Consider the following 57671-nt stretch of genomic DNA (forward strand, 5'->3'; position numbering starts at 1 on the left):
GCACGCGCGCCGGAGAGCCTGCGGGCGCCCTCCGCGCCGTGGATCTCGGCGGCGACCTTTCCGCGCAGCAGGATCACCGTGCCGTCGTCGGTCGGTGCGACCACCCCGAACGGCGGCGGTTCGGATCCGCTGCCGAACACCACGGCGGCCAGTCGTTGTGCGATCGCGGCACCGGGGTGGTCGCCCTCGGCGACCGCCTCGATCGCACCGAGAATCCGGTCGGTGGAAGCGGTTTCACCCGCGAGATACACCACCACCGCGCCGAAGCGTGCAATCAGACCATCGCCCGGCGCGATCCCTACGGTCGACGGGTTCTTGCGCACCCGCGCCTCCTTCCCGCGCACTACCGGCGTCCAGCATAGAGGCTCGCACGCTACGCGACCGGGCGGATCGGGTCGCGAGCAACCGGCCGACCGGTCGCTCCGAGCGGGGAATCCGCAGGGAAACGCGGAGAGTCGGGCGAAGATTCCGGCCCGGCGGATCGGTCGGTCGTGATCGAGTCGACTTCGCGGCCGACGGGTATCCCCCGCGCTCCGTTGTCGTCTCGATCACGTGCGGTCTCGTTCCGCCGCTGCGGGGTTGCCGGTGCACGACCGAGAGTCGACGTAGACGGATCCGGGGATGTGCCCCGGGGCGGGGCACATCCCCGGGCGGGAAATGCGCGCGACTTCGTCCGGCTGTCCGGCAATACTCCTGGCATGCCAACCATCAGACCGGCGACCGAGGCCGACCTGCCCGTTCTCCAGGACATCGAACGCGCGGCCGGTAAGCCTTTCGCCGATATCGGCATGACGGCCGTCGCGGACGACGAGCCGCCGCCGCTCGCCACCCTCCGCGAGTTCCAGCGCGCCGGGCGGGCCTGGGTCGCGACCGACGACAGCGATCGGCCGATCGCCTACCTCGTCCTCGGCATCGTCGACGGCAACGCGCACGTCGACCAGGTATCGGTCGACCCGGAATACGCCGGTCGTCGCATCGGCAAGCACCTCATCGACCACGCCGTCGACTGGGCGCGCGCACACGACCTGCCCGCCATCACCCTGACCACCTTCACCGAGGTGAGCTGGAACGGGCCGTACTACGAGCGCCTCGGTTTCCGATACCTCGCATCCGGCGAGGAGACGCCTGGCCTGCGCGCCCTGCGCCGAGCCGAAGCCGACCACGGCTTGGACCGCTGGCCCCGCGCCTGCATGCGCGCGGAACTGGCGACGTGGGTCCGCGACTGATCACACCCCGCGGTCGGTCAGGTCGTGGCGAGGGCCGCGGTGGCCGCGGGGAGGGCGGCGGTGCGGTCTTCCGGAACGAGGCCGATGCGGGTGCGGCGGTCGAGCAGGTCGTCGACGTGCAGTGCGCCCTCGTGGGAGAGGGCGAAGGCGAATTCGGCGCCGATGACGTCCATTCCGGGCGCGACGGGTTCGCGCAGGGCCGGGTCGAGGGCCGCCAGGGCGGTGACGGCGGGCGCCTCGCTGCCGTAGCGTTCCACCAGCAGCGGGGCGGCGGCGAGCCGATCCCGCGCCGCGCCGGAGACCGCGCCGACCAGCGGCAGCCGCTTGGTCGAGCAGGGCGCCGCGTCGAGGCGGGCGTGGCGCACCGCCGCGTCGACGACGTCCTCGGCCATCTGCCGGTACGTGGTGAGTTTGCCGCCCACGATCGTGATCACGCCGGTCGGTGAGTGCAGCACGGCGTGCTCGCGGGAGATGTCGGCGGTGCTGCCGTCTTCGGTCTTCAGCAGCGGGCGCAGACCCGCGTAGCGGCCGCGAATGTCGGCGCGGGTCAATGGTTCTCGTAGCGCGGTGTTGATGGTGTCGAGCAGGAAGTCGACCTCGGTCTCGGTGGGCTGCGGCTCGTCGGGCACCGGGCCTGGCGCGTCCTCGTCGGTCAGCCCGAGGTAGACCCGCCCGTGCGCGGCGGGGAAGGCGAAGACGAATCGACTGGTGCTGCCGGGCACCGGCACCGTGAGCGAGGCACTGAGCCCGCCGAAGGACTCGGCGGAGAAGACCAGGTGAGTGCCGCGACTCGGGCGCAGCTCGATGCTCGGGTCGACCTGGTCGGCCCACACGCCGGTGGCGTTGATCACCGCGCGGGCCCGCACGGAAAGGGTCTCACCGGAGAGGGTGTCGCGCAGGGCGGCCGAATCACCGGTCACGTCAAGGGCTTCCACTCTCGTGAGCACTGTCGCGCCCTCGGCCGCCGCGGTGCGGGCCAGCGCGACGACCAGCCGCGCGTCGTCGACCAGCTGCCCGTCCCACGCCTGGAGCCCGCCGCGCAGACCCGCCCGCCGCACGGTCGGCGCCAAACGCAGTGCCTCCGCGGCGGCGACATGCCGCGACCTCGGCAGGATCGAGGCGGGTGTGCCAGCGCCGCGCCGCAGCGCGTCACCCGCGACGAACCCCGCGCGGATCAACGCCCGTTGCGCCGCACCGATATTCGGCAGCAGCGGAACAAGCTGCGGCAGCGGACGCACCAAATGCGGTGCGGTGGTGCCGATCAGGATGCCGCGCTCGACCGCGCTCTCGTGCGCGATCCCGACCCGCCCGCTGGCGAGATAGCGCAAACCGCCGTGCACCAGCTTCGAACTCCACCGGCTCGTGCCGAACGCGAGGTCGTGCCGCTCCACCAGCACGGTGCGCAGCCCGCGCGCGGCGGCATCCAGCGCGGCGCCGGCCCCGGTGACGCCGCCGCCGATCACCAGCACGTCGATCGCGCCGCCGTCGCCGAGTGCGCGCAGTTCGCGCGCGCGGCGCTCGGCATTGAGCGCGGAGTCCCCGCGGGTCACCGGATTGTCGGTCATGCCAGAACCTTTCGTCGTTCGGGATCGCCGGGGCGGAGGTAGCCGTCGATGGCGCGGGCCAGTTCGGTGTCCAGTTCGGGGGCGGGCAGCAGTGGCGCGACCGTCCCCGCCGACTGCACCGCGGACTGGACGATGAGCAGCAGCATGGTGGCCAGCTGGAGCGGATCGCCGGACCGGATGGAGCCGTCGCGCTGGCCGTCCCGGATCCCCGCGGCGAACAGCTCGATGAGGGTGCGCTGGTTGCGCCCGAGCCTGCCGAAGACGTAGGTGAGCATCAGATCGGTGTCCGTGCGAAAGATCTTGCCGAACAACGGATTCGACCGCACCATCCCCGCGCCCTCGACCACGCCTTCCACCAGGCGGGCCCGCGCGGGGCCGGACTCGGGCATGGCCTCGGTGAGGATGCCGCGCAGTTCGCGGACCAGTAGCTCGGCGACCAGTGCGCCGGTGTCTGGCCAGCGGCGGTACACGGTGGGCCTGCTGACGCCGGCGCGCCGCGCCACCTCGGTGAGTGTGGTCCGGCGGACACCGAACTCCTGGACGCAGGCGCGCGCGGCATCGAAAATGGCCAGGTCGATGGCCGAAAGTTCGGCGTCCGGGTCGTCGGTCACGAGAATCACCACCGGGCTTCGAGCGGGGACGGACAGTTACTGCTTGACAGTCTATGTCAAACTGTAACGCATGGTCGAGACGCAGCAGTCAGGCGGGCATTCCGCTCCCGCGGCAAACCCGGGCGCGGACGCGCGGGTACCGAGTATGGTGTGGGACGCCTGGGGTATCCCGGCCGGACACAAGCCGCTTTCGGCGCAGATCCGCGGCCTGCTCGCGCAGGTTTTCGGGGTGTCCGGCGACCCGGTGGCGCGCCGCGATGAGGGTGACGTGCCGCTCCGCGCATCGGCGTTGACGCCGGCGCAGCGGGACGGGTTGGTCGAGATGGTCGGCGCGGACAACGTGTCGGCCGACCATCGCGATCGACTACGGCACGCGGGCGGCAAGAGCACCCTCGATTTGCTGCGGCGTCGCGCCGAGGGTCCGCAAGACGCACCGGACGCCATCGTCTTTCCCGCCGACCACGAGCAGGTGCTCGCGGTGCTGGCCTACTGCGCCGAGCACGGCATCGCGGTGGTGCCCTTCGGCGGCGGCACCAGCGTCGTCGGCGGTGTCGATCCGGTGCGCGGCGAGTTCGACAGCGTCATCGCACTGGACCTGCGCCGCATCGACGGACTCACCGAGGTCGACCCGGTGAGCGGCACCGCGACCCTCGGTGCGGGCCTCACCGGACCGCAGGCCGAGGAACTGCTTGCCGCGCACGGGCTTTCGCTGGGCCACTTCCCGCAGAGCTTCGAATTCGCCAGCATCGGCGGTTTCGCGGCGACCAGGTCCTCCGGTCAGGCCTCGGCCGGGTACGGCCGCTTCGACGACATGGTGCAGCGCCTGCGGATCGCCACCCCGACCGGCTCGCTGGAGCTGGGTCGCGCGCCCGCCTCCGCCGCAGGGCCGGATCTGCGCGAGTTGTTCGTCGGCTCGGAAGGCGCGCTCGGCGTGATCACCGAGGTCACGCTGCGTGTGCATCCGCTGCCGGAAACCACCGCGTACCAGGCGTGGTCGTTCCCCGACTTCACCACAGGCGCGGCCGCGCTGCGCACCGTGGTGCAGGCGGGCGCCGCGCCGACCGTTTTCCGGCTGTCCGACGAGGCCGAGACCGGCCTGAACCTGGCTCGCTCCGGCGACATCGGCGGCCAGGCGGTGACGGGCTGCCTCGCGATCACCACCTTCGAGGGCACCGCCGAGCACGTCGCGGCCCGCTCCGCCGAAGCCACCGCGCTGCTGACCGCCGCGGGCGGCACGGCACTCGGCGAAAAACCCGCCCGCGAATGGGAACACGGCCGATTCGCCGCGCCCTACATGCGCGACGCGCTGCTCGACGTCGGGGTGCTGTGCGAGACGCTGGAAACCGCCACTACCTGGTCCAACATCGCCGAACTGAAGGCGAAAGTGACTGCGGCGCTGACCGATTCGCTCGGTGCGCAGGGCACGCCGCCGCTGGTGATGTGCCACATCTCGCACACCTATCCGACGGGCGCCTCGCTGTACTTCACCATCGTCGCCAAACAACTCGACGATCCGCTCGCGCAGTGGCAGATCGCCAAGCGCGCGGTGGGTGACGCGATCATCGCCGCGGGCGGCACCATCACCCACCACCACGCCGTCGGCGCCGACCACCGCCCGTGGCTGCCCGCCGAGGTCGGTGAGCTGGGCATCCGGGTGTTGCGCGCGGTGAAACGGGAATTGGACCCCGCGGGCATCCTCAATCCTGGAAAACTGATCTGATGAACCCGCAGGTAAGCGCCATTCGCTCGGCGCTGGTCGTCACGAACCGGCTCTCCGGCGCTGGCAAGGGCCACGACACCGCGACGGCGGCCATCGCCAGGCTCACCGAGCGCGGTGTCGAGGTCACCGAGATTCGCGCGCCGTCCGCCGCCGAATCCGTCCGGCTGGTGCGCGATTCGCTGGCGAACCCGGATCCCGCCGCCCGTCCCGACGCGGTGGTGTGTGTCGGCGGTGACGGCCTGATCTGCGTGATCTTGGAGGCGGTCGCGCAGACCGGCGTCCCGCTCGGCCTGGTGCCGAGCGGAACGGGCAACGACCTGGCGCGGGCGCTCGGCATCCCCACCGACGATCCCGCCGCGGCGGTCGACGTGGTGCTCGCCGGGCGCCGCAAGGTGATGGATCTCGGCCGGATCGAGTCGCCCGCACCGGATTTCACTCCGATGTGGTTCGCCACCGTGACCGGCACCGGGTTCGACGCGCGAGTCACGTTGCGCGCGAACAGCATGAGCTGGCCCAAGGGCAGGCTCCGCTACACGTTCGCCGCGCTGGCCGAGATCACCGGCGGTTTCACCGTGCCCTACCGGATCGAGCTGTCCGGCGTTGCCGAAGGCGCGGTGGACAATCCGCCGGGCGACGGCGTCGTCGAGACCGACGCGGTGATGGTCGCGGTGGGCAACACCCGCACCTATGGCGGCGGCATGCTGATCTGCCCCGACGCCGAAATGGACGACGGATTGCTTGACCTCACGGTGGTCGGCGCGGTGTCCCGGGCGGAGATGCTGCGGTTGCTGCCCGCCCTCTCCGCGGGCAAACGCATCGACCATCCCGCCGTGGCCCAATACCGTGCCGCCGCGGTGACTCTCACCGCACCGGGCGCGCCCGCCACCGCCGATGGCGAACCGGCGGGGACGCTGCCGATCACCTTGCGCGCCGTGCCCGCGGCACTGACGGTGCTCGTGCGCTGAGCGATCAGCCGTCGAACGCGACGCGACTCATGCGGTTGACGGTGGAGCGGTCCACGATGACGACGGACGAGGACGGAACCGGCGCGTTCCTGTCCTCGAGGTCCAGGTCCCGGATCAGGCGGTCCCAGCGGCGGCAGTGCAACGTGAAGAACATTCCGTTGATGCGGCGGCCCCGGGCGTACTGGCCGGCCCTGGCCACCGTCGCGGGCACGTCGAGCATGACGACGTGCAAGTCCCTGCGATATTCCGCCGCCCAGCGCGCGATCATCCTGCGGCTCCAGCCGAAGGTGCCGCAATCGTGGATCACCACCGGTCCGTCGGCGTCGCGCAGCGCCGCCTTGATCCCCGCGTAGTGCGCGACGTGCACGACCGGACGCCACAGCGGGTAGGGGAGCCAGCCGAGCCGGTGCCGCCAGCGGTTTCGCGCGTGCTGGGAATCCAGGACGATCGAACCGGACGGTCCGGCGGGCGGCTGCTCGGCCTGCGCCGTCGCACCGAAGAACTTCCGCAGCGCTGTGCTCTTGCCCGCACCGGGCACTCCGGCGAAGATCAGGGCCGCCGTTGTGGGGTAACGCAATTCATCGATCGTCCGACCGCGCAGGTCGTGCACGCCGGCCGGCGTCAGCGCGCCGACGGCGGCCAGCGGCATGCGCGGCTCGGGGGAGTGCAGGGGTAGCGCATCGAGCGGGGGGTTCACCCCTTCCAGACTCCCTAGTCCGGTCCGATTCGGCAACCGGGAAAACCCTGAGATCGCGCGATCGAAGGAATGATTCGTCGCGACCGGCCGGTATCTCGCGGAGCTACCGATCGGTCACCGCCGCGCGACGCGGCCTGGCGCGCACGTGCATCCGCTCGCCCTGACTGCCGAACAGGCTCAGGATCTCCACCGGCCCGCGCCCGGTGCTGCCGAACCAATGCGGTTGCCGGGTATCGAATTCCGCGGTCTCGCCGGGACCCATGATCAGATCGTGTTCGCCGAGGATCAGCCGCAGCCTGCCGGACAGCACGTAGAGCCACTCGTAACCCTCGTGCACGCGGGGATCGGGGTCCTTGCGCTCGGGCGGCAGGATCATCTTGAACGCATGGAGCGGGCCGGGCCGCGCGGTGAGCGGAAGGACGGTGTACCCGTTGACCTGTCGCGGCGTGGTGTGCACACGGGGGTCCGCGATCTTGGGGGCCGCCACCAGTTCGTCGAGCGGCACCTGCAAGGCCAGCGCGATCGGCAGCAGCAATTCCAGGCTGGCCTTGCGCTGCCCGGATTCCAGCCGCGAGAGCGTGCTCTTGGAGATACCGGTCGTCGCCGAGAGCGCGGTCAGGGTGATGTCGCGGTGGGTGCGCAACGCCTTCAGCCGGGGGCCGATCTCGGCCAGCGCCTGGGTGATGCCCGGTTGGTCCATGTCCCCAGTGCACGCTCATTTCCCGGAAACGGCAAATAATGTTGCCGATACCGGGCCGTCCTCGGCAGCCTGAGGTTCGGAGGTGATCGCGAATGAGAGAGCAGAACAAGGCGATCCACGACGTGGTCGTCGTCGGCGGCGGCGCGGCGGGATTGTCGGCGGCGCTGGTGTTGAGCAGGGCGCGGCGGCGGGTCGCGGTGGTCAGGGGTGGTGCGCCGCGCAACGCCCCCGCCACGCACATGCACGGTTTCCTGTCGCGGGACGGGCTCCCGCCCGGCGAGCTGCTGACGATCGGCGCGGCGGAAGTCGCGGGATACGGCGGCGAGTTGCTCGATGACGCGGTGATCGGCGCCGAAAAGAACGAGAGCACGGGCGAATTCACGCTCCACCTGGCGGGCGGCGGGCGGTTGACGACGCGACGGGTGCTGGTCGCCACCGGCTTGCGTGATGTGCTGCCCGACCTGCCCGGCGTGCGCGAGCGCTGGGGCGCGGACGTGCTGCACTGCCCGTACTGCCACGGCTACGAGGTGCGCGATCAACCGCTCGGCGTGCTCGGCGGAACAGAGCCGGGTGCGGTGGCGAGGGCTGTGCACCTCGCGCTGCTGCTGCCGCAGTGGTCGGCCGACGTGACGTTCTTTCCGCACGCGATGGAGTTGTCCGAGCACGATCTGGCCCGGCTCGCCGCCCGCGGCGTGCGGGTCGTGCCCGGCGAGGTCGCGCGGCTGGTCATCGAGAACGGTCGACTGCGCGGCGTGGAGATGGTCGACGGGCGGGCCGTGCCGCGCGGTGCGATGTTCGTCGCGCCCACCTTCGTGCCGAACGACGACGTGCTGACCGCGCTCGGCTGCGCGACCGGTCCGGACGGCTTTGTGGTCACCGACGCGCGCGGACGGACCAGCGTGGCCGGGGTGTGGGCGGCGGGCAACGTCGCCGACCCGGGTGCCCAGGTGATTTCCGCAGCGGGCGCGGGCTCGGCGGCCGCCATCGCGATCAACGGTGACCTGATCGAGGAGGAGTCCGCGGTCCCCGCTCCGGTGCACTGAAACGGCCCCGTGGCCGAATCCTCCCTGCGGTGTCGGCGGAAGCTGAGAATTGCTCGAGGATTCGGGGCCGTTTCGCGGATCGCCGGTAAGCTGTGAAGCGTAGGCGGAGTGTTCGGTGTCCCTCATCCACCGAAGGCTCCGCCTCCTTTCTTTTCCGCACCCGAGTCCGCACCGGGAGCGCGGGCGCGGGGAGGCGGCGAGGCCATGTCGAGCCAACCCCTAGAATCACGGAGTGACCAGCGCAGCCCCTGACAACTCGCGTAATCGTGCCGATGCCCTCCCCAAGAGCTGGGACCCCAGCGTCGTGGAGGCCGAGACGTACGAGCGCTGGGTAGCCGCTGGGTATTTTCAGGCCGACACCGCGAGCGGCAAGCCCGCGTACTCGATCGTGCTGCCGCCGCCGAACGTGACCGGCACCCTGCACATGGGCCACGCCCTCGACCACACGCTGATGGACACCCTCGCCCGCCGCAAGCGCATGCAGGGTTACGAGGTGCTGTGGCTGCCCGGCATGGACCACGCGGGCATCGCCACCCAGACCGTGGTGGAGAAGCAGCTCGCCGTCGACGGCAAGACCAAGGAAGACTTCGGCCGCGAACTGTTCGTCGAGAAGGTCTGGGACTGGAAGCGCGAGTCCGGCGGCGCCATCCAGTGGCAGATGCGCGCCCTCGGCGACGGCGTCGACTGGAGCCGCGACCGCTTCACCATGGACGAGGGCCTGTCGCGGGCCGTGCAGACCATCTTCAAGCGCCTCTACGACGCCGGGCTCATCTACCGCGCCGAGCGACTGGTGAACTGGTCGCCCGAGCTGCGCACCGCCATCTCCGACATCGAGGTCAAGCACGAGGAAGTCGCGGGCGAGCTCGTCTCGCTGCGCTACGGCTCGCTGAACGACGACGAACCGCACGTCATCGTGGCGACCACCCGGGTGGAGACGATGCTCGGTGACACCGCGGTGGCCGTTCACCCGGACGACCCGCGCTACCAGGCGCTGATCGGCACCACCCTGGAGCACCCGATCACCGGCCGCCAGATCCCGATCGTGGCCGACGACTACGTCGACCCCGAGTTCGGCTCCGGCGCCGTGAAGATCACCCCCGCGCACGACCCGAACGACTTCGAGATCGGTCTGCGGCACAACCTGCCGATGCCGACGATCATGGACGAGCGCGGCCGCATCGCGAACACCGGAACCGAATTCGACGGCATGGACCGCTTCGAGGCCCGCGTCAAGGTCCGCGAGCGGCTCGCCGCGGAGGGCCGCGTCGTCGCGGAGAAGCGTCCGTACGTGCACAGCGTCGGCCACTCCGAGCGCACCGGCGAGCCCATCGAGCCGCGGCTGTCCATGCAGTGGTGGGTCAAGGTGGAGTCGCTGGCCAAGGCCGCCGGTGACGCGGTCCGCAACGGCGACACCGTCATCCACCCGGCCAGCCAGGAACCGCGCTGGTTCGAGTGGGTCGACAACATGCACGACTGGACCATCTCGCGCCAGCTGTGGTGGGGCCACCGCATTCCGATCTGGTACGGCCCCGAGGGCGAAGTGATCTGCGTCGGCCCGGACGAGACCGCCCCCGAGGGCTGGGTGCAGGACCCGGACGTGCTCGACACCTGGTTCTCGTCGGGTCTGTGGCCGTTCTCCACGATGGGCTGGCCGGAGGCCACGCCGGAGCTGGAGAAGTTCTATCCGACCAGCGTGCTGGTCACCGGCTACGACATCCTCTTCTTCTGGGTCGCCAGAATGATGATGTTCGGCATGTTCGTCTCCGAGGACCCGGCCATCCTCGCGGGCAAGTCCGGCGCGGTGCAGGTGCCGTTCAAGGACGTCTTCCTGCACGGCCTGATCCGCGACCAGTTCGGCAAGAAGATGTCGAAGTCGCGCGGCAACGGCATCGACCCGCTGGACTGGATCAAGGCCTACGGCGCGGACGCGCTGCGCTTCACCCTGGCCCGCGGCGCGCAGCCCGGCGGCGACCTGTCCGTCGGCGAGCCGCACGCGCTGGCCTCGCGCAGCTTCGTCACCAAGCTGTTCAACGCCACCAAGTTCGCGCTGATGAACGGCGCCGAGCCCGGCGAACTGCCCGACCGCGCGGCACTCACCGACGCCGACCGGTGGATCCTCGATCGCCTGGATCAGGTTCTGGCGGAAGTGGATTCGGCTTTCGACGCCTACGAGTTCGGCAAGGCGTGCGAGGCGCTCTACCACTTCGCATGGGACGAGCTGTGCGACTGGTATCTGGAACTGGCCAAGGTGCAGTTCTCCGACGACGAGGAGCGGGCGGCCGCGACGAGGACCGTGCTCGGCAACGTGCTGGATTCGGTGCTTCGCCTGCTGCATCCGGTGATCCCGTTCGTCACCGAGTCGCTGTGGCAGGCGCTCACCGGCGGTGAGTCCGTGGTGATCGCCGCGTGGCCGCAGGCCAGTGGCAACGCCACCGATACCGTTGCGGCGCAGCGTGTTTCGGACGCTCAGCGGTTGATCACCGAGATCCGCCGGTTCCGCAGCGACCAGGGCCTCGCCGACAAGCAGAAGGTCGCGGCCAAGCTGATCGGTCTGGAGCAGGCCGACCTGACGGCGCTGGAGCCGTCGGTCGCCAACCTCGCCAGGCTCACCGCGCCCGGCGCCGAGTTCGCCGCCACCGCCTCGGTCGAGGTGCGGCTGAGCGGCGCGACGGTGACCGTCGAGCTGGACACCTCCGGCGCGGTCGACCTGGACGCCGAACGCCGCCGCCTGGAGAAGGATCTGGCCGCCGCGGAGAAGGAACTGGCGGGCACCGAGGCCAAGCTCGGCAACGAGGCGTTCCTGGCCAAGGCGCCAGAACCGGTGGTCGCCAAGATCAAGAACCGTCGCGATGTCGCCGCCGCCGAGGTGGCGCGCATCGGGGCGCGCCTGGCGGAATTGGCGGTCAAGTGAACGAGGAGCCGGAGCGGCAGTACCGCGACGACGACGGAGGCGCCCGGCTCGCGTCCGGCCCGTCGCCGGTGGAGCTCGCCGAGATGGCGCTGGTCGAGGCCGAACTCGACCAGCGCTGGCCGGAGACCAAGATCGAGCCCTCGCTGACCCGCATCGCGACGCTGATGGATCTGCTCGGTTCCCCGCAGCAAAGCTATCCGGCGATCCACGTCGCGGGCACCAACGGCAAGACATCGGTCACCCGGATGATCGACGCGCTGCTCACCGCGCTGCACCGGCGCACGGGCCGCATCACCAGCCCGCACCTGCAGCTGGCCACCGAGCGGATCAGCATCGACAACGCGCCGATCAGTCCGGCCAAGTACGTCGAGACCTACCGGGAGATCCAGCCCTACATCGAGATGATCGACGCGCAGTCGGCCACGGCGGGCGGTCCGGCGATGAGCAAGTTCGAGGTGCTCACCGGCATGGCCTACGCGGCGTTCGCCGAGGCCCCTGTCGACGTGGCGGTCGTGGAGACCGGCATGGGCGGCACCTGGGACGCCACCAACGTGATCGACGGTCAGGTCGCGGTGATCACCCCGATCGGGCTGGACCACGTCGACTATCTCGGCCCCGACCTCGCCTCGATCGCAGGGGAGAAGGCCGGAATCATCAAACGCGCGCCGGAGAGCCTGGTGCCGCGCGACACCGTCGCGGTGATCGCGCAGCAGGAACCCGAGGCGATGGACGTCCTGCTGCGCAGGGCCGTCGAGGTGGACGCCGCGGTGGCCCGCGAAGGCTCCGAGTTCCAGGTACTCGCGCGCCGCGTCGCCGTCGGCGGCCAGCAGCTCGAGCTCCAGGGCCTCGGCGGGGTCTACGACGAGATCTTCCTGCCGCTGCACGGCGCGCACCAGGCCCGCAACGCGGTGCTGGCGCTGGCGGCGGTAGAGGCGTTCTTCGGCGCGGGCGCCGAGCGTCAGCTCGACATCGATGCGGTGCGCGCCGGTTTCGCGTCGGTCACCAGCCCCGGCCGCCTAGAACGGATGCGCAGCGCGCCGACCATCTTCATCGACGCCGCGCACAACCCGGCGGGCGCGCGGGCGCTGGCCGCGACCCTCGGCGAGGAATTCGACTTCCGCAAGCTGGTCGGCGTGGTCGCGGTGCTCGGCGACAAGGACGCCGCGGGGATTCTGGAGGCGCTGGAGCCGGTGTTCGACGAGATCGTTGTCACCACCAACGGCTCGCCGCGCGCCATGGACGTCGACAGCCTGGCGAATCTGGCCGTGCAGCGGTTCGGCGACGAACGCGTGGTCACCGCCGACACGCTGCCCGACGCGCTGGAGTCCGCCATCGCCATCGCCGAAGAGGTCGGCGACCCCGGCGAGGCCGTTTCGGGGGCGGGCGTCATCGTCACCGGCTCGGTGGTCACGGCGGGCGCGGCCCGCGCGCTGTTCGGAAAGGACCCGGCATGAGTGAGCCAAGCGAGCGGGACAAGGACGCGACCGCTCCCGCACAACCGTCCGCGCCCGATCCGTGGAAGGGTCTGCGCGGCGTCATGGCGGGCACGCTGGTCCTCGAGTCCATCGTGGTGCTGCTGGCGCTGCCGGTCGTCGCCGACGTCGGCGGCGGGATCAGCTGGTTCTCCGGCAGCTACCTGGTGATCCTGGCGCTGCTGATGATCTTGGGCGCGGGCTTGCAGCGTCGCCCGTGGGCGCTGGCGTTCAACCTCGGCCTCCAGGTGCTGGTGATCCTCGGCGGCTTCATCCACATCTCGATCGGCGTCATCGGTCTGCTGTTCGTGGCCGTCTGGGCGTTCATCCTGATCCTGCGCGCCGACGTCAAGCGCCGCATGGAGCACGGACTGCTGCCGAGTCAGCGGATGAACCGGTAAACGGCTGCGCTGCTATAGTTCTCGCCGTACCGTCCCCCTGGCGGATCCCCCTCGTCGAGTGCTCTCGACCGAACACCGGAGATTCGCCATGCCCGAATTCGTCATCCGTTCTTTCCGCCGCGACGATCGCGACCAGCTGACCCGGCTCGTCAACGCCCACATCGCGGCCGTGATCCCCGGCGTACCCGTTTCCGTCAACACCGTGTTGAGCCAGCTGGAACGGCGTCCGGCCGAAGTGATCATCGATCCGTGGGTGATCGAACGCGTCACGCTGGTCGCCGAACAAGCCGGGGCGGTGGTCGCCGCCGCGCACCTGCTGCGCTACGGAGCGGGTCGGGAGGTTTCCGACGACTACCGCGACGCCGGAGTCCTGGAATGGTTCGTGGCCGCGAACTTCGCGGCTCGGCGGCTGGGCCGACGTGTGCCGGACGGAAGGGGAGCCGGAGGTCGTCCGGTGGCTCTTCGGCCAGGCCGGTTCCTGGTCGCGACTCGGCGGGATCGACCGCGTCCTCGACTATCGCGACCCTGACGACGAGGCGCTGCACTGCTGCTGGACTGCGGTTTCGTCGAGCTGACGCGCACCGAACGCGGCTGGGAGCACCTCGGCTGAACGCTGGCTCGGTGAGTGGCGCGAAGGTCGATGACGCGTACCTCCGCCTTCGCTCCGGTCGTGCGCGGGCTCTGGGCGGACTCCGTTCGGCAGGGTCAATTAGGCTGTGCGCCGTGACTGAGCAGACGTTGGTACTCATCAAGCCGGACGGCGTGGCCCGTGGCCTGGTCGGCGAGGTGCTGGCCCGTATCGAGCGCAAGGGCCTGAAGATCGCGGCCCTCGAGCTGAAGCAGGTGTCCGAGGAACTGGGCAAGGAGCACTACGCCGAGCACGCCGAGAAGCCGTTCTTCGGCTCCTTGATCGAGTTCATCACCTCCGGCCCGGTCGTGGCCGCAGTCCTGGAAGGCCCGCGCGCCATCGCCGCGTTCCGGCAGATCGCGGGCGGTACCGACCCCGTCGAGAAGGCCGCGCCTGGCAGCATCCGCGGCGACTTCGGCCTGGAGACCCAGTACAACCTCGTGCACGGCTCGGACTCCCCGGAGTCGGCCAAGCGCGAGATCGGACTCTGGTTCCCCGAGTTCCCCGCCTGAGTTCCCCCCCGCGTACTCGCCGCGCCGTCGTCACGTCGGCGCGGCGAGCCCCGCTCGAGCACCGCATCGGCCCTTGTCGCGCCCGGTCGCGGCGAGGTGGCAAACCCGGAGCATCGGGCAGGTCACGCGCCGATGGCGAACCACCGGCGCGCGGTGTGGGATACTGGCAGTGGTCGTCAACGACACCGGCAGTTCGCGCAGGTACGCGAATCGTGGGTGACGGTGGCGACCGGATGACACCGCGGTTCGATGCCGATCATCGCTGCCACGGACAGCCGCGCCCGGTTGCTGAGGGTGTGGGAGTTCGCGTCGGCACGCTGGATGAGCGCTCGTTTCCGTGGAGTTCAGCCAACAGCCAGGCGCCGCGTGACCAGTTAGCCCGAAGACGAAGAACCAGGTGACAACCGGGCACGCGGGGCGAGACCACAGGACCTCGCGTCGACGGCGTGAGGTGTACGGACAGCGCCCCCGCGTTGGCCGCGTCACTCCGTACCGGGAGGGACGCGCCCGGGGGCCCGAGGAGACTTCGTGGCCGATCAAGAGCCGCTGGAAACAACATCACAGGATGCCGATCAATTGCCGGAGCGAATCCGAGTTCACGCGCTTGCCAAGCGGCTGGGAGTGACGAGCAAGCGCATCCTGGCCAAACTCACCGAGCTGGGCGCCGACGCGCGCAGCGCGCAATCCAATGTCGACCGGGCGGTCGCGGAATCGGTACGCGACGCACTCGTCGCCACCGAGCCCGCGACGACGACGCCCGCCGCGGAACCCGCACCCCCGGCTCCGGCGGCCGGGGAAGCCGACGCGGCCGAGCCGGAGCAGGCCGGGCAGCCGAGCGGGTTGCTCTTCTCCGCACCGGAACCGCTACACACCGGCTTACCGACCGGGGCAGACACGCCGGCGCAGCCCACCCAGCTGTTCACCCACGCCGTGCAGGGCGAGCCGCACGTCGCGCCGCCGCCGCCGGTCTTCGAGGCGCCGTCCGTCGCCGCGCCGCTTTTCCTGTCGCCCGACGCGGCGGCCGCCGAGGAGATGCGCAAGCGGCGTCGTGCCGAACGCGAGTCCAAGCGCACCGAGGAGTCCGCGGCCCCCGAGGTGGTCGAGGAAGAACCCGACACCACCGAGGACGAGCAGGACACCGCCGAGCACCAGGGCGAGGCCGACGGGCAGCCGCGTCGCAGGCGCAGGGGCAGGCGCGGTCGTGGCCGCGGCCGCGGCGAGCAGCACGCCGACTCCGACCTCGAGGGTGACGAGGGCGAGCAGGCCGAGTCCGACACCGAGGACGAGGGCGTCGAGACCGCCGAGGGCGCGGAATCCGCCGAGCCGACCGACGAGGGCGACACCGACACCGAGTCCGACGAGTCGGTGCCTGAGGGCGCGAGCCGCCGTCGCCGTCGCCGTCGCCGCAGGAAGGTCGGCGGTGAGGGCGGCGACGCCGAGCCCGCCGACGACGACCCGCCGAACACGGTCGTGCACGAGCGCGAGCCGCGCAACAAGAGCCGCAGCCGCGCCGTCTCGGACGAGGTGCAGGGCATCACCGGCTCGACTCGTCTCGAGGCGAAGCGTCAGCGTCGCCGCGACGGTCGCGAAGCCGGTCGCCGTCGCCCGCCGATCCTGACCGAGTCGGAGTTCCTGGCCCGCCGCGAGGCGGTCGACCGGGTGATGGTGGTGCGCGAGAAGTCGTTCTCCGAGCACCCCACCGCAACTCAAGTCGCGGTGCTCGAGGACAACATCCTCGTCGAGCACTTCGTCACCAACACCGGCCAGGCGTCCATGGTCGGCAACGTGTACCTCGGCAAGGTGCAGAACGTGCTGCCCAGCATGGAGGCGGCGTTCGTCGACATCGGCCGTGGTCGCAACGGCGTGCTGTACGCGGGCGAGGTGAACTGGGAGGCCGCCGGGCTCGGCGGCAAGGAGCGCAAGATCGAACAGGCGCTCAAGCCTGGCGATCAGGTGCTCGTCCAGGTCTCCAAGGACCCGGTCGGCCACAAGGGCGCCCGGTTGACGACTCAGATCAGCCTCGCCGGTCGCTTCCTTGTCTACGTGCCCGGCGGCACCTCCACCGGCATCAGCCGCAAGCTGCCCGACACCGAGCGCAAGCGGCTCAAGGAGATCCTGCGCGACATCGTGCCCGCCGACGCCGGCGTGATCATCCGCACCGCCTCCGAGGGTGTCAGCGAGGCCGAGCTGGCTCGCGACGTGGAGCGGTTGCAGACCACGTGGCGTTCCATCGAGGAGCAGGCCAAGAAGGACGGCGGCGCGCCGAAGACCCTGTACGAGGAGCCCGATCTCCTTGTCAAGGTCATCCGCGACCTGTTCAACGAGGACTTCTCGCGACTGGTCATCGAGGGCGACCGGGCGTGGAGCACGGTCGAGAACTACATCCGCACCGTCGCGCCTGACCTGCTCGCGCGGGTCTCCCGGCACGAGAACAACGGCGTGGACGTGTTCGAGACCTTCCGCATCGACGAGCAGCTGGCCAAGGCGCTGGATCGCAAGGTGTGGCTGCCCTCCGGCGGCACCCTGGTGATCGACCGCACCGAGGCCATGACCGTCATCGACGTGAACACCGGCAAGTTCACCGGTTCGGGCAACAGCAACCTGGAGGAGACCGTCACCAGGAACAACCTGGAGGCGGCCGAGGAGATCGTGCGCCAGATGCGGCTGCGCGACATCGGCGGCATGATCGTCGTCGACTTCATCGACATGGTGCTCGAGTCCAACCGCGATCTGGTGCTGCGCCGCCTGACCGAGGCGCTCGGCCGGGACCGCACCAGGCACCAGGTCTCCGAGGTGACCTCGCTCGGCCTGGTCCAGATGACCCGCAAGAAGCTGGGCACCGGTCTGGTCGAGGCGTTCTCGACCACCTGCGAGCACTGCCACGGACGCGGCATCCTGGTGCACAGCTACCCGGTCGAGCTGGCGGCCGCCGAGGAGACCTCGACCCGCCGCGAGGGCGGTTCGCGCCGCCGACGTGGCAGGGACAAGGGCGCGGCTGCCGCGGCCGCCACCAACGGGACGCCGCAGCCGAGCGAGTCGGTCGAAGAAGCCGCCGTCAAGCGGGCGCATCCGGTGGCGCTTGCCATGGCCGCGCACAGCGCGACGGACGCCGAGCCGGACGAGGCCGAGGTCGCCGAGGTGGAGGTCGTCGCGACCGATGCCGACGCGGTGGCGGCGAATGTGGCCGATGCCGTGGCCGCCGCGCAGGAGGCGCTGGTCGAGGAGGCCGCCGAGGCCGAAACGGTGACCGAGGAAGCCGCCGAGGCCGAGCCGGTCGTCGAGTTCGAGGCGGTGGAGGAGCCGGTCGTCGAGGTCGAGGAGCGGGAGGCCGAGCCCGTCGTCGCGGTGCCGGTCGAGACCGGTCCGGCTCCGGTGACCGAGGCCGAGGTGCCCGCCGCGGCCGAGCCGGTGCGGAAGCAGCCCGCGGTCGCGGAAGCCGCTGTCGCCGCCGCGGATCGTTCGGTTGCCAACGGTGAACCGGAGCCACGGCAGACCGGCCGTCGTCGCCGCGTGGCGCGTTCGGCGGCCGCGCCGGCGGCCGACAGTGCCGGAGCGGTATTCGTGCTGTCGAGCGGCGATCAGGACACCGCGCCCGCCGTCGACTACTCGGAACCGGCACCGGTCGAGCTGCCGCAGCGCGCACGTCCGAGGCGCAGGGCCGTCGGCCGTCCCGCGGGCCCGCCGGTCGACTCGCCGAACTGAGAAGATCGTGGCGATTCGGCCGGTCGGACCCGAGAGGGGCGACCGGCCGAATCCGTTCCGGTGCCGGTCCGCTCGGTGGAAACCGCGCGTGCCGGGGTTGCCGGGAGGCTGCCGACCACCGAATTGGGTCGGAGACCGGGGGTCTGGTAGCCTTGGACAGTCGCTGCCTGGCGATGCGCCCGAAGCTGCTGACGCAGCGAGGTATGCGCCCCGTGCAGCAACCAGCCAAGACAATTCACGTCGCGACTTGTGGCGTGAGTGAAGCACGAAAAGACATCGAGTGGAGGAAGCCGACCGATGGCAACGTACGCGATCGTCAAGACCGGCGGAAAGCAGTACAAGGTCGCGGTCGGTGACCTGGTGAAGGTCGAAAAGATCGAGGGTGCGCCGGGTTCCGCCGTCGAGCTCTCGCCCGTCCTCGTGGTGGACGGCGCCGAACTGACCACCGACGCGGCCAAGCTGGCCAAGCGCTCGGTGACCGCGGAGCTGGTCGAGCAGACCAAGGGCCCCAAGATCCGCATCCACAAGTTCAAGAACAAGACCGGCTACCACAAGCGCCAGGGTCACCGTCAGCCGCTGACGGTCCTGAAGGTCACCGGCATCAAGTAAGACATCCCGAGGAGACTCAGCTATGGCACACAAGAAGGGCGCGTCCAGCTCCCGGAACGGACGCGATTCCAACGCCCAGCGACTCGGCGTCAAGCGCTTCGGCGGCCAGACCGTCAAGGCAGGCGAGATCCTGGTGCGTCAGCGTGGCACCCACTTCCACCCCGGCGTGAACGTCGGTCGCGGTGGTGACGACACCCTGTTCGCCCTCGCGGCGGGCGCGGTCGAGTTCGGCAGCAAGCGTGGCCGCAAGACCGTCAACATCGTCGTCCCGGAGCCGGTTCAGGCCTGACCGCCGAGAGCCGATCCAGACAAAGCCGAGCGGGTCAGGGTATGTCACCCTGACCCGCTTTTCGCGTTCTCGTGGCGTCGACCGCCGAAGAATCAGCGCGAGCCCTCGAAGAACGACCAGCCCAGAAGGAGGATGATTCGACCATGTCGAAATTCATCGACCGTGTCGTGCTGCACGTGCGTGCCGGAAAGGGCGGTCATGGGTGCGCGTCGGTGCACCGCGAGAAGTTCAAGCCGCTCGGCGGACCGGACGGCGGCAACGGCGGCAACGGCGGCGACGTCATCCTCGAGGTCGACGCCAACGTGCACACGCTGCTCGACTTCCACTTCCACCCGCACGCCAAGGCGGGCAACGGCAAGCCGGGCGAGGGCGGCAACCGGGACGGCAAGACCGGCGGCGACCTGCTGCTGAAGGTGCCCGACGGCACCGTCGTGCTGGACAAGGACGGCGAGATCCTCGCCGACCTGGTCGGCGCGGGCAACCGCTATGTCGCCGCGCGCGGGGGACGCGGCGGACTCGGCAACGCGGCGCTGGCTTCGAAGGCGCGCAAGGCGCCCGGTTTCGCGCTGCTCGGCGAGGAGGGCGAGGAACGCGATCTCGTCCTCGAGCTCAAGTCCGTCGCCGACGTCGGCCTGGTCGGCTTCCCTTCGGCGGGCAAGTCGTCGCTGGTCTCGGTGCTCTCCGCGGCCAAGCCGAAGATCGCCGACTACCCGTTCACCACGCTCGTGCCCAACCTCGGCGTGGTGGCCAGCGGCGACACCACCTTCACCATCGCCGACGTGCCCGGCCTGATCCCCGGCGCCAGCCAGGGCCGCGGCCTCGGCCTTGACTTCCTGCGCCACCTGGAGCGCTGCGCGGTGCTCGCGCACGTCGTCGACTGCGCGACCCTGGAACCGGGCCGCGATCCCGTCTCCGACGTCGACGCCCTCGAAGCGGAACTCGCCGCCTACAAGCCCGCGCTCGCCGCCGACGCAGGCCTCGGTGACCTGGCCGACCGCCCGCGCGTGGTGATCCTGAACAAGACCGACGTCCCCGATGGCGCCGAGTTGGCGGAGATGGTGACGCCCGAGTTCACCGCGCGCGGCTGGCCGGTCTTCGAGATCTCCGCGGTGAGCCGAGCGGGCTTGCGCCCCTTGACATTCGCGCTCGCCGACCTGGTGCGCGAGTACCGCGAGGCGCACCCGAAGGCCGCGCCGAAGCGTCCGGTGATCCGGCCGATCGCGGTGGACGAGTCCGGATTCAGCGTGATCGCCGATCCGGACGAGCCGGGCGGCTTCATCGTGCGCGGCACGCGCCCCGAGCGGTGGGTGCGCCAGACCCAGTTCGACAACGACGAGGCCGTCGGCTACCTGGCCGACCGGCTGGCCCGCCTCGGTGTCGAGGACGAGCTCGTGCGGCTCGGCGCCGAACCGGGCGCCCCGGTCACCATCGGCGACGTCAGCTTCGACTGGGAGCCGCAGATCTCGGCGGGCATCGACCACGTGCCGACCGGGCGCGGCACCGACATCCGCTTGGAGCAGACCGACCGGGTCAGCGCCGCGGAGCGCAAGCACGCCTCGCGGGTGCGCCGCGGTCTGGTCACCGAGGACGAGGATTGATCGTGCAAACCGTTGCCGCCGAACGGTTTCGATCGTTCGGCGGCGGGTTCGGGCGGACCGCCCGTCGGACAGCACATTCGGTTGCGGTACAGGGAGTTCAGTTGTGACGCAGGTGAATTCGGGGCTAGCGGACGCGGTGTCGCCCGGCGGGCTCAGCGATGCGCGGCAGGCGATCGCCGCCGCGCGCAGCGTCGTGGTGAAGATCGGCTCGTCGGCGTTGACCAGTCTGAAGGGCGGTCTGGACACGACGCGGCTGGACCGGCTCGCCGACGCGGTCGAGGCCCGCATGCGCGCGGGTTCGGACGTGGTCGTCGTGTCGTCGGGCGCCATCGGTGCGGGCCTCGCACCGCTCGGATTGGCCAGTCGCCCAAGGGATCTGGCGACCAAGCAGGCGGCGGCGAGCGTCGGCCAGCTGGCACTGGCGCACGCGTGGGGCACCTCCTTCGCCCGCTACGGCCGCACCGTAGGCCAGGTGCTGCTCAGTGCCGACGACTTCTCCCGGCGTGAGCACCACCGCAATGCCCAGCGCACGCTGGACCGCCTGCGTTCGCTCGGCGCGATCGCGGTGGTGAACGAGAACGACACGGTCGCCACCGAGGAGATCCGGTTCGGCGACAACGACCGGCTCGCGGCCCTCGTCGCGCACCTGGTCGGCGCGGACGCGCTGATCCTGCTCTCCGATGTGGAGGGGCTCTACGACGGCGACCCGCGCAAGGGCGCCGCCAACTTCATCCCCGAGGTCCGCAGCAGCGCCGATCTGGATGGCGTCATCGCGGGCAGCGGCGGCGCGCTCGGCACCGGTGGCATGGCCTCCAAGCTCTCGGCCGCCCGGCTTGCCGCCGACGCGGGCGTTCCCGTGCTGCTCGCCGCCGCGGAGGAGGCCGCCACCGCGCTCGCCTCCGGCACCGTCGGCACCGCGTTCGCCGCGCGCCCGGTTCGCCTGTCGGCCCGCAAGTTCTGGGTCCGCCATGCCGCCGACAGCCGCGGCGCCCTCGTCCTCGACGACGGTGCCGTGCAAGCGGTCGCCCAGCGCCGCCGCTCCCTGCTCGCCGCGGGCATCACCGCCGTCCGCGGCCGCTTCTACGGCGGCGACGTGGTCGACCTGCTCGCCGCCGACCACCGCCTGATCGCCCGCGGCGTGGTCGAATACGACAGCACCGAACTGTCCACCATGCTCGGCCGCTCCACCACCGAACTACCGGACACCATGCAGCGCCCGGTGATTCACGCCGACGACTTGGTCAAGGCCTGACCTTCCAGCGCCCGCTTGGAATCGCTCGGCCGTCGGTCACGAGGCTTCCACACACCGTTCGTACGCCTCACACAGTTGCTGCCTATGTGAGGCGTGTGAACGGTGTGTGGGAACCCCCGCCTGGATGGTCCCGCTGGGGCCGGGCTTTGCGTGCTGCCTTGCGGAGCGTGCTGTTTCCGCACTGAGTGTGGACGGGTTGCGAGGGTGTTGGGTTGTGGCGGCGCGGGTTTCGTGCGCGCCGCCACCAGGTGGTCCGTTGTGAATCCGGCGGGCTAGCTGGTCGTGCCGGAGTGGGGGACAACGCCCGGCTGGTCGGTATGGGACGAGCCTTGGTTCGCACCCTCCGGGATGGGCCCCGTGACGCCGGGTTGGCCGCCCGGATCCGGCAGCGGCTCGCCAGGCGGCGGAACCGGTTCCGGTGACGGCGGGGGAGGAGGGGCCTCCTGGGTAGGCGGGGGCGCAGGCATCTCCTGTGTGGGCGGTGGAGCCGGGGTTTCTTGGGTAGGTGGCGGCACCGGCGACTCTTGGCTGGGCGGCGGAGCCGGGGTTTCTTGCGTGGGTGGCGGCACCGGCGCGTCCTGGGTGGGTGGCGGTGCGGGAGTTTCTTGCGTTGGCGGCGGCACCGGCGACTCTTGGGTAGGCGCCGGGGTGTCCTGAGTCGGCGGAGGGACGTCCTGCGTCGGCGGTGCCTGGGTGGGCGGCGGTGCGTCTTGGGTAGGCGGAGGTGTCGGGGCTTGCTGGGTGGGCGGCGGTGCGTCCGAGGTCGGCGGTGCCGGGGTCTCCTGCGTGGGCGGAGGAGTCTCCTGGCTCGGCGGCGCATCCGGCGGCACATCGGGTGTCGCGTCCGGGGTCGGGGCGGTGGGCGCGTGCGATTCGGGCGGCGACGGCTCCGGCGTGGCATCCGCGGGCGGCTCCGGCTGCGAATCCGCGCCTGGCGGAACGTCTTCCGGCGCTCGGCTCTCCGGCGGCGCGTACGCGGACCCGTTCGGCCCTCCCGGCGCACTCTCCGATCCGTATTCCTTCGACCCGTTCGGCGACTGCGGAATCGCCCCTTCGTCCGAAAGTATCGACAGCACAGGCGGTTCCGGCAGCGCGGGCACACCGGTCCCCGCCACCGAATAGGCGGGCTTGTAGACCATGTTCATCGCGAGCACGGCTTCCTGCCGCAGCGCCTCCTGCGCCATCTGCGCGTCGATGACGTTCGCCGCCTCGAGCAGTTGCGCGATGGCGCCGATCGGTCCCGAGCTGCCGGGCGGCACCACGGCCAGCTTGACCGCTTCGGCCGCCGCCGCGACACCGCCGAGGCGCGCGCCGACCTGGCCCATGACGGCGCTGAGTTCGTCGACGGAGGCGGCGAAGCTCCGCGTGCTCGCGTACGCGGCGTTCGCCGCCGCGCCTTCCCATTCCATGCCGTTCATGACCCGGTCCGCGCCGCCGCGGCTCAGCGGCATCGAGGCGGCCAGCGCGGCGGCGACCTCGAGCCAGGTGACCGAGGCGCGCAGGATCTCGCCTGCGTCGATCTGCTGGGTCTTGGCGTAGATCTCCTCGTGCGGCATCGACTCGAAGTGCTCCATCGAGCTGATGTAGGTCGGATCGGTGCCGGTCATCGGGGCAGCCTCGTTTCCACCGCGCGCAGCGCGGCCGCATTGGCGGCGTCGGCTTCTTCGTAGAGTCCGGCGCTGATCAGGAACGCTTCCTTCATGCGATAGGCGGCCTCGATGTAGTGATCGAGCAGCGCGGCGGCGTCGCGCGCCTTGTGCCCGAATCCGGCCTGCAGCTGCTGCGCGGAGACGAAACCGCCGAATCCGTGCAGTTCCGCGGCGGATTCGAGGCGCTGCTGAAGGTAGATCAGCCGGTCGGCCTGGTTCTCGTAGATCTCGGCGCACCGCCGCGCCGCGTCCGGATCGAACTTGACGGTGCCTGCCTGCGCTTCCTGCTTGAACCGCGCTATATCGGCTCGGCTGCTCTCGATCGTCATGCGCACCCCCCGGGGATCGGTCGGTTGGCTTCAGCTTAACGAGTTCATCTTGCCTGTGCTGGAATGCGTTTCTGCAGTTGGGCGGCGATCTGCTCGGGCGAGGCTGGCACGATGTGCACCGTCTCGTCCGCTTTGATCAGGTAGCGCCCGTCGCCCTGCACATCGATCCAGGTGTAGTGGATCGGCGGGACCGGTTCGTCCCGATCGAGCCGAGCTTCGATGCGTAGGTGTCCCTCGGCGGTGTGCGGTTTGAGCAGCAGCCTGCGAATGGGGTTGGCGGCGGGCTGGGTGGCGACGACGGTCTCGGTGTCGCGTACCGCGGCGGCGCTCGCGGCGCGAGCGGGTTCGCGCCCGGCGGGTGTCTTCGGCAGCAGCGTGGCGATACGGGCGCCCAGTTTGCTCGCGTGTCCGATCGAGATGCGCACCCGGCCGCCGAAATCGGGGCGGGCGCCGGGTTCCTGAATGGCGAGCACCGCGCGGTCGTACACCGCGCAGGCCAGCAGCCGCAGCTCGCTGTTCGGGGTGTGCGCGCCGCCGATGGCGACGATCCTGGTGTGCGGTTCGGCCAGGATGCGCAGGCAGGCGGACAGGTCGGGGTCAGCGCCGAGCGGTAGGCGCTGTTTCAGCTGGGCGCGCAGAACCTCGGCCTCGTGCTCGGTGCGTGGCGTCTCCAGGATGCGCAGCGGGTAGGGGTGGCGATCCACCTGCGTCTCCCGCCAGATGTGGGCGAACTCGTCCGGGGTGAACGTCCAACCCACGCCGAATCACTCCTCACCGAACCCACCGAACTGCCCGCAGCATATCGGTGTCCCCGGCCGCGAGACGAACTGTTCGAGAACTGGTACCACTGGATCAGGGGCTAACGCCGCGGCGACAACTCGGATATACCCAGACGAACCCTTGGTTCTCGCGCGGCCGTACGCGGGCCTGGAGCGCCCGGCTCCGACGCGTCGATCAGGGGCGATGGGAGAGATGCCGTGCAGGTACTCGGGACGTGGGACCGACCGGCGACGGTCGCCGCGCTGGCGGGCGGCAAGGCGCGCGGATTGCACGTCGTGCACAGCGGAGGTTTCCGAGTTCCCGAGTGGGTCGCGCTCGGCACCGACGCGTTCGAGCGCTTCCTCGCCGAACACGGGTTGGCCGAGCGAGTTTCCACGCTCCGGAAAGCGGACGATCCGGACCGGGCGCTGGCGCTGGCCGCCGACCTGCGCGCCGCGCTCCGCTCCGCTCCGCTGCCCCCGGATCTGCGCGATCTCGTTGCCGACGGATACGAACGGATCGGCGGCGGCCGGATCGCCGTGCGATCGTCGACGGTCGTCGAGGACGGCGCCGAGCACTCCTACGCGGGACAGTTCGACTCCTTCCTCAACGTCGACGGCGTCGCGGCGGTCGCCGACCGCGTGCGGGACTGCTGGGCCTCGGCATTCTCCGAGCGGTCGATACGGTACGCCTTCGCGCGGTCGCGCCCGGTCGGCGGCGCGCCGGGCGTTGTGCTGCAACGGCTGGTGGCCGCGCGGGCCAGCGGCGTGCTGTTCACCGCCGATCCCAGCACGGGCGCGTCCGACCGGATGGTGATCAGCGCGGTGTACGGCCTCGGCGAGGGGCTGGTGTCGGGCGCGGTGGACGCGGACACCGTCACCGTCGACAAAGCGACCGGCGTCGTGCTCGACACGATCGTCGGCGACAAGGACAGCAGCTACCGCCCCGCTGCGGAACAGGGCTGCGAGGTCGGCGAAGTGGCGGCGGAGCTGCGCGAGCAGGCGGTGCTCGCCGACGACGAGATCGCCGAACTGGTCGAGCTCGGCCGCAAGATCGAAATCGTCTGCGGCGCATCGCAAGACGTCGAGTGGGCGCTGGACGACGTGGGACTGTGGATACTTCAGTCCCGTCCGATCACCACCGCGCCCGCCGAGGCGACGGACGCGCTGTTGCGCGGTGCGGGCGAGACGCTAGCGCCCGGCGAACTGCGAATCTGGGACAACTCCAACATCATCGAGAGTTTCAGCGGCATCACCTCCCCGCTGACCTACACGACCGCGGCGGGCATCTACGGTCGCGTGTACCGCGGCTACGCCGCCTCGCTGCGCGTGCCGCCCGAGCAGCTGCGGCAGACCGACGCGTGGACTCCGGTGCTGCTCGGCTGTTTTCACGGCCGGGTGTACTACAACCTGCTGCACTGGTACCGGATGGTCGGCATCGCGCCGGGCTATCCGCTCAACCGAAGGGTGCTGGAGGCCGCGCTCGGTGTCGCCGAGCCACTCGCTGACGACCTCGCGAAGACATTGCGGCCCTTCACCTTCCGCAACCCGCTGACCCGGCTGCGGTCCCGCACCGTGACCACGGCCGTGTACCTGCGTCGGCTGTTCGGCATCGACGCGATGATCGAGGACTTCCTCGCCGACTTCTACCGCGTCTACGACGAATACGACGGTCTCGACTACGCGTCGCTGTCCGGCGAACAGGCCTACCAGGCCTACCGCACGGTCGATCGCGATCTCGTCGAACGCTGGGGCCCGCTGATGGTGCTCGACGCGATCCTGTTGACCTGCACCGGCCTGCTCTACGCGCTGACCAAGGCGTTGCTGCCGAACGCGCCGGAGTGGTTCCTGTACGCGGTCGTCGGCCCCGGAGCCGACGTCGAATCGGCCGAGCCCGCCCGCGCGATGACCGCGCTCGCCCAAACCGTGGCGGCGGATGCGGAGCTGACGGCGCTGGTGCGCTCGACCCCGCCGGACCGGCTGTACGACGCCGTCGCCGACCATCCGAAGTTCCGCGCCGAGGTCGACGCCTACCTGGACAGCTACGGCTACCGCAGCCTGGACGAACTGAAGCTCGAGACGCCGGACCTGCGGGAGGATCCGTCGGGTCTGTTCATCATGCTGCGCAGCGCGCTCGGCCGGGTGCGCGAGCATCAAACCCCGTCCGACCGTCGCGACGAAGCCGAGGCCTACCTCGACGGGCACCTGCGCGGCGCGCGCCGCCGAATCTACGAACGCCTGCGCGCCAAGGTTTCTCGGTGCGCCGCGCACCGCGAGCGCCTGCGGTTCTGCCGCACCAGGGCCTTCGGCATGGTGAAGCGGATGATCCGGGCGATGGGCCGGGACCTCGTCGAGCGCGGCGTGCTCGACGAATTCGCCGACGTGTTCTACCTGACCGTGGACGAACTGCGTGGCTGCTACGAGGGCGCCGACACCGAGCCGCTCCGCGCGCTGGTCACCGCGCGCAAGGCGCAGCGCGCCGCCGACGCCGATCTGGTCGCGCCCGCCCGATTCGTCACCCGTGGCGGTACGTTCGGGCGCGCGGAACTGGCCGCGCAGGGCTGGGTGCCGGTCGGCGAGACGCCCGCCGCGACCGTGGGCACCGTGCTCGGCGGTACCCCGTCGGCGGCGGGGATCGTGGAGGGCGAGGCGGTGGTCGTCGGCGAGCCGAGCGATGTCGCGGGCGGCATTCTGGTGGCCTACCGCACCGACCCGGGATGGGTCGCCGCGCTGCCCTCGGCGTCCGCGCTGGTGATCGAGCGCGGTAGCCCGCTCACGCACGTGGCGATCGTCGCACGCGAGCTCGGGGTGCCGACGGTCGTTCAGGTCAAGGACGTCACGAAGAAAGTACGGACCAGTATGCGAATTCGGGTGGACGGAACGGCCGGAACGGTTACTGTGCTGTCCGAAGGAGTTGACCGCGATGGCACCTGACAAAGACGTTGCGGCCGTGCGAGATTGGCTCCTGCGTCCGGCGCGGGAGGCCGGCATTCACCTGGCCGACGAGGCGGACGGCTGGGAATTCCGCAGTTATCGCGAACTGGCCGAGCAGTCCTGGTCCATCGCCGCGCTGATGCGCGAGCACGGACTCGCGGGCGGCGAGGGCGCCTGCGTCGTCATGCCCACCGGATTCGCCTGCACCGCAGCCTTCTACGCGGTGTGGGCCTGCGGCGGGGTGTTCACCCCCATCGCGCCGCCCATGTTCGGCGATCTCGACCAGATCGTCGCGCACATCGCCGCGATACTGACCGCCGCCGCGCCGCGGCTGGTGGTCACCGCACCGGAATTCGAGGACCTCGTGCGCCGGGCGGCGGTGGCGGCCGGTCGGCGCGACGAGCCGCTGGTGATCGGCCCCGAGTTGCCGCAGCCGCCCGCCGAGCGCGAACTCGGCATGCCCGCGGAATGCGCTCTGCTGCAATTCACCTCCGGCTCCACGGGGACGCCGCGTGGGGTGCGGGTCAGCTGGCGCAACCTGGCCAACAACATCGCCATGATCTCCGGGCTCATCGATTGGCGCCACGGCGAGGCCATGGTGTCGTGGTTGCCGCTCTATCACGACATGGGCCTGGTCGGCGCGTTCCTGACGACCGTCACGAATCAGGGCGATCTCTACCTGATGCGGCCGGACCAGTTCGTCCGCGACCCGGCGCGCTGGCTGCGCGCGATGGCCTCGGCCCAGCACTCGCCGTCACCCTCGTTCGCGCTGGGCTATGTGGCGCACCGGGTCCGGCCGGAGGAGATCGCCGATCTGGACCTGTCCGGCTGGCGCACCCTGGCCGTAGGCTCCGAGCCGGTGGAGGTGGCCGATCTCCAGGCGTTCGCCGAGCTCACCGGACCACGCGGCTTCTCGATGGACGCCTACACGCTGGCCTACGGTTTGGCCGAGGCCACGCTGATGGTGACGTCCTCGGCGCGGCGACGGCCGATCACCGCGCTGCGCCTGGACACCCCGAACCTGCGCTTCGGACACCCGGTCGGGGTGCTGGCCGAGGCGCGGCTGGACGACACCCACCGCGTCGACGGTGCGGGCTGGATCACCGGACTCGGCTACTCGACGCCGGAATCGACCGTCCGAGCCGTCGACGAGGAAGGGCTCGAACTACCCGACGGCGTGCTTGGCGAATTGGTGGTCGTCGGTGATTCGGTCGCGATGGGCTACACCGGCGACGACGACGGCGGCGCGACTCGGATCACGAACGGCGAGCTCTACACCGGAGACGCCGGATTCCTTTACCGCGGCGAGGTTTTCGTGCTCGGCAGAATGGGCTCCAGCCTCAAGGTGCGCGGCCGCTCGGTGTTCATGGAAGACATCGAATCCCGGGTGGCCGGTGAGACCGGCCTGACCAAAGGCAAACTGGCCGCCGTCGCGCTCACCGACGTAGGCGCGCCGGGCATCGCGCTGTTCGCCGAAGCGCCGCCCGGTGCGTGGACAGCGCAGGCGCGCAAGGTGATACGCGGCGAGCTGGGTCCGGCGGCCGCGATCACCATCGTCACCGGTCCGCGCGGCACCATCCGCCGCACGTCCAGCGGCAAGCCGCGCCGCCGCCACCTGTGGCAGCTGTTCCGGGACGGCGGACTCGCCGGGGTGCAGGTGCACGAGGCGGACGGAACCACCGCGCTGACCGCGGATTCGCAGACCCCCGAGCCCGCTCTGCCGACCGAGCGCGTGCGTCAACTCCTCGACGCCGCGCTGGAAAGCACTGCGCTACCGGACGATTCGGCGGTGCTGTTCGAGGGCTCATTGGCAGAAGGCTTCGGCAACGAGGGCTCCGATGTGGACTTCCTCGCGGTCGTCCCCGGCACCGAAGAACTCCCGACCCTGCCGACGGTCCTGTTCATCGACGGCCGCCGGGTGGAGGTCCGCACCCGCTCGGTTGTCCAAATGCACCGCCAGCTGGAGCGGGCGGCCACGGGCGTTCCCGCCGAGCTGGACGAGGACCTGCTCAACCGTTGCCAGCGCTTCCTGCGCGCCACGGTGGTCCGGCCGGGCGCTGTCGATATCGACGGCATGCGCGCCCTCCTGCCACACGACGACTTCCGAACCCTGATGTCGCAGTGGTGGACGGCTCGCGCGGTGCAGGCGCTGCGCTACGCGGTGGCGTTGCGCGCGCTGCGTGCGGCCGACGAGGCGAACGAGTGGGCCATGGACGGACTGCTGCAAGCCGTGAAGGCGTGGGCGGCCCGCCGTGGCGAGACCTACCTGGAGACCAAATGGCTACCGCACCAACTCGATCGGATCGGCCGCCACGACGTCATCGGCCGCTACCGAGAGCTGAGCGATCCCGCGGCATGGGCTGACACCCACGCCCGACGCCTGGCTGAAGACACCACCTGGCAACAACTTTGGCGACTGGTAGCCGATCTCGGCATCGCGGAAGCGATCGACGACCCGCACCGCGTCCTCTTCGCCCGCCGCCCGGCCGTCACGACCTGGACCATCGGCGGTCGCATCCATGTCGTGCGCGACGACCGCGACGTCTTCGCGCTCTCCGACACCGCCGCCCGTGCCTGGCGATCGGTGGTCTTCAAGCACTCCGTGCGCGACGTGCTCGCCCGAGCCCCGCGCGACATCGCCACGGAGCTGGCCGAATTCGTGCGCCTCGGACTCGTCGGCTTGCAGTGGCGCGCGGCGAGCCCGATCGAACCCGCGCTCGCCATGTGCAAGCCCGCCGCGCCCTACACGCCGGTGCCGAGCGCGCACAGTCCCGCGCTGGGTCTGACCGGCGCGGCGCGCGACGACGCGATCGCCACCCTCTCGCCGCTGCCCGCGCGCCGCTTCACCGAGTGCGCGCTACACCTGGTCTGGTCGAACATCGTGCTGGAGAACGCCAGGGAGGATCTGGCGGGCGCTGTCAAGAACGGTCAAGGCGGCGTCGCCGACATCGCCGCGCACCGATTGATCGCCATGGCGGTGCGAGTCCTGCTCTCCGCCTTCGGCATCCATCCGCTACCCGCCGACGTGGCGCCGTCCACCACGGTCGCGCGACTGCTGCCGACCGGCGCGCGGCGGCGCACGGAAGTGCTCGAGCAGCTGGACACCGCACGCGGAGTGCGCTTCTCGGAACTGCTTGCTCGCGGCGGCGATACCTCCGGCGGACTCACGATCCTCGACGATTTCGTCGCCTTGGTGCGCACCGTCGCGGGCGGCGCCGACGCGGCGCTCGGCTTCCCTGCCTCGTTCGACTCGCGCGAGCAGTGGCGGCGCACCCTCGCGATCGGCTACGACTGGCTGCGCCTCGCCGCCTACCTCGACACCGACCTGCCGCTGGACGAGGCCCGCGACCTGCTCACCACCGGTGGCCACCAGCCCCATCTCCGGGAAAGCGAACCGTCATGACCGCCGCCGCCGACACCGCCCTCGCCGCCAGGGTGCGGCGCCTCGTCCAGGCCATGGCGCCGGAACCGCTCGCCGACCTGGCCGACGAGCACCGCCTCGTGGAGGATCTGGGTTTCGACTCGCTGCGCCTGATGGAGCTGACTCTGGCGCTCGAGCGGGCATTCGAACTGCCGAGACAACGGCCGCAGGACCTGGTCGGTGTCCGCCGGGTCGGCGAGGTGATCGCGCTGGTCGAGAACGCGCGGGGGAGCGATCATGGGTGAGCGCGAGACCGTGCTGGTCACCGGCGCGACCGGGTTGGTCGGCGCGGAAGTGGTCGCTCGGTTGTCCGCGGCGAGCAGGCCCGTCGCCGCGGTGCTGCACAGCAACGCCGACATCGTCCGCAACGACGGCACCGTGCTGGAGGCGGGCACGCCCGTGGCGGGCGACATCCGCCGCCCCGGATTCGGCCTCTCGGCACGCGACTGCGAAGACCTCGCCGAGCGGGTCGGCATGATCGTGCACTGCGCCGCTACCACCGCCTTCGACGCTTCCGACGCCGACTACGCCGAACTCAATGTCTGCGGCACCGAGCACGCCATCGCGCTCGCGCTGGAATGGGATGTGCCGCTGGTGCACGTCAGCACCGCCTACGTGTGCGGAATGCGCGGCGGCACGATCGGCGAAGACGAACTCGACGTGGGCCAGTCGTTCGGAAACCGGTACGAGCGCAGCAAGTTTCGCGCCGAACAACTCGTGCACGCGGCGGCCGATGCTGGATTGCGGTGGGCCATCGTGCGGCCCGGCATCGTCACCGGTCACGCGGCCACCGGTGAGATCCGCGAATACAAGAACCTGTACACCGTCGTGAAGCTGATGGTCGAGGGCAAGCTGCGGACCCTGCCCGGTCGCTACGACGCCACCCTCGCGCTCGCCCCGGTCGACCACGTTGCCGATGTGATCGCCGCGGCCGTCCTGGATTTCGACTCGGCGGACTCCCGCACGCTGCACGCGCTCGGTCGCGACGCGCTCTCGCTGCGCGAGGTGTCCGACGTGCTCGCCGAGTACCCGTCGTTCGAGGTGGCGACCTTCGTGCCGAAATCGACTTTCGCCGAAGCGGATCTGGATCCGGTCGAGCGCGAGTACTACCGCCGGATCGGCGCGCTCTACACCAGCTATTTCGAGCGCCGCCTCGACTTCGACACCACGCGCGCCGAGATACTGCTCGGCCGTCCGTCGCCGCCCACCGGCAAGGCGTACCTGCGCTTGCTGCTGGACTACTGCCTGGAAACCGGCTACCTCGGCGTGCCGCTGCCCTCGATCGAGGAGGTCTTGGCCGCCAACGGTTTCGACGGGGCGATCCGATGACGGCGTTGCCGACGGAACCGGGCGGCGCGTCGCTGCACGCCCTGCTGGGCCACCTCACGCCCGCCGCGGCGAAGATCGACGCCTACGCGGACGACACCTACGTGCAGGAGGCGGTCGACCAGCTCGAGCGGCTCGGCATCGATCCCGCCGCTTTCGCCAGGCAGCATTCGCTGTTGCTGCTGAAGCCGGACGCGATCGTGGCGCGCGCAATCGAACCCACGTTGCAATGGTTGCCCGCCAACGGCTTTCGCGTTGTCGCCGCGCACCGGATGCGAGTGAACCGGCACCTGGTGCGCGCACTGTGGTACTTCGCGTGGAACATCGCCTCGCCGGAGCGCAGGCGGCTCGCCGACCTGCTCGTCGACATCTCCGATGTGCTCGTGCTTGTCGTGCACGGCGCCGACGACGCGCTGCCCGTGCCGATTCGCCTCACCGAGGCCAAGGGCGCCACCGATCCGCGCGAACGCAAGCCAGGCGAATTGCGGTACGTGCTGGGCAGACACAACTTCTTGCTCAACCTGGTGCACTCGCCCGACGACCCGGCCGACGTGCTGCGTGAACTGGCCATCTATTTCGACGAGCACACCCGCGGGGAACTGCTCGGGCAGGTGACGGCCGGGCTGGATCGCACGGCGGCGGTCAGTGCGTTGGCGGCCGACCTGTACGCGACGGTCCCGGCGCGCAGCTTCGATCGGGACGAGGCGCTGCACGACATCGTAAAGAACCTGCGCCGCAGTGGAATCGACGTGTCAGAGGACGCGGACGGCGCGCGCCTGCTGTATTCGGCGTGGGCCGCGGGCGCGGAACTGGATCCCTGGTCGGTCTTGGTGCTCGGGTCGTATGTGCTTCCGATGCGGGTCGGTACGGGGCCGCAGACGCTGCCGCCGGTGGCCGCGCGAGAATGGTTGGAGGGCCGATCGTGACAACACACGCGGCAGTCGAGAAGACCGCCACGCACAACCGCACCGTTCCCAGGCAGTTGGCGCACCGCTGCGCGGTCTCGGAGGTGTTCGTCACCTCGCTGGACACCATCGGGCCCGACACGTTCCTGGTCGGCGCCCAGCTACCGCGCATGCACGCCTATTACGGCGACCACGCCGGATCGCTCGGCCTGCGCCACGACCCGCTGCTGGTGATGGAGGCGGCGCGGCAGGCGGCGATCTCGCTCACCCACGAGTTCTACGGTGTGCCAGGGGATATGGCGTTCATCGTGCGAACGTTCAACGGCACCGGCTCGGACACCCCGGCGTGGGAGACCGGCATCGCCCCCGCGGATCTGGTGATGCACGTGCGGGTTCCGCGCAGGCACCGCCGCGGTGAGACGCTCCATGGCCTGGACATGGTGCTGGAGATCTTCTCCGGCGGCGAGGCGATGCTCACCGTCGACGGCTCCTTCTCCTGGACCACGCCGCGGCAGTGGACGGGGTTGCGCCACCAGTTCCGGGAAAGCTTGGGACTCGGTGCTTTCCACGGCGCTGCGGCACTCGGCGAGCGCGCAGGGGCGGCGACGGTCGGCCGGGAGAACTGGCGCAATGTCGTGATCGCGCCGCCGGACACGGACGGTCGCGTCGCCCGCGCCGCGCTGGTCCCCGACCTGTCCCACCCCTTCCTGTTCGATCACCAGCTCGACCATGTGCCGGGCAGCCTGCTGATCGAGGCGTGCAGGCAGACCGCGCTGAGCATGGTGCTGCGCGATCTGCCCCGATTGGTCTGCGTGGCAAGCACCTTCGACCGGTTCGTGGAACTGGATCTGCCCGCCGAGTGCGTCGCCGAGATCACCGAACCAGGCCTCGACACCACCGTCGTGCACTGCGAAATCCACCAAGCGGGCGCCGTCGCGGCCCGGGTGGATCTCGAATTCGACGTGGACGCTTTGGATTCCGAGACCATCGCCGAACCCCGATGAACGCCGTCCCGATGAACGCCGCCGAGCTGCTTCGGACGACCCGCGCCTTCCGCAGACGGCTCGATCTCACCCGCCCCGTCGACCGCGCCGAGCTGCTGGACTGCCTCGACACCGCCGTGCACGCGCCCAGCGGCACCAACCGGCAGCCGTGGCGCTTCCTTGTCGTGCAGGACCAGAGGACCCGGCAGCAGATCGCGGAGTACTACCGCAAGGGTTTCGCGGCGTACCTGTCCGCTCGCACACCGCGACCCGATCAGCTCGCCGATCTCGCGTCCGGCAGGTATCTGGCCGAGTGCATGCACGAGGTGCCCGCGCTGGTGCTGGTCTGCTCGCTCGGCCGCCCGCCCGCGACCGGTTCGGCCCTGCACCTGGCCAGTTTCTACGGCTCGATCTATCCGGCTGTCTGGAGTTTCCTGCTCGCCATGCACGAGCGCGGGCTCGGCGGCACCATGACGACCGCTCACCTTGCCTACGAGCGCGAGGTGGCCGAGCTGCTAGGGATTCCGTTCGACGAGGTCACCCAGGTCGCGCTGGTTCCGGTCGCGCACCTGCGGCCCGGCCCGTCGAAGTCGTCGCGCAGGCTGCCCGCCGCCGAGGTCACCGCGTGGGAACGGTGGGGTGGGGCGTGAGCGGTGACGTGCGGTCGGCGAGCCCGCTCGGTTCCGCGCGGCGCGTCGCGCGCTTCACCGCCGTCATGTACAAGCCGCACTACCTGCTGTACGGCATTCTCTTCGTGCTGGCCCTCGAAGGCACGGCCGCCCTTGTGTCCCAACCGGATACGCCGTGGCGTCCGGGCTGGGCCACCGTGCTTCGTATCGTCGTCGTCGCCTTCGTGCTGCTGTATCTGCGGATGGTCGACGAGCAGAAGGATCTGGACTACGACCGCGTCCACAACCCGGACCGGCCGCTTGTCACCGGGGCGGTGAGCGCGGCGGAGCTGCGCGCGGCCATGGGCGTGATCGCGGTGGGGGTTGTCGGTGCGAGCCTGGTTCTGTCGGTGTCCTCCGCCGCGGCGATCGCGGTGGTCCTGGCGTACGGGGTGTTCCTGTGGGCGTTGGAGCGGCGGTCGGCCGCGGTGCGCGACGATATTCTGCTCAATCTCGTTGTCACGTATCCGGTTCAGCTGCTGGTCGCCGCGTATGTCCTCGTCTCGGCGAGGGACACCGGGGAGGTTGCCGCCGGGTGGCGGACCGCCGCTGTCGTGGTGGTCTTCGCGGGCGCGTTCCTGCACTTCGAGTTCGCGCGCAAGACAGCGCGGGAACGGCGGCCGGGTGAGCACCTGTATTCGAATCGGCTGGGTGTAGCGGGCAGTGCGGGCGCGATTCTCGGTTTCGCGGTGCTCGCGGTGGTCGTCGAGCTCGCACTGGTCCAGCCGTGGGAATGGCACACGGTGGTGGCGTGGATTCCGCTGGCGCTGTTGCTGATTCCGATCTACGGGGAATGGCGGTTCCTGCGATCGAGCGAATCCGAGCATCCGGTCCTACCCGCCGTCGCCTTCGTTCTCGCGCTGTATGTCGCGCTCATCGCCCAAGCCTTGATCTGCACGACCTGACCGGTCATGCGCCGTAGCGCCGGATGAAGTCCTGATCGGGGTCGAAAGGCGGGAGGGCGTAGTCGGACGCGCTCGGGCCGAGGTAGATCTCCTCGATATGCCGTGTCGGTTCCGGCGGCAGCTGCCGCCAGTGCGCGCGCGGGTCCTCGGAGCGATCGGATTCGTCGTGTGCCATGCGTCCCCCTCGAAGCGTCACCCCGATGCTACCTATCGGCCGGGCACGCTTCGAGGATATTGTCGGGTGACACCGTCGGTACCACACGCAGCAGGGTGAAGCCGTTGCGCGCCAGCAGTTCTCGGTACTCCGGCTCCGTTCGCTCGCGTCCGCCCGCGTTGACCAGCATCTCGATGTCGATGTACTTGCCAGGGTGCGGCCTATCGTGTTCGGGCAGTACCAGTTCGACCAGCAGCAGGCGGGAGTCCGGGTGCATGGCGGCGCGCAGGGTGCGCAGGATCCGGTCCGCCTCGTCCTCCGGCCAGTCGTGGATGATGTGTTTGAGCAGGTACGCGTCCCCGCCTTCCGGCACGGCCTCGAAGAACGATCCGGCGGTCACGGAGCAGCGGTCGGTTACGCCGCGCTCGGCCAGATACGGCGCGGCGTCCGCGACCACCTCGGGCAGGTCGAACAGGACGCCGCGGGTGCGCGGTGCGCGGCGCAGGATCTCGGCGAGCAGACTGCCGTGGCCGCCGCCGATGTCGACGACGGTGTCGTAGCGGCCGAAATCGTAGGCGGCCAAGAGTGGTTCGAGCGCGAGCGTGCTGATGCTCGTCATCGCGTTGTCGAACAGCTCGCCGAGCTCGCGGTCGGTCTGCACGTAGTCGAAGAACGGCATCCCGTCCAGCGCCGGGCCGACGGGCAGGCCGCTGCGCACCGCGTCGGTGAGGTGCGACCAGTGCGCGCGATGCTGAGCGGACCCGAAGAACAGGAACGCGTCGCGCAGCGAGACCGGGGCGTCCCTGCGCAGCGCTTGCGCCTGCGGGGTCAGCCGGTAGGCGCCGTCGCGCCGCCTGGCGAAGATGCCGTGGCTGATCAGCAGCCGCAACAGCCGGTGCAGCGCGTCCTCGTCGGCGCCCACCGCGGCGGCCAGCTCCGCGCCCTGCCGCGGACCGCGGGCGAGCTCGTCGGCGATGCCGAGTTCGGCGGCCGTCGCGATGGCCTGCGCCAGCCAGCCGGAGGTCATCATCTCCATCAGCGCGATGTGGCCGGGAACCACTTTTCGGTGCAGCACGGCGAGCGCGCCGCGGAAGCGGTCGACCGCGCGCAGGAGCGGGAGCGGCGGCATCATCGGGCGTCCGGAGGCCATAGGTGGTCCATTTCCGTTGGTCGGTGGGCGGCACACACTTGTTCAGCAGGGTACGTCGCCCGCTAGGTCGTCCAAGGGAAGGCGCGGGTAGACGCCCGGAAACGGCGCCGTTCACCTGCGGTGCAGCACCACCGGCAGCTTGGACGGCGACGGCACGAAATCGAGGGTCGTCGGCCGGACGCGGTAGCCGGGATCCGGCTCCGGCCGCCAGCGAGCGAACAGCGCCGCCGTGGCGAGCGTGATGGTCATGACGGCGAAGTTGTTGCCGGGGCAGTGCCGCGCTCCCACGCCGAACGGCAGGATCGCCTTCTTGTCGATCTCCTCGACTCGCCCGGCGAACCACCGGTCCGGATCGAAGGTCTCCGGTGCGGGGTAGTAGCGCTCGGTGTGGTGCACCAGGTAGGGGCTGTAGACCACCGTCGCGCCGTCGGGCAGGGTGACGCCGCCGAGGGTGACCGGGCCGTCCGCGGTCTGGGTGCTGACCCACGGCCCCCAGAACCGCAGCGTCTCCAGCACCACCAGCCGCAAGTAGGGCAGTGCGACGAGGTGATCCGGCCGGACCGGCCCCGCACCGACGAAATCGTCCAGTTCCCTGCGCAATTCGTCGCCGATGTCGCGATTGCGCATGGTCTCGTGCCAGACCCACGCCATGATCGAGGCCGTCGAGCCGACGCCCGCCGCCAGCATCAGGATGAGCTCGTCGACGATCTCCTCGTCGGACAGACGCGCGCCGGTGTCCGGATCGGTGTGCCGGACGAGGGCGGAGAGCACGTCGTGGAAATCGCGGTCGGCCCTGCGGTATTCGGCGACGACGGCCGCGATCTGTGTGCGCAGCGCGGCGGACTTCGCGGCGAAGCGGCGATTGGCGACCACGCGCAGCCGTTGCACGGCCTGCGGCAGTGCGGCCCGTTGGATCACCTGGCCGAGCAGCCACGGAACATTGGCGCGCACTTCGCGTTTCGCATCGGCCCCGAAATCGGCGGTGAACAGGGTGGCCGAGATGGTGTCCAGGACCAGCCGGTGCGCCTCGTCCACCAGATTCAGCGGACGGTCCGCGGGCAGTGCGTCGGCCCACGCATTGGCCAGATCCGCGGCCACGGCGGTGTATTCGGCCAGCCTGCGCTGGCGCAGCGCCGGGGCGATCATGCGGCGGCGCACCTCGTGCGGTGTCCCGCTGAGCACATTCGACGCGCCGCGAATCACCTCGTGCATCGCGTCCCGCAGCTCGTCGCGATGGAACGACCCGGCATCGCCGAAGCCGACCTCGCGGATGAGCTCGGGTGTGGTCAGCACGTAGGCCGGGCGGGGGCCGAGATAGATGCGCACGATCGGGCCGATCTCGGCAAGGGACGCGACGAACGGCAGTGCGCCGCGCAATGCCGCGAGGCTGTGGCCTAGGAGCGGGAGTCTGCCCGGGGCGGTCGGAATGCCCGCGAGCGATGCGGCACGATCGGCGCCTCGCGCGGCCGTCAGCTCGGCGTACTCGGCGGTCACCTGCGCGATCAACCGGGACTGTAGCGCCGTATCGGCGTACTCGCTCAGGGCTTTTCGCATCGGGATCAGCTGCGCGGGATCGGCGACCAGATCGCGCAGCGCCGCGGCGATCGAAGCGACCGAAGGGTCACGGGTGCGAACACCGCCGCCCGGCGGCACCGTCTCCGCGAGATCGGGGTCGCAGTACACCACGGGCAGCCCCATGGCCACGGCTTCCAGCAGCGCCATGCCCTGCGTGTCGAATCCCGAAGAGGGGAAGAGCAATACGTCGTGCGCCGCCATCGCGGTGAGGCAGTCGAGCTGGGGCACGCCGCCGTGCAGCCGTACCCGATCCGCGAGGCCGCCCGCCACGATCGCCGCGCGGGCCGCCGCCTCCTGATCGCCGGTTCCGTACACGTCCAGCGTGCAGCCCGGTGTTCGGCGGACGGCCTCGATCGCGTCCAGAATCCGTTTCTCCGGTGACAGACGCCCGCACCACAGCACGCGTAGCGGCGCCGCTGTCGGCGTGGAGGCTGTTGCGGGACGGGCGGAACGGGCCATGTCGAGTAATTCGTCGTCGATGCCGTTGGAGATCACCCGAATCGGGCGGTCCAGCCCGTGCGCGCGGAAGCGGTCGGCGAAGTGCTCGGTGGGCACGATCACCCGGTCGGCGGCGCGCGCGTGGTTCACCATCGTGTGCCACGCTTGCCGCGCGGTCCGCGATTCAGCGCTGTGCGACAACGTTTTCCGGTGCGGAACGAAGCGTCCGTGCAGCAGGCGCACGGCGAGCGCGGACAGGTACGGCGTCGGCGAGGTGTGCTGGATGAACGAGTCGTCGCGACTGTGCACCGTCTGCACGACCGGAATGCCGTGCCTGCGCGCGGCGCGCAGTCCGGCGATCGCGACACCGTAGGTGGTCTGCAAGTGCACGATGTCGATCGGGCCGCGGTCGGCGAAGGCCGCGTCGATGCGGCGCGTGTTGTCCGGCGTCGGCAGCACCATCGCGAATCCGTTGACCCGCACGCCCGCGAGTGCCGAAAGGACCACGAGGTCCGGGTCGGGTTCGGTAGATTCCGGCGTGGGTGCGGCGAACACCGTGACCCGGTGACCAGCCCGTTCCAGGCCGCGCCGCAAGGCGTTCACCGAAGTCTGGATCCCGCCGAGAGTGGCGGGATGGAAGTCGGTGAACAACGCGACGTGCATGGCCACCACCGTACGGACGCAGGAGGTCCGATGAGGGTAAATCGCGCCGAGCGGGCGGGGGCGACGGCATGAGAGTGGCGATACCGCTGACCGGCACCCGCGGGGATGTGCAACCCGCGGTGGCGCTCGGACTGGAACTGCGCCGCCGCGGTCACGAGGTGACTGTCGGCGCTCCGCCCAATCTGGTCGACTTCACCGCCCGCGCCGGACTCGCCGCGACACCGTGCGGTCCGGACGTCCAGCAGCTGTATGCCTCCGACGAGGGCCAGCGGGCGCTTGCCGCGGGCAGCAGTTTCCGGCTGATGCAACTGGTCGGCAAGCAGATGGCCGACTACGCCGAGCGGATGAACCGCGAGGTGATCGAGGTCTGCCGGGACGCCGATGTCATCGTCTCCACGTTGCTCACCGAGGATCGGGCCGCGTCGGTCGCCGAGGCGATGGGGGTGCCGATGGTGACCATGCACGGTTTCCCAGGCCGCAAGAACGGGGCGTATCCGTTCCCCGGCGCGCTCCCGCCGCACTGGCGTCCGCCCGCCGCGGTCAATCGCGCCACGTGGACGCTTGCCGAGAACCTGCGTCGGGTGGTCTTCCTGCGCTACCTCAACCAGTTGCGCCGCGAACTCGGTCTGCCCAGGTCGGCGGCGAGCCCGGCCGCGATGCTCGACCGCCGCGGCGTGCCGGAGGTGCAGATCTACGACCGCGCGCTGGTGCCCGGCCTGGCCGAGGAGTGGGGTGAGCGCAGGCCGCTGGTCGGTTTCCTGCCGCTCGAACGCTCGGCGCGCGAGGCGATCGGTGAACTCGCCGCCGACCACAGTGCGGTGCTGGCCTGGATCGCCGAGGGCGAGCCGCCGGTGTACTTCGGATTCGGCAGTATGCCCATCCGGGACACGCACGCGGTGCTGGCCATCGTCGAACAGGTCTGCGGACGGCTCGGCAGGCGCGGGCTGGTCAGCGCGGGGTGGAGCGATCTGGACGCCGCGAACGCCGAGACCGGCCCGAACGTGCGAGTCGTCGGACCGCTCGCGCACGACATCGTCTTCCCGCTGTGCGCCGCGGCCGTGCACCACGGCGGGATCGGCACCACCTTCGAGAGCCTGCGCGCGGGCTTGCCGACGCTGGTCTGCTCGGTGTCGTTCGATCAGCCGATGTGGGGCGGGCAGGTCGAACGACTCGGGGTCGGCGCGCATGTGCCGTTCCAGCGGCTGGACGCGGAGCGGTTGACCGAGGGCGTGCGGACGCTGCTCGCGCCGGAGACCGGCCAGCGGGCGAAAAGCCTGGCGGTGCAGTTGCATTCGAGCTCGGACGCTACCCGCCGCACGGCCGACATCGTCGAGCGGACGGCAGAATGATCCCGCTCGTGTTCCATCCGCTGTCGAGCCGCGCCGCAGCACGAGGCGGATGAGGAGGATCGGCGCGGCCGTCGCGGATTCCGTAGTCATGTTCCGGCGCGCGGCGCGGCGCACCGTACGCAGCCGCGACACCCTGGTGATCTCGCTGGCGCTGCCGATTCTGATCATGCTGCTGTTCGTGTACGTGTTCGGCGGAGCGATCCAGGTCGGCTTGCCGTACCTGGATTACGTGCTGCCGGGAATCATCCTGCTGTGCACCGGTTTTGGCGCGTCCATCACGGCGACGGCCGTCTCGGCGGACATGGTCTCGGGAGCCGTGGAAAGGTTTCGGACGCTGCCCGCCTTCCGGCAGGCGCTTCTCGCGGGGCACGCGGGCGAAGGGGTCGTGCGGAATCTCGCCGCGGTCGGCATCGTGTTGGCCGTCGCTTTCGCGCTCGGGTTTCGTTCCAGCGCAGGGGTGTTCGACTGGATGGCGGCGTTGGCGGTGATCGCGCTGTTCGTGCACGCGGTCACCTGGATCGCGGTCGCGCTCGGCATGCTGGCGAAAAGCCCGGAGGCGGCGGGCGGTTTCACCTACGCGGTGATGTTCGTTCCCTACATCAGCAGCGCCTTCGTCCCGATCGACACCATGCCGAGCTGGTTGCGCGGGTTCGCCGAGAACCAGCCCGCCACGCCCGTGATCGGCACCGTGCGTACTTTCCTCACGGACGGCGGGGGAGGGGAGACCGCCGCCGCGGTGCTGTGGTGTCTCGGGCTGACGCTGCTCGGATATCTCTGTGCCACGGTGCTGTACGCGCGGCGGCGCTGAGTCAGGCGCCTTTGCCGGTGCGCTTGGCTTCCCGCTCGGCGGCGGTGGCGAGGTAGTCGCCGAGCTCGCGGCGCAGCGTCACGTCGAGCGAACGGGCGAGCGTGGCGTGCACCGAGGTGGTGGCCAGCTCCCGCATCTTGTTCAACATCGTTGTGGTCTCGGCGATTTCGGCGCTCGTCTGCGGCAGCCAGCCCGGACCGTGCTCATCGATGATGTGCTGCTTGGCGGCGGTGATCATGATGTGGGTGATGTCGTCGATCCGGTCGGCGACCTTGGCGTAGATCTCGATGAGCGTGCGTAGTTCCAGGCCGTACTCGTGTAGCTCGGCGAACGAGGCGAGCAGCTGGGTGTCGGTGAACACCACGGTCTCGCCCTCGACGCGGACCAGTTTCATCTCCGTCAACCGGTCGACGAGGTCGCCGGCCTCGGCGCCGAGCAGCGTGTCGATCAGCTCGCGCGGCACCTCGAAGGTCTCGGCCTTGGCCCACGATGCGGTGACGGCGTGTTGCAGCCCGAGCACCTCGGTCAGGTCCTTGCCGGTCTCCCAGCTGGTGATGAAGTCGGCGATATGCGCTGTGGTGAAGCCGCGCTGCAACAGCGCGTCGATCAGTCGCAACCGGTCCAGGTGCGCCTCGCCGTAGATGCTGGCGCGGCCGTCCTTGCCGATCGGCGGCGGCAGCAGGCCGCGCTCCTGATAAGCACGCACGTTGCGGGTGGTGGTGCCCGCCGCGCGGGCCAGATCGTCGATCCGATACTCCGCCACCGCGCTCACCTCCTCGCCCGCCGCGCCGCATCGGACGGTCGCGACCTTGATCGTCGAAAGACCGAGTCTATCGAGACGAGCCCGGCGGCACCGGCGTGGGCGCGCGCCGGGCTCGTGTCGTCGCGGCGGGTCAGCGAGGCGTACCTACGCCTTCGCTCCGCCCATGCGCGGAATGCGGCCGAACCTGGTCCATCTGTCAGGAGACCGCCGCGACCCGCGCCGCCCGCGTGCCCGCGTCGGCCGACACCACGTGGTAGTCCTCGAGCCGCAGGCTGCGCAACTGGTTGACGTACTGCGTCGCGAAGCCGGGATACATGGTGGCGTTGAAACCGTCGTCGGTCAGATACCAGCTGTGACAGCCGGAATTCCAGGTGGTCGCGGTGAGTCTGCGCTGGATGGTCTCGTTGTACCGGTCCTGGCGATCCCGGCGGACGTCGAGCATGCGCAGATCGCGGTCCAGGATGGTGCCGATCGCCCGGACCAGGTAGTTGATCTGGGCTTCCATGTACACCAGCGCCGAGTTGTGACCCGGTCCGGAGTTCGGTCCGAAGGTGAAGAACAGATTCGGATAGCCCGACACGGAGACGCTCTTGTACGCGTAAGCCCCCTTCGACCATTCCTCGGCGAGCACCCGGTCGTCCCGCCCGACGATCGGGATCGGGGTACCGGCCTTGGACACCTCGAACCCCGTCGCGAAGACGATGCAATCCGCCTGGTGCTCAACGCCTTCCGCGGTGCGGATGCCGTTCGGCGCGAGGCGCGCGATCGGCCAGGTGATCAGTTTGCAGTTGTCGCGCTGCAACGCCGGGTAGTAGTCGTCGGTCATCAGCAGGCGTTTGCACCCGGCGCGGAAGTCCGGCGTGAGCTGGCGGCGCAGCCACGGATCGCGCACCTGCCGGTGCAGCTGGGCCCGTCCGACCACCTCGACGACGCGGGTCAGCGGGGTGTTCCACACGACGCCGAGCGCCACCGACTCGTGCCCGTAGAACCACGCGCGCCTGGCCAGTGACTCCGCCGCTGGCACGTGCCGGTAGAGGCTCTTGGTGAGCGGGTTGGTCCGCCGGTTCACCCGGGGAAGCACCCACCCGGCTGTGCGCTGGAAGACCTTGACCGAGGCCGCCTTCTCGACCAACTCGGGAATGATCTGCACCGCACTCGCGCCGGTGCCGATCACCGCGACCCGCTTGCCGGTGAAGTCGTAGTCGTGATCCCAACGGGCACTGTGGATCTTGTGGCCCTCGTAGGTCTCGATGCCGCGGATATCGGGGAAGCCCGCGTTGGACAGTGGTCCCGAGGCGAGGACCACGGTCCGCGCCCGCACCGGCACGGCGTTGCCCTCGATCGCGACGTCCCAGAGTCCGCGTCCTCTTCGAAGGCGATTCCGGTTACGGTGCAACCGAATCGGACGTGCGGGCGCAGCCGAAACCGTGTCGCCATGGACTCGATGTAGCCGAGAATCTCCGCACTGCCCGAATAGGTCTGCGACCAGTTCGGATTGGGCGCGAAGCTGTAGGAGTAGAGCCGCGACGGAATGTCGCATGCCGCACCGGGATAGGTGTTGTCGCGCCAGGTGCCGCCGAGCGCGGTGCCGCGCTCCAGGATGGCGAAGTTCTCGATGCCGTGCTGTTTCAACCGGATCGCGGCGCCGATACCGGCGAAGCCGCCGCCGATCACCGCGACGTCGAGCGTCTGTGCGTTGGTCATGGTGTCGTTCCTCATGCGGCGGGCTCGTAGGTGATTTCCTTGGCCCAGGTGGGATTCCTGCGCAGCAACCGCTTCGGCACCCGCGCGGTGATCTTGACAAGGGCGTCGGCAAGCAGGTGATACGGGTGGTCGCGGTCGACCACCCAGCCGCCGTGCATCTTCACGATCTGATACATCGGCAGCCTGCGCGCGAATTCGCTGCGCTCGCCGACATTGCGGTAGCGCTCGAGCGCCTTGTAGAGCTTGTTCTCGTCCACGCCCATCGCGACGATGTTGTCGCGCATCTTGTTCAGCAGCGGCACGTAGCTCAGCACGCCGATCAGGAATGTCGGCTTGACCCAGCCGCCGACCAGCTCGATGAGCAGCTTGCGCATCTCGGCGTGGCCGAGCAGATCCATCACCGCGAAATCGACCGCCAGATGGCGTGATTCGTCGGCGTTGATCCGCTTGAACGCCTCCTGGCAGATCGGGTCCTCGATCTCGTCCATGATGAACTTCACCAGCGCGCCGTCCAGCGCCACCTCGAGCATCGGGATCACGGTGCCAAGGAACGACAGCGACATGTCGTCGGAGTACTTGTCCAGGAAGTCGATGACCAGCTTGACGTTCACGTTCGGCTGCGGGATCTCGTCGCCCTCCAGCATGCCCCAGCGGCGCATCAGCGCCAGTTCGGCGTTGGCGTGCTTCTGTTCCTCGGCGTGGAAGTAGCGGTAGATCTCGCGCAGGGTCTCAGTGGGCGCCTTCTTGGCCATGGCGGCGAAACCGCGCGCGCCGACGTTCTCGATCCACATGAGGTCGGCCATGAACGGCTCGAGGCGGGCGTGCAGTTCCGGGGTGATGGTCTCGGCGCCGGGGGCGTCCCAGTCGATGTCGGCAAGGGCCCACTGGCGGTCCTTGATCTTGCGGAGCATGTCCTCGAAGTCCATAGCGATGGCGGCCATGTCAGACTCCTGTTCTGTCGGTGACCGCTGCGCGGTCCGGTGTGGTCGAATCGTCTTGCGGCAGCAGCCATTCCAGCAGGCCGAGGACGAAGGTGTACTGCGCGGGGAAGTAGCGCTTGAGGCGCCAGATCAGGTGCGCGTCGAGTTGCGGCAGGACGTAGAGGCGGCCGCGGTCGTTGGCGTCGAGGGTGACGCGTGCGACGTGTTCCGGGGTGAAACCGGTCCAGCGCATGAGGGTTTCGGCCAGTTTCATGGACTGCGCGGTGATGCGACCGTCCTTGGCCACGTTGGTCTTGACGAACGTCGGGCACAGCACGGTGACCGCGACACCGCTGCCGCCCAGTTCGGCGGCCATGGTCTCGGACAGCGAGAGCACCGCGGCCTTGGAGGTGTTGTAGACGGCCATGGACGGCGCGGCCGCGAAACCGGCCGCCGAGGCGACGTTGATGATGCCGCCGCGCCCCGCCTCCCGCAGCATCGGGGTGAAGATCTCGCAGCCGTGCACCACGCCCCACAGGTTGATGCCGAGCGCCCACTCCCAGTCGGCGAAACCGATGGCGCCCACGGGCTTTCCGCCGATGCCGACACCGGCGTTGTTGATCACGAGCGAGACCGGCTCGTCGAAGACGGACTCGGCGAACCGGGCGAGGACCTCCACGTCCGCGCGCCGGGAGACGTCACAGCGGAAGGCGTGCGCGGCGCCGGGGCGGGTGCGCTCGATCAGGGCGACCGTCTCCTCGGCGCGCGCCTGGTCGATATCGGCGCAGATCACCCGACCGCCGCGGGCCGCGAGCTCGACAGCGAAGGCGCGGCCGATGCCGCTGCCCGCCCCGGTCACCACGGCTCGCGCGCCATGGCTGCGGCGCGCTCGAAGACTCAGCGGCACAATTCTTTCCAACATCTCAGCTCACCTGTTCTACTTCGGTGCGCGCGGCAAATGCCGTGCCGAGGAATTCAGCGGCGCGGCGCAGCGCCAGGTCGGCCTCCGGAACCAGCCGGGGCAACGCCTGGAAGACGTGCACCTGGCCCGGCCAGATCTCCAGCTCGCAGCTGCCGCCCGCGGCGCGCACCATGTCGTGCAGATGCCGGGCGTCCGCGCTGAGCATCTCGGCGCCACCGGCTTGCACCAGGATCGGCGGCAACTCGATGCCAGAGGGCACGGTGAGCCGCAGTCGCGGTGTGTCGGCGGGCAGGCCGCGGGTGTATTGGCGGGGCAGCCGAGCGGCGGCGCGTGCGGAGATGACCGGATCGCGCTTGCGCAGTTCCTGTTCCGCGGCGAGGCTCAGGGTGAGGTCGAGCAGCGGGGAGAACATCGCCACGGCCGCGGGTTGCGGCGCCGACCGAGTTCCGTTCTGCACCAAGAGATCCAGGACGAGATGTCCGCCCGCGGAATCACAGGCGACGGCGATGTCCTTTCCCTCGAAGCCATGCGTCAGCAGCCAGTGATAGCCCGCGGCCACGTCGTCGGCCGCGGCGGGGAAGCGGTGCTCGGGCGCGAGCCGATAGTCGGTGAGGAACACCGGAAGACCGGTCTCGCGGGAGAGCCGCGCGGCGAGCCCGCGGTGCGTACGCGCCGAACACAGGACGTACCCGCTGCCGTGGATGTAGTAGATCGCCCGCTTCCCGAATTCGACGCCGGCGGCGCGCACCCACTCGCCCCGCACCGTGCCCGCGCGGACCTGGCTCACGTTCGTGCCGGACGGCGGTGGCCCGCCCGCCGCCATGATCGTCGCGATCAGTTTGCGTGCGAACCAGATACCCGGCGTGTTCAGCGGAATCGCGCAGTTCAGCGGCCGCAATCCGTACTCGGCGGCCGCGGCGGCAAGCCCGGCGCGCAGCGAGGGCGCGGCCGGAACGCCGGGGACCGAGGTCTTCGTTGACCTTGTCATGGAGATAAGGATCATCTCCTAATGTGCCATTTGTCAATGGCGGATTGGGAACGCCGGGGTCACGGTGCGGTGGAGGGTGCCGGTTTGCTGCGCCGGGGGATGATGCGGCGCGGGGTCGCCGCTGTAGTCGTATTCACTACGCGAGCGCTGCCAGGCACAGGCCTCGGCGCGACTTACGCCCACGCCGGCGCGGCCTGACGACAGGCGCCCTGGTCACCGGCTCCGTGGCCGGCGTCGGCGGCAGCAGGCGTCTGACGCATGCGACTCCAGGCGGCGCTGAAGACGCCGTGATAGCCGGTGTCGGTGTAGGCGTGCCAGGTGCGGCGTCGCTGGGCTTCCATGGAGGCCCGGGCATCGGCTTCTGCGGCGGCACGGCGCTGGCTCACGCGGGCGGCCCACGGGTAGCGGGGCGGGTATGCGAAGCGGCGGCGAGGAGCCTCGAGGCGAGTTCAGTAGCCGCGTGCTGGATCGATCAGAGCCAGCAGTTTGCGCCCCTCGACGAAGCGGATGACGTTCGCCTCGACGTGGTCGGCGAAGGCGGCGAAGCGCAGCTGCGGTGGGTTCGAATCATGCGGCGTCACAATGGCATTCGGCAGCACCCAGAGCGGATGTCCGTCGGGCAGCGGCTCCGGATCGGTGACGTCGAGTCCCGCGCCGCCGATCGCACCGGAAGCGAGCGCGGCGACCAGTGCGTCGGTGTCGACCAGGCTGCCGCGGGCCACGTTGATCACCCACGAGGAGGGCTTCAGCCGGGCAAGGACGTCGGCACTGATCAGGTGCTGGGTGTCGGCGGTCGCGGGCGCGGCGACCACCACGTGATCGGTGCGCGGCCACACCTTGGACACGTGTTCGGCGGAGATCGTCTCGACGGTCGGTGGAATGCCGGGGCCGGTGACCGGTCGTCCGGACCGATTCACCGCGATGATGTGCGCGCCGAGCGGCACCAGCATCGGGATGAGCGCGCGACCGATGCCGCCCGCGCCGACGATGGTGACCGTCTTGCCGCGCAGGGTGCCGACGTGCGGGAAGAAGTCCTGCTGTCGCCAGCTGCCCGCGCGCAGGTGTTCGGGCAAATAGCGAACCCCGGCGAGCAGCATCATCAGCGCGTGTTCGGCCACGCTCGCGGCGAAAGCGCCTGCGGCGGAAGTGAACCGGACGTTCGGGTGGCGGGCGATCAGACCGCCGGTGAACCAGTCCTCGACGCCCGCGGCGGGCAGTTGGACCCACTCGACGGAGTCGGGCAGTCGCTCGGGAAACTCGCCGGGGCCGCCCGCCCAGATCAGCGCTCTGGCGTCGGCGAGGTCGCTCAGCGTCGCGCCACCTTCGGTGACCGCCTTCTCCAGCAGGGTCGGCGCTGGCTGGGTGGGTCCGATCGCGATCGGTACTGCCGTCTCGGTCACGACCGCGCCTCGCCGACGCTCGCACGTGAGCGCACTCGGTTCGCTCGCTGACCGGCCGAGCGCGCGGACGCGCTGTGTCGTCGGTTCGCTCCCCGGCGCTCACTCATGATCGCGGACCTCCTTCACCCGGTACCGGCGGCCCGCGCGCGGACCGACTGCTCGCCACCGCGACGTTAGCACCAGGAGGCTATGCGCACGCCCGTCCGCGAGTCACTCCGAGTCGTCCTCCGGCGGGTCCGCTTCGATCCGGTCCCGGTCGGCCCATTCGAGCAGCGGGTCGATGGCGAACACGGCGTCATCGATCCCGGCGTGCAGATCGCCCAACTCGGCATAGCGGGACGGCACGGTCTTCATGGTGAAGTCGCGCGGGTCGATGTCGGGGATCTCGTCCCAGCGGACCGGCGTGGAGACGGTCGCTTCCGGCACGCCGCGCACCGAGTACGCCGCGGCGATGGTGTGATCGCGCGCGTTCTGGTTGTAGTCGACGAACAGCAGGTTCGGGTCGCGATCGCGGCGCCACCACGTGGTTGTGACGTCGTCGGGGGCCCGGCGCTCCACCTCGTGCGCGAAAGCCAGTGCGGCCCTTCGCACATCGGCGAAGCCCCACTCCGGCGCGATCCGCACGTACACGTGCAGCCCCTTGCCGCCGGAGGTCTTCGGCCAGCCGACGGCGCCGAGTTCGTCGAGCACCTCGTGCACGACGCCCGCCACCCGCTGCACCCGCGACCACGGACAGTCCGGCATCGGGTCCAGGTCGATGCGCCACTCGTCGGGGCGTTCGGTGTCGGCTCGGCGGGAGTTCCACGGGTGGAACTCGACCGTCGACATCTGCACAGCCCAGATCACGTCGGCCAGCTCCCGCACGCACAGCTCGTCGGCGTGGCGGCCGTAGCGCGGGAAGAAGACCCGGACCGTCGGAATCCACTCCGGCGCGCCCTGCGGCAAGCGCTTCTGATGCACCTTGTCGCCCGCCAGGCCCTTGGGAAAGCGGTGCAGCATGCACGGTCGGTCGCGCAGCGCGTTGACGATGCCGTCGCCGACGCTCAGGTAGTACTGCACCAGGTCGAGCTTGGTCGCGCCGGTCTCGGGGAAGTACACCCGATCCGGGTTCGAGATTCGCACCGTATGGTCGCCGACATCCAACTCGACGGCGGGTGTCGCGGACTTGCTGGCCACGGTGCGAGCTTACTGGTGCGGACCGCTCGTGGCCGGTCGAAAGTCCGCAGATCGTGGCGGTTCCGTGCGGTGCACCGTTCTGGTATGCATGAAGGTATGAGCAAGGCGACGCGCATCACGGTGACCCTGGATCCGCAGGTCGCCGAATGGGCGAAGCAGGCCGCCGAGCGCCAGAACCGCAGCCTCTCCTCCCTGATCAACTCCTCACTGCGGACCGCCCTCGTGCACGAAAGCCTCACCAGCCTCCCCGTCGACGACGAAGCCGACCGGGCGGCTGCCCAAGACGAACTCGACCTCACCGAGTCCGCCGCCGCCGATGCCCGCCGCCGCTCCCGCGGTGCCGCATGAGGCGCGGCGAAATCTGGAGCTACGCACCGACCCTCAGCGACGGCACGCCCTTCCCGCGCCGCAGCACCGTGGTGCTTGTCTCCGACCCGGCCGTCATCACCTCGCCGTACCGGTGGTTGCACGTGGTCCCGGTCGTCGCCACCGATCCCGGGCATGTGCTGGGCGTCTACACCGAACACGGCTGGGCCGACGCGCTGGAACTACACCGCGCGTATCGGCCGTGGCTCGCCGAGAAGCTGGGCAAGTTGACGGCCGCGGAGAGCGAGTCGCTGGATGCGAGTCTGCGGGCGACGTTGAGTTTGTAGGTGCTCGCGTGCCCGGGGTCGGCTTCGGGAGGTCGTTGCGTTGGCGGCGCTGCGGGTGATACGGGTTGAGCCTGTGCGGCAGTGGGGGAGCTCGCGGAACTCTCCGCCCGGTTCGGCTCCGGGCTGCTGCGTGCATGAGGTGGGTTGCGTTGGCGGCGCTGCGGTTCGGAACCGGATACGGGTTGAGCCTGTGTGGCAGCTGGCGGCACTTTCGGCGCGGGGCGGCTTCGGGGACGGGTTCCGGATGTTCACGTGCAGGCAGGCGCGGTTCCCCCAGGTTTGCCTCGAACGGTGCTGGGCGCGAAAGTGCCGTACCCGACTTACCTCCCGCAGTCGGTATGCGTGAGTTCGGCTTCCAGCCGGGTCGACCGGCTGTGGTTGCGTTTGCGGTGGGTGCGTGGGGGAGTTCGGCGCGGGTCGGTGGGCGTGCGGGCAATCTGATGTGCGCAAATCGACGGTAGTCAAATGGTGGCTTACCAAGATCAATTGACCGCCATTTGACTATCGTCGAATCCATTTCACTATCGACGGTAGTCAAATGGCGGTAGCCCCCTAGACAAGACGCAACAGAACACCCCTACATGACCCATTCGGAACGCAACCACAGCCGGTCGACCCGGCCGGAAGCCCGGACAGCGCACCCGACTGCGGGAGGTAAGCCGGGTACGGCACACGACGTGCCCAGCACCGTTCGAGGAATACCTGGGTAGGCCAAGCCATTTGGACCGGCAAAACCCCGGGCATAACGTCACCCAGGGCGACCATCCACCCAACCAGCCGTATCCGGTTCACCTACCCCCGGTGAGTACAGATTGGCCAGCCCCTTCGCGAGAGATTGGCTGGTCCCCCTTCGTAAGCGACCAGCCCCACCCCCAACCGCGCGTCTGCGTTCAAGGCCGCCTCCGCGCGCCCATCGAACCGCATGGAAGCCCGGCTGAAACCCACACCCTGACGCGACGGGGTGCTCCGAGACCGCTCGAACTGCGAGGCGACGCACGGCGGTACACGTGCAGCCGTTCGATCCGGACGCCGCGATGCGCCGACCTGCGAGCCGATCCCCGACGTCGCCGCGTGCCCCCAGGCCCAAGTGCCCACGAAACCATCCGCGGCGGCGCGCTCGTCGACTGCTGGAATGTGGTCCGCCGAGCATGGCCGATTGCAGCGGTGCGCGCCCGCGTTAGGTGACCGAGGCCAGGGCGAACGGAAGAACAGCGGGCGCCCCCGCGCGCCGAAGTGCCTGGGCGGCGAGGGTGAGCGTCCAACCGGTATCGGTCAGGGCGTCGACCAAGAGCACCGGCCCGTCGAGCCCGGAAAGGTCGGGCACGTCCCAGGAGTCGTAGAGCCCCGCGACCCGGTGTGCCGAGTTGGCGGCCGAGACCGGCGGGTGGCCGGGGCGGGTCGGGAGCGTACCGAGATCGCGCAGGCGCCCGACCTCGGCAAGGCGCGCGGCGAGGGTGGCGGTCAACACGGGATGGCGGTCGGGGGCGAGTGCCATGACCGAGGTCGGCCGGGTGGACCAATCCCAATCCCGCAGGACCGCGATGCACGCGTCGAAGACGGCGTCGGGGACAGGGTCGTCGGGTGCGTCGAGCAGGGCGCGGAGGCGCTGGCCCCAGCCGAGATCGGTGAGCCTGCCGAGGACGCGGCCGGTCTCCGCGCCATCGCTGATCTTGCCCGACAGCGGGATGCCGAGCTTGGCCATGCCGGTCGGCCACTGTTTGCGCGGCGCGAGGTCCAGGCCGGGGCGGTCCAAGCGGGCGCGGGTGGCCGCGACGGCGTCGGCGTCCACCGTGGCGTCCGGACGTGAACCGGTGCAGTTGTCGCAGCGGCCGCAGCCCGGGGCTTGGCCGTCCAGTGCGGGCAGGCCGGGGTCGTCGAGTTGGCGGCGCAGGAAGTTCATCCGGCAGCCGGTGGTCGACTGGTAGTCCAGCATCGCCTGCTGTTCGACCTCGCGGGCGGCGGACAGCCGTTCGTAGCGCTCGGTGTCGTAGACCCACGGCTCGCCGGTGGCGATCCAGCCACCGCGCACCCGGCGCACGGCACCGTCCACGTCCAGCACCTTGAGCACCATCTCGAGGCGGGAACGGTTCAGCTCCACCAACGGTTCGAGCGCGGCGGTCGAGAGCGCTCGGTCCCGGTCGAGGGCGTCGAGCACGCTGCGCACGATGTGCTCGCGCGGGAACGCGACCGAGGCGAAGTAGCTCCAGATCCGGGTGTCCTCCGGCCCGGGCAGCAGGACCACTTCGGCGCGCTCGGTGCCGCGACCGGCGCGGCCCACCTGCTGGTAGTAGGCGATGGGCGAGGAAGGCGCGCCGACGTGCACGACGAATCCGAGATCGGGTTTGTCGAAACCCATGCCAAGCGCGGACGTCGCGACGAGCGCCTTCACCTCGTTGCGCAGCAGCGCCGATTCCAGCGCCTCGCGCTCGGCCGGATCGGTCTGGCCGGTGTAGGCCGCGACGTTGTGGCCGTGCGAGTTCAGCACGTCGGCCAGGTCGTGGGCGGCCGCGACGGTGAGCGTGTAGACGATGCCGGAGCCGGGCAGCCGGTGCAGGTGGCCGCTCAGCCAGGCCGTGCGCTCCACCGCGTCGTCGAAGCGCACCACCGACATGTGCAGCGATTCCCGGTCGAGGGTGCCACGCAGGACGAGGGTGTCGGTGCCGATCTGGGTCGCGACGTCGGTGACCACGCGGTCGTTGGCCGTAGCGGTGGTGGCGAGCACCGGCACGTCCGAACCGAGATCGGCGATGAGGGTGCGGATGCGGCGGTAGTCCGGGCGGAAATCGTGGCCCCAGTCGGAGACGCAGTGCGCCTCGTCGATGACGACCAAGCCCGCGTCCGCGGCCAGCTTCGGCAGGACCTGATCGCGAAAGTCCGGGTTGTTCAGCCGTTCCGGGCTCACCAACAGCACGTCGATCTCGCCCTGGGCGACGCGCTCGTGGATCTCGTCCCATTCGGTGACATTGCCGGAATTGATGGTCGCCGCGACCACGCCCGCGCGCTCGGCCGCCGCCACCTGGTTGCGCATGAGCGCCAGCAGCGGCGACACGATCACGGTCGGCCCCCGGCCCTCGGCGCGCAGCAGCTTCGCCGCGATGAAGTACACCGCCGACTTACCCCAGCCGGTGCGCTGCACGACCAGGGCCCGTCGCCGGTGCACCACCAGCGCCTCGATCGCGGTCCACTGATCCTCCCGTAGCCGCGCCCCGGCCCCCGCCAGCTCGCGCAGCAGTGCTTCGGCCCGCTCCCGCAGGTCGGAGGCGGTGCCGTCGATCGCGAAACTCTCCTCGGTCGTGGTCACGCGCTCCATCGTGCCCCACCCCACTGACACCTGCCGCGCCCCGCCCCTCGAGGTGGGACGGCATCTCCCGTCACGCTGCCCGTCGCTCGGCGGCCGGCCCGCCGCTCTGCGGGACCAGGGCACGGACGGCCGCCGTGGCATGGATACCCAGGCGGCGCACGCACGCCGCAGTGTTGTCAGCGCGTCAGCAGCGCGCGTTCTACGAGCCGAGGGCGGCTGCAGAAGCTACGCACTGCTCGCGCGATGTCATTTTCGCGGCCGTCAGCACGCAATTCTTCGGACCAAGGCCGCGGCGCACACAGGCAGACGGTGCGCGCCACCCGTCGGGGCGTGGTAGCCATGACACCGTTCTTCAGGGGCGCAGGCCGCATCCGGGTACGCACGATGGTGTCGGCCGCGGTGTCGTTCGTGCGGCAGCCGGCACGGCGTTCTTCGGGTGGGAGCCACGACGCCGCTCCGGGGCGGACGTGCCGCGGTATACACGGTTCGCTCGGGGGAGTGCCCCGCCGTCGACCCCGCCCAGTCCGGATCCGGCACCGAACCGGTGCGTCCACGAGATCCTCGTGGTCTTCCATTGCCACTCGAAAAACGGTGCCGCGGGGCGACAATGAACGGCAGTGGCGGATCGCAGGAGGCGAACGATGTCGTATCAGTACCAACCGCCCCCGAACTGGACCCCGCCCGGCGCGCAGTTCCGCACCAGCGGGAAGCCCGGAAGGACGCTGGTCGCCGTGCTGATCGGGTTGGTTGTGACGCCGATCGGGATCGCGCTGGCCGCGCACGGCGCCGCCGACACCAGGCAGTGGGTGATCCTCGGCGACACCGCCGACCGTCTCGGCTCGACCTTCCAGATCATCGGCGGCGCAACACTTCTCCTCCTGGTAGCCGCGCTCGCCGCCTACGCGCCCGTCGGCACGATCGTGGCCGGTCTGGTGTGGGGCGTACTTCCGGGCATCGTCTATTTCCTCTTCCCGGACGACACATTCCGCCTGATCGACGAACTACCGCTACTCTCCGCGGAAACCCGCCTCGCGGTACACGCCTGGGTGATCAACGGCAGCATCTTCCTCGCGGGCGTCCTACTCCTCGGCGCAGGCATCGCAGGCACCCTGCGCCGCCGCTGATCTCGACCTGTGAACCGCTCGATGCCGAGCGCGGGCCGGTTCACCGCGAATCGTTCACCAGCGGTGCGATGGACTGCGGCAGCCCACGAGTCCATCGCACGCAGCCGATTTCGACCTCACCCCTTCACGCAGAGCACCTGGCGCAGTGTCGCCACCACATCGACCAAGTCGCGCTGGGCGTTGATGACCTCGTCGATGTCCTTGTAGGCGGCCGGGATCTCGTCCACGACACCGGCGTCCTTGCGGGACTCGACGCCCTCGGTTTGGGCGATCAGGTCCGCGACGGTGAACTGCTTCTTCGCCGCGTTCCGGCTCATCCGGCGGCCCGCGCCGTGCGAGGCGGACTGGAACGAGTCGGGATTTCCCTTGCCGCGCACGACATATGACCGCGTACCCATCGACCCCGGAATCAGCGCCAGATCGCCCTCGCCCGCACGAACAGCGCCCTTGCGGGTCACCAGCATCGGCATGCCGTCGATGATCTCCTCCGCCACATAGTTGTGGTGGCAGGAGATCGGCGCGTCGAAACGCACGGTGCGACCGGCGAATTCGTCGCGGACCGCGCGGCAGACCAGAGCCAGCATCACCGCGCGGTTGCGCGCCGCGTACTCCTGAGCCCAGGTCAGGTCGTGGCGGTAGGCGTCCATTTCCGGGGTCCCGGAAAGGAATACGGCGAGATCGCGGTCCGGTAGGTCCACGTTGTGCGGCAGCGAACGCGCGACCGTCATGTGCCGTTCGGCCAGTTCCTTGCCGATGTTGCGGCTACCGGAGTGCAGCAGGATCCATACCGTGTCGTCCTGATCCAGGCACACTTCGATGAAGTGGTTGCCCGATCCCAAGGTGCCCATCTGCTTGTGCGCCTTGGACTCTCGCGCGCTCACACCTTTGTCGAGGGTCCTGAACGAACCCCAGAACCGATCCCATCCCGAACGCAACGTCGGAGTGCTCGCGCCGAGGGCCGAGGCCTCGGCGCCGATCTTGCCGACGTTGACCGCGTGATCGTGCGCGTGGAAGCCCACCGGCACGGCGGCCTCGATTCGCGACCGCAGCGAATGCAGGTTGTCGGGCAGGTCGGCGGCGGTCAGGTCCGTCCGCACACTCTCCATTCCGCAACCGATGTCGACGCCGACGGCCGCTGGCGCCACCGCGTTCTTCATCGCGATGACCGACCCGACCGTCGCCCCTTTCCCCAGGTGCACATCCGGCATCACGCGCACCCCGTGTACCCATTCGAGTTGCGCGATGTTCCGTAGCTGCCGCAGCGCGGCAGGCTCGATATCGTGCTCGTTGGCCCACATCAGCGTCTGCGCTCGGGTACCGCGCAGCTCGACGGGAAACATCGGTCTACCTTCTTCTCTCTCGATGATTCCACCGTAAAGACTGGTTGACCGCTCCGCACGCGATTAAAACGCGCCGTCACCCGGTGCAGGTGATCCGCGGCGGCGCCGACGCGAGCGTGCACTGTCTGCTGCAACACCCGGATTCCGCGGTGAACGAAAGTCAGCGCCGGCGCCTGATCTTCCAGATCGTGACGAAGCACGAGGAATACGCCGGATACGAGGACCGGATTACTTTCTCCTATTACCGGGACACGGCATCGGTACGTGGCAGGACGGTCGACGACACCCTCATTTCGCTCGGCTGGTACACCTACGACCGCAGACCGGGCATCGCGGGACGACAAGTGTGGGGTCACAACAATCCTGCGGTGCTCACCGATCAGAAGAGCGCCGAAGGTAGGCTGCTCGTCCAGTTCTACGATTCTCTTTTCGAAAACCTGCTGGCGAATTCGGAACCGTGGGAGGAAGTCGTGTCGCGGTACGAGCTCTACATTCGCAGCAGTGGCGCGAGCGGTTCGGCGCGCAGGCTGCTGCGTTTCGAAGTCGAGCTGAGCAGGGTCGACGACCGATATCAGCTGCCGAACGGCGTCACGCTGGCCACCTCGGGCAGTGGAGATCTCGCGACTATTTCCCGAGCCGAACTGCTACCGGTCCTGAGTTCGGCCTTCGACGATCGGCGATGGGACGTGGCCGCGATTTCGGAAGGCGTGCTCGATCCCGCGACCTGCCGAATGGCGATCTGCGCGCGAAGCAGCGCCGACGATCGGCTGGTCGGCTTCGTGTCGGTGCATTCCACCGGGGACCAGGAAGTCGCCAAATTGCACTGGCTCGCCGTGGACACCGGATGGCGCGGTCAGGGCATCGGCAACGCCTTGGTGCGAGCCGCCTGCGGCTTCGCGATTTCCCACGGGTATGCCCGAATGACTCTGCGCACCGAAGATTTCCGTGTCGCGGCGATCGCGCTCTACCGCGGTTTGGGCTTCCGCGAAGTATCCGAGGACGGATAGATGCGCTCCGCGTTCCCATGCGCGAGCCCGGAGACCAGGGCCTCGGCGTCGGCAACTGTGATGACGTCGTCGCCGAGCCATTCGTCCACCAACTTGCCGAGCGCGGCACGCCACAGCACCGCGCCGAGGTAGTGCAGTTCCGGAAGCCCGTACCCGTCCGACGAGTACAGCAGCGACCGAAACGGCGCGAGCTCCAGAGCCTCGCCGAGCACGGCCCGCGCACCACGCCCGACGTGCGGAATGGCGAGGCCGAGGTCCATGTGGACGTGCTCGAATACGTGGCTGAGATAGGCGGCGTTGCGGTGGAACGGCCAACAGTGCAGTAGCACGACGGTGAGGCCGGGGTGTGCGCGCAGGAAGTCGGTGAGCAGCAGCGGGTCGGCGCGGTGCAGGCGCAGGTCGGGGTCGCCGAAGCCGGTGTGGATTTGCAGCGGCAGCCCCAGTTCCGCGCCGAGCC

The 57671-nt window shown here is 69.9% G+C and carries 48 protein-coding genes and 1 pseudogene (2 of these 49 cut by a window edge); 28 read left to right on the forward strand and 21 right to left on the reverse strand.

The window, feature by feature from the left end:
• Window positions 1–323 carry the 5' end (the start) of an FHA domain-containing protein gene (locus tag CRP45_RS15745; RefSeq protein WP_143861444.1) on the reverse strand. It extends 859 nt beyond the left edge of the window, so the window shows 323 of its 1182 coding nt (coding positions 1–323); the start codon lies at window positions 321–323; its stop codon lies beyond the left edge, outside the window.
• A 375-nt stretch (window positions 324–698) separates the two neighbouring features.
• On the opposite strand from CRP45_RS15745, the gene CRP45_RS15750 reads away from it, so the two are divergent.
• Complete coding sequence (locus CRP45_RS15750) at window positions 699–1226, forward strand: GNAT family N-acetyltransferase (RefSeq protein ID WP_097245700.1); 528 nt, start codon at window positions 699–701, stop codon at window positions 1224–1226.
• Between the two features lie 17 nt (window positions 1227–1243).
• Here CRP45_RS15750 and CRP45_RS15755 read toward each other — a convergent pair whose 3' ends face one another.
• Together CRP45_RS15755 and CRP45_RS15760 are read right to left on the reverse strand one after the other, a co-directional pair.
• Window positions 1244–2791, reverse strand: coding sequence for a glycerol-3-phosphate dehydrogenase/oxidase (locus CRP45_RS15755; protein WP_097245701.1), 1548 nt, complete (start codon window positions 2789–2791; stop codon window positions 1244–1246).
• The gene (locus CRP45_RS15760) at window positions 2788–3408 is read right to left on the reverse strand and encodes a TetR/AcrR family transcriptional regulator (RefSeq protein ID WP_097246095.1); all 621 of its coding nucleotides are present in this window, start codon (window positions 3406–3408) and stop codon (window positions 2788–2790) included. The genes CRP45_RS15755 and CRP45_RS15760 overlap by 4 nt, the downstream gene beginning before the upstream one ends.
• 139 nt (window positions 3409–3547) lie before the next feature.
• Here CRP45_RS15760 and CRP45_RS15765 point away from each other — a divergent pair, with 139 nt between their 5' ends.
• Window positions 3548–5122 (forward strand): FAD-binding oxidoreductase, encoded by a 1575-nt coding sequence (locus CRP45_RS15765; RefSeq protein ID WP_097245702.1) that lies wholly within the window; start codon window positions 3548–3550, stop codon window positions 5120–5122.
• A complete protein-coding gene (locus CRP45_RS15770) occupies window positions 5122–6087 on the forward strand; it encodes a diacylglycerol kinase family protein (RefSeq protein ID WP_097245703.1) in 966 nt (321 codons plus the stop codon). Before CRP45_RS15765 ends, CRP45_RS15770 begins: the two co-directional genes overlap by 1 nt.
• Window positions 6088–6091: 4 nt before the next feature.
• On the opposite strand, the gene CRP45_RS15775 is transcribed toward CRP45_RS15770, so the two are convergent.
• The gene (locus CRP45_RS15775) at window positions 6092–6784 is read right to left on the reverse strand and encodes a zeta toxin family protein (protein ID WP_245910163.1); all 693 of its coding nucleotides are present in this window, start codon (window positions 6782–6784) and stop codon (window positions 6092–6094) included.
• A gap of 103 nt (window positions 6785–6887) precedes the next feature.
• Complete coding sequence (locus CRP45_RS15780) at window positions 6888–7484, reverse strand: helix-turn-helix domain-containing protein (RefSeq protein WP_097245705.1); 597 nt, start codon at window positions 7482–7484, stop codon at window positions 6888–6890.
• Window positions 7485–7576: 92 nt separating this feature from the next.
• Between CRP45_RS15780 and CRP45_RS15785 the strand changes: the two genes are divergently transcribed.
• The 11 genes from CRP45_RS15785 (at window position 7577) to proB (ending at window position 21901) form a co-directional block, all read left to right on the forward strand.
• A complete protein-coding gene (locus tag CRP45_RS15785; protein ID WP_097245706.1) occupies window positions 7577–8527 on the forward strand; it encodes an NAD(P)/FAD-dependent oxidoreductase in 951 nt (316 codons plus the stop codon).
• Window positions 8528–8759: 232 nt separating this feature from the next.
• Window positions 8760–11438, forward strand: coding sequence for a valine--tRNA ligase (locus CRP45_RS15790; protein WP_097245707.1), 2679 nt, complete (start codon window positions 8760–8762; stop codon window positions 11436–11438).
• On the forward strand, window positions 11435–12892 hold the full coding sequence (folC, locus tag CRP45_RS15795) for a bifunctional tetrahydrofolate synthase/dihydrofolate synthase (RefSeq protein ID WP_425436937.1): 1458 nt from the start codon (window positions 11435–11437) through the stop codon (window positions 12890–12892). The genes CRP45_RS15790 and folC overlap by 4 nt, the downstream gene beginning before the upstream one ends.
• Window positions 12889–13311, forward strand: coding sequence for a DUF4233 domain-containing protein (locus CRP45_RS15800; RefSeq protein ID WP_097245708.1), 423 nt, complete (start codon window positions 12889–12891; stop codon window positions 13309–13311). Before folC ends, CRP45_RS15800 begins: the two co-directional genes overlap by 4 nt.
• Window positions 13312–13399: 88 nt before the next feature.
• Complete coding sequence (locus CRP45_RS34265; protein WP_218841151.1) at window positions 13400–13840, forward strand: hypothetical protein; 441 nt, start codon at window positions 13400–13402, stop codon at window positions 13838–13840.
• Between the two features lie 194 nt (window positions 13841–14034).
• Window positions 14035–14451, forward strand: a complete 417-nt coding sequence (ndk, locus tag CRP45_RS15810) for a nucleoside-diphosphate kinase (protein WP_067787420.1) — start codon at window positions 14035–14037, stop codon at window positions 14449–14451.
• 528 nt (window positions 14452–14979) lie between these two features.
• The gene (locus CRP45_RS15815; RefSeq protein ID WP_097245709.1) at window positions 14980–18153 is read left to right on the forward strand and encodes a translation initiation factor IF-2 N-terminal domain-containing protein; all 3174 of its coding nucleotides are present in this window, start codon (window positions 14980–14982) and stop codon (window positions 18151–18153) included.
• Window positions 18154–18450: 297 nt separating this feature from the next.
• Window positions 18451–18762, forward strand: a complete 312-nt coding sequence (gene rplU, locus CRP45_RS15820; RefSeq protein WP_067787416.1) for a 50S ribosomal protein L21 — start codon at window positions 18451–18453, stop codon at window positions 18760–18762.
• Window positions 18763–18784: 22 nt separating this feature from the next.
• Window positions 18785–19051 carry a 50S ribosomal protein L27 gene (gene rpmA, locus CRP45_RS15825; protein WP_067478569.1) on the forward strand — a complete coding sequence of 89 codons (267 nt, stop codon included), beginning with the start codon at window positions 18785–18787 and terminating at the stop codon, window positions 19049–19051.
• A 143-nt stretch (window positions 19052–19194) separates the two neighbouring features.
• Window positions 19195–20649 carry a GTPase ObgE gene (gene obgE / locus CRP45_RS15830; protein WP_097245710.1) on the forward strand — a complete coding sequence of 485 codons (1455 nt, stop codon included), beginning with the start codon at window positions 19195–19197 and terminating at the stop codon, window positions 20647–20649.
• A gap of 136 nt (window positions 20650–20785) precedes the next feature.
• On the forward strand, window positions 20786–21901 hold the full coding sequence (gene proB, locus CRP45_RS15835; RefSeq protein ID WP_067787494.1) for a glutamate 5-kinase: 1116 nt from the start codon (window positions 20786–20788) through the stop codon (window positions 21899–21901).
• 272 nt (window positions 21902–22173) lie between these two features.
• Here the strand turns inward: proB and CRP45_RS15840 are convergent, their stop codons facing one another.
• Genes CRP45_RS15840 through CRP45_RS15850 form a run of 3 tightly spaced genes read right to left on the reverse strand, consistent with a single transcriptional unit; the run spans window position 22174 to window position 24637 of the window.
• Window positions 22174–23508: a hypothetical protein gene (locus CRP45_RS15840; RefSeq protein WP_097245711.1), complete on the reverse strand. Its 1335-nt coding sequence runs from the start codon at window positions 23506–23508 to the stop codon at window positions 22174–22176.
• On the reverse strand, window positions 23505–23879 hold the full coding sequence (locus CRP45_RS15845) for a hypothetical protein (RefSeq protein ID WP_067787410.1): 375 nt from the start codon (window positions 23877–23879) through the stop codon (window positions 23505–23507). Before CRP45_RS15845 ends, CRP45_RS15840 begins: the two co-directional genes overlap by 4 nt.
• Before the next feature lie 44 nt (window positions 23880–23923).
• The gene (locus CRP45_RS15850) at window positions 23924–24637 is read right to left on the reverse strand and encodes an ESX secretion-associated protein EspG (RefSeq protein WP_097245712.1); all 714 of its coding nucleotides are present in this window, start codon (window positions 24635–24637) and stop codon (window positions 23924–23926) included.
• Between the two features lie 219 nt (window positions 24638–24856).
• Here CRP45_RS15850 and CRP45_RS15855 point away from each other — a divergent pair, with 219 nt between their 5' ends.
• Genes CRP45_RS15855 through CRP45_RS15890 form a run of 8 tightly spaced genes read left to right on the forward strand, consistent with a single transcriptional unit; the run spans window position 24857 to window position 35779 of the window.
• Window positions 24857–27571 carry a phosphoenolpyruvate synthase gene (locus tag CRP45_RS15855; RefSeq protein ID WP_097245713.1) on the forward strand — a complete coding sequence of 905 codons (2715 nt, stop codon included), beginning with the start codon at window positions 24857–24859 and terminating at the stop codon, window positions 27569–27571.
• Window positions 27561–30974, forward strand: a complete 3414-nt coding sequence (locus CRP45_RS15860) for an AMP-binding protein (protein ID WP_097245714.1) — start codon at window positions 27561–27563, stop codon at window positions 30972–30974. Before CRP45_RS15855 ends, CRP45_RS15860 begins: the two co-directional genes overlap by 11 nt.
• A complete protein-coding gene (locus CRP45_RS15865) occupies window positions 30971–31237 on the forward strand; it encodes an acyl carrier protein (RefSeq protein WP_097245715.1) in 267 nt (88 codons plus the stop codon). The genes CRP45_RS15860 and CRP45_RS15865 overlap by 4 nt, the downstream gene beginning before the upstream one ends.
• Complete coding sequence (locus tag CRP45_RS15870) at window positions 31230–32321, forward strand: SDR family oxidoreductase (protein ID WP_097245716.1); 1092 nt, start codon at window positions 31230–31232, stop codon at window positions 32319–32321. The genes CRP45_RS15865 and CRP45_RS15870 overlap by 8 nt, the downstream gene beginning before the upstream one ends.
• Complete coding sequence (locus CRP45_RS15875; RefSeq protein ID WP_097245717.1) at window positions 32318–33244, forward strand: nucleoside-diphosphate kinase; 927 nt, start codon at window positions 32318–32320, stop codon at window positions 33242–33244. The genes CRP45_RS15870 and CRP45_RS15875 overlap by 4 nt, the downstream gene beginning before the upstream one ends.
• Window positions 33241–34227 carry a ScbA/BarX family gamma-butyrolactone biosynthesis protein gene (locus CRP45_RS15880; protein ID WP_245910164.1) on the forward strand — a complete coding sequence of 329 codons (987 nt, stop codon included), beginning with the start codon at window positions 33241–33243 and terminating at the stop codon, window positions 34225–34227. Before CRP45_RS15875 ends, CRP45_RS15880 begins: the two co-directional genes overlap by 4 nt.
• A complete protein-coding gene (locus tag CRP45_RS15885) occupies window positions 34224–34856 on the forward strand; it encodes a nitroreductase family protein (RefSeq protein WP_245910165.1) in 633 nt (210 codons plus the stop codon). Before CRP45_RS15880 ends, CRP45_RS15885 begins: the two co-directional genes overlap by 4 nt.
• A complete protein-coding gene (locus tag CRP45_RS15890; RefSeq protein WP_245910166.1) occupies window positions 34832–35779 on the forward strand; it encodes a UbiA family prenyltransferase in 948 nt (315 codons plus the stop codon). Before CRP45_RS15885 ends, CRP45_RS15890 begins: the two co-directional genes overlap by 25 nt.
• Window positions 35780–35783: 4 nt before the next feature.
• On the opposite strand, the gene CRP45_RS33855 is transcribed toward CRP45_RS15890, so the two are convergent.
• The 3 genes from CRP45_RS33855 to CRP45_RS15900 form a co-directional block, all read right to left on the reverse strand.
• The gene (locus CRP45_RS33855; RefSeq protein ID WP_179830889.1) at window positions 35784–35954 is read right to left on the reverse strand and encodes a hypothetical protein; all 171 of its coding nucleotides are present in this window, start codon (window positions 35952–35954) and stop codon (window positions 35784–35786) included.
• A 28-nt stretch (window positions 35955–35982) separates the two neighbouring features.
• Window positions 35983–37083 (reverse strand): methyltransferase, encoded by a 1101-nt coding sequence (locus CRP45_RS15895; RefSeq protein WP_097245719.1) that lies wholly within the window; start codon window positions 37081–37083, stop codon window positions 35983–35985.
• 111 nt (window positions 37084–37194) lie between these two features.
• Window positions 37195–39759, reverse strand: a complete 2565-nt coding sequence (locus CRP45_RS15900; RefSeq protein WP_097246099.1) for a cytochrome P450 — start codon at window positions 39757–39759, stop codon at window positions 37195–37197.
• A 68-nt stretch (window positions 39760–39827) separates the two neighbouring features.
• On the opposite strand from CRP45_RS15900, the gene CRP45_RS15905 reads away from it, so the two are divergent.
• Both CRP45_RS15905 and CRP45_RS15910 read left to right on the forward strand, forming a co-directional pair.
• Window positions 39828–41108, forward strand: a complete 1281-nt coding sequence (locus CRP45_RS15905; protein ID WP_097245720.1) for a glycosyltransferase — start codon at window positions 39828–39830, stop codon at window positions 41106–41108.
• A gap of 49 nt (window positions 41109–41157) precedes the next feature.
• Complete coding sequence (locus tag CRP45_RS15910) at window positions 41158–41916, forward strand: ABC transporter permease (protein ID WP_097245721.1); 759 nt, start codon at window positions 41158–41160, stop codon at window positions 41914–41916.
• A 1-nt stretch (window position 41917) separates the two neighbouring features.
• On the opposite strand, the gene CRP45_RS15915 is transcribed toward CRP45_RS15910, so the two are convergent.
• The 7 genes and pseudogenes from CRP45_RS15915 to ligD all read right to left on the reverse strand — a co-directional run bounded on the left by CRP45_RS15915 (window position 41918) and on the right by ligD (window position 49789).
• Window positions 41918–42679 carry a MerR family transcriptional regulator gene (locus CRP45_RS15915; RefSeq protein ID WP_067787491.1) on the reverse strand — a complete coding sequence of 254 codons (762 nt, stop codon included), beginning with the start codon at window positions 42677–42679 and terminating at the stop codon, window positions 41918–41920.
• 196 nt (window positions 42680–42875) lie between these two features.
• Window positions 42876–44383: pseudogene (locus tag CRP45_RS15920) on the reverse strand (flavin-containing monooxygenase).
• A gap of 11 nt (window positions 44384–44394) precedes the next feature.
• The gene (locus CRP45_RS15925; protein WP_425436938.1) at window positions 44395–45324 is read right to left on the reverse strand and encodes a ferritin-like domain-containing protein; all 930 of its coding nucleotides are present in this window, start codon (window positions 45322–45324) and stop codon (window positions 44395–44397) included.
• Window position 45325: 1 nt separating this feature from the next.
• On the reverse strand, window positions 45326–46225 hold the full coding sequence (locus tag CRP45_RS15930; protein ID WP_097245722.1) for an SDR family NAD(P)-dependent oxidoreductase: 900 nt from the start codon (window positions 46223–46225) through the stop codon (window positions 45326–45328).
• A 1-nt stretch (window position 46226) separates the two neighbouring features.
• On the reverse strand, window positions 46227–47213 hold the full coding sequence (locus CRP45_RS15935) for an alpha/beta hydrolase (protein ID WP_179830890.1): 987 nt from the start codon (window positions 47211–47213) through the stop codon (window positions 46227–46229).
• A 449-nt stretch (window positions 47214–47662) separates the two neighbouring features.
• Window positions 47663–48613 carry a D-isomer specific 2-hydroxyacid dehydrogenase family protein gene (locus tag CRP45_RS15940; RefSeq protein ID WP_097245724.1) on the reverse strand — a complete coding sequence of 317 codons (951 nt, stop codon included), beginning with the start codon at window positions 48611–48613 and terminating at the stop codon, window positions 47663–47665.
• A 210-nt stretch (window positions 48614–48823) separates the two neighbouring features.
• Window positions 48824–49789 (reverse strand): non-homologous end-joining DNA ligase, encoded by a 966-nt coding sequence (gene ligD, locus CRP45_RS15945; protein ID WP_097245725.1) that lies wholly within the window; start codon window positions 49787–49789, stop codon window positions 48824–48826.
• 96 nt (window positions 49790–49885) lie between these two features.
• Between ligD and CRP45_RS15950 the strand changes: the two genes are divergently transcribed.
• Entirely contained in the window at window positions 49886–50137 is a 252-nt protein-coding gene (locus CRP45_RS15950; RefSeq protein ID WP_067787381.1) for a DUF6364 family protein, read from the forward strand.
• Window positions 50134–50442: a hypothetical protein gene (locus CRP45_RS15955; RefSeq protein WP_067787380.1), complete on the forward strand. Its 309-nt coding sequence runs from the start codon at window positions 50134–50136 to the stop codon at window positions 50440–50442. The genes CRP45_RS15950 and CRP45_RS15955 overlap by 4 nt, the downstream gene beginning before the upstream one ends.
• A gap of 1177 nt (window positions 50443–51619) precedes the next feature.
• Here CRP45_RS15955 and CRP45_RS15960 read toward each other — a convergent pair.
• On the reverse strand, window positions 51620–53752 hold the full coding sequence (locus tag CRP45_RS15960) for a RecQ family ATP-dependent DNA helicase (protein WP_097246101.1): 2133 nt from the start codon (window positions 53750–53752) through the stop codon (window positions 51620–51622).
• A 632-nt stretch (window positions 53753–54384) separates the two neighbouring features.
• Between CRP45_RS15960 and CRP45_RS15965 the strand changes: the two genes are divergently transcribed.
• Window positions 54385–54867 carry a hypothetical protein gene (locus tag CRP45_RS15965; RefSeq protein ID WP_097245726.1) on the forward strand — a complete coding sequence of 161 codons (483 nt, stop codon included), beginning with the start codon at window positions 54385–54387 and terminating at the stop codon, window positions 54865–54867.
• Window positions 54868–54983: 116 nt separating this feature from the next.
• Here CRP45_RS15965 and CRP45_RS15970 read toward each other — a convergent pair whose 3' ends face one another.
• Window positions 54984–56207 carry an RtcB family protein gene (locus CRP45_RS15970; RefSeq protein ID WP_097245727.1) on the reverse strand — a complete coding sequence of 408 codons (1224 nt, stop codon included), beginning with the start codon at window positions 56205–56207 and terminating at the stop codon, window positions 54984–54986.
• A 44-nt stretch (window positions 56208–56251) separates the two neighbouring features.
• Here CRP45_RS15970 and CRP45_RS15975 point away from each other — a divergent pair, with 44 nt between their 5' ends.
• Complete coding sequence (locus tag CRP45_RS15975) at window positions 56252–57214, forward strand: GNAT family N-acetyltransferase (RefSeq protein ID WP_143861445.1); 963 nt, start codon at window positions 56252–56254, stop codon at window positions 57212–57214.
• Here the strand turns inward: CRP45_RS15975 and CRP45_RS15980 are convergent.
• A protein-coding gene (locus CRP45_RS15980; RefSeq protein ID WP_097245729.1) for an amidohydrolase family protein crosses the window boundary here: on the reverse strand, window positions 57172–57671 show its final stretch. The gene runs 592 nt beyond the window's last position; 500 of the gene's 1092 nt are visible here — the last part of the coding sequence; its start codon lies beyond the right edge, outside the window — the gene reads right to left on this strand; it ends in the stop codon at window positions 57172–57174. The genes CRP45_RS15975 and CRP45_RS15980 overlap by 43 nt on opposite strands.

Origin of the sequence: Nocardia amikacinitolerans, from assembly GCF_900215415.1 — a bacterium.
In the GTDB taxonomy this organism is placed as follows: Bacteria; Actinomycetota; Actinomycetes; order Mycobacteriales; family Mycobacteriaceae; genus Nocardia; species Nocardia amikacinitolerans.

What these genes read in the sequence shown, in the direction of transcription:
- CRP45_RS15750 (WP_097245700.1), top strand. Translation starts at nt 699, where the DNA reads ATGCCAACCATCAGACCGGCGACCGAGGCCGACCTGCCCGTTCTCCAG.
- CRP45_RS15755 (WP_097245701.1), bottom strand. Translation starts at nt 2,791, where the DNA reads ATGACCGACAATCCGGTGACCCGCGGGGACTCCGCGCTCAATGCCGAG.
- CRP45_RS15765 (WP_097245702.1), top strand. Translation starts at nt 3,548, where the DNA reads ATGGTGTGGGACGCCTGGGGTATCCCGGCCGGACACAAGCCGCTTTCG.
- CRP45_RS15770 (WP_097245703.1), top strand. Translation starts at nt 5,122, where the DNA reads ATGAACCCGCAGGTAAGCGCCATTCGCTCGGCGCTGGTCGTCACGAAC.
- CRP45_RS15780 (WP_097245705.1), bottom strand. Translation starts at nt 7,484, where the DNA reads ATGGACCAACCGGGCATCACCCAGGCGCTGGCCGAGATCGGCCCCCGG.
- CRP45_RS15785 (WP_097245706.1), top strand. Translation starts at nt 7,577, where the DNA reads ATGAGAGAGCAGAACAAGGCGATCCACGACGTGGTCGTCGTCGGCGGC.
- CRP45_RS15800 (WP_097245708.1), top strand. Translation starts at nt 12,889, where the DNA reads ATGAGTGAGCCAAGCGAGCGGGACAAGGACGCGACCGCTCCCGCACAA.
- CRP45_RS34265 (WP_218841151.1), top strand. Translation starts at nt 13,400, where the DNA reads ATGCCCGAATTCGTCATCCGTTCTTTCCGCCGCGACGATCGCGACCAG.
- rplU (WP_067787416.1), top strand. Translation starts at nt 18,451, where the DNA reads ATGGCAACGTACGCGATCGTCAAGACCGGCGGAAAGCAGTACAAGGTC.
- rpmA (WP_067478569.1), top strand. Translation starts at nt 18,785, where the DNA reads ATGGCACACAAGAAGGGCGCGTCCAGCTCCCGGAACGGACGCGATTCC.
- obgE (WP_097245710.1), top strand. Translation starts at nt 19,195, where the DNA reads ATGTCGAAATTCATCGACCGTGTCGTGCTGCACGTGCGTGCCGGAAAG.
- CRP45_RS15840 (WP_097245711.1), bottom strand. Translation starts at nt 23,508, where the DNA reads ATGACCGGCACCGATCCGACCTACATCAGCTCGATGGAGCACTTCGAG.
- CRP45_RS15845 (WP_067787410.1), bottom strand. Translation starts at nt 23,879, where the DNA reads ATGACGATCGAGAGCAGCCGAGCCGATATAGCGCGGTTCAAGCAGGAA.
- CRP45_RS15860 (WP_097245714.1), top strand. Translation starts at nt 27,561, where the DNA reads ATGGCACCTGACAAAGACGTTGCGGCCGTGCGAGATTGGCTCCTGCGT.
- CRP45_RS15865 (WP_097245715.1), top strand. Translation starts at nt 30,971, where the DNA reads ATGACCGCCGCCGCCGACACCGCCCTCGCCGCCAGGGTGCGGCGCCTC.
- CRP45_RS15870 (WP_097245716.1), top strand. Translation starts at nt 31,230, where the DNA reads ATGGGTGAGCGCGAGACCGTGCTGGTCACCGGCGCGACCGGGTTGGTC.
- CRP45_RS15875 (WP_097245717.1), top strand. Translation starts at nt 32,318, where the DNA reads ATGACGGCGTTGCCGACGGAACCGGGCGGCGCGTCGCTGCACGCCCTG.
- CRP45_RS15885 (WP_245910165.1), top strand. Translation starts at nt 34,224, where the DNA reads ATGAACGCCGTCCCGATGAACGCCGCCGAGCTGCTTCGGACGACCCGC.
- CRP45_RS33855 (WP_179830889.1), bottom strand. Translation starts at nt 35,954, where the DNA reads ATGGCACACGACGAATCCGATCGCTCCGAGGACCCGCGCGCGCACTGG.
- CRP45_RS15895 (WP_097245719.1), bottom strand. Translation starts at nt 37,083, where the DNA reads ATGGCCTCCGGACGCCCGATGATGCCGCCGCTCCCGCTCCTGCGCGCG.
- CRP45_RS15900 (WP_097246099.1), bottom strand. Translation starts at nt 39,759, where the DNA reads ATGCACGTCGCGTTGTTCACCGACTTCCATCCCGCCACTCTCGGCGGG.
- CRP45_RS15905 (WP_097245720.1), top strand. Translation starts at nt 39,828, where the DNA reads ATGAGAGTGGCGATACCGCTGACCGGCACCCGCGGGGATGTGCAACCC.
- CRP45_RS15910 (WP_097245721.1), top strand. Translation starts at nt 41,158, where the DNA reads ATGAGGAGGATCGGCGCGGCCGTCGCGGATTCCGTAGTCATGTTCCGG.
- CRP45_RS15925 (WP_425436938.1), bottom strand. Translation starts at nt 45,324, where the DNA reads ATGGCCGCCATCGCTATGGACTTCGAGGACATGCTCCGCAAGATCAAG.
- CRP45_RS15930 (WP_097245722.1), bottom strand. Translation starts at nt 46,225, where the DNA reads ATGTTGGAAAGAATTGTGCCGCTGAGTCTTCGAGCGCGCCGCAGCCAT.
- CRP45_RS15935 (WP_179830890.1), bottom strand. Translation starts at nt 47,213, where the DNA reads ATGACAAGGTCAACGAAGACCTCGGTCCCCGGCGTTCCGGCCGCGCCC.
- CRP45_RS15950 (WP_067787381.1), top strand. Translation starts at nt 49,886, where the DNA reads ATGAGCAAGGCGACGCGCATCACGGTGACCCTGGATCCGCAGGTCGCC.
- CRP45_RS15955 (WP_067787380.1), top strand. Translation starts at nt 50,134, where the DNA reads ATGAGGCGCGGCGAAATCTGGAGCTACGCACCGACCCTCAGCGACGGC.
- CRP45_RS15960 (WP_097246101.1), bottom strand. Translation starts at nt 53,752, where the DNA reads ATGGAGCGCGTGACCACGACCGAGGAGAGTTTCGCGATCGACGGCACC.
- CRP45_RS15965 (WP_097245726.1), top strand. Translation starts at nt 54,385, where the DNA reads ATGTCGTATCAGTACCAACCGCCCCCGAACTGGACCCCGCCCGGCGCG.
- CRP45_RS15970 (WP_097245727.1), bottom strand. Translation starts at nt 56,207, where the DNA reads ATGTTTCCCGTCGAGCTGCGCGGTACCCGAGCGCAGACGCTGATGTGG.